51 protein-coding genes (2 of these 51 running past the window's edge) are annotated in these 57,671 nt (G+C 43.7%); 21 read left to right on the top strand and 30 right to left on the bottom strand.

The annotated features are described in order from the left end of the window. The 3 genes from cyoB to AC19MV_RS08090 all read right to left on the bottom strand — a co-directional run. Nucleotides 1-622: the 5' end (the start) of a cytochrome o ubiquinol oxidase subunit I gene (gene cyoB / locus AC19MV_RS08100; RefSeq protein ID WP_498306874.1), read on the bottom strand. It extends 1,361 nt beyond the left edge of the window; 622 of the gene's 1,983 nt are visible here — the first part of the coding sequence; it begins with the start codon at nucleotides 620-622; the stop codon falls past the left edge of the window. 2 nt (nucleotides 623-624) lie between these two features. After that, nucleotides 625-1,656 carry a ubiquinol oxidase subunit II gene (gene cyoA, locus AC19MV_RS08095; RefSeq protein WP_498306872.1) on the bottom strand — a complete coding sequence of 344 codons (1,032 nt, stop codon included), beginning with the start codon at nucleotides 1,654-1,656 and terminating at the stop codon, nucleotides 625-627. 172 nt (nucleotides 1,657-1,828) lie between these two features. Beyond that, entirely contained in the window at nucleotides 1,829-2,218 is a 390-nt protein-coding gene (locus AC19MV_RS08090; RefSeq protein WP_498306871.1) for a hypothetical protein, read from the bottom strand. A 679-nt stretch (nucleotides 2,219-2,897) separates the two neighbouring features. Between AC19MV_RS08090 and AC19MV_RS08085 the strand changes: the two genes are divergently transcribed. The 5 genes from AC19MV_RS08085 to AC19MV_RS08065 all read left to right on the top strand — a co-directional run bounded on the left by AC19MV_RS08085 (nucleotide 2,898) and on the right by AC19MV_RS08065 (nucleotide 8,186). Further along, the gene (locus AC19MV_RS08085) at nucleotides 2,898-4,388 is read left to right on the top strand and encodes a SulP family inorganic anion transporter (RefSeq protein ID WP_432400694.1); all 1,491 of its coding nucleotides are present in this window, start codon (nucleotides 2,898-2,900) and stop codon (nucleotides 4,386-4,388) included. Nucleotides 4,389-4,419: 31 nt separating this feature from the next. Beyond that, the gene (locus AC19MV_RS08080; protein ID WP_498306869.1) at nucleotides 4,420-5,268 is read left to right on the top strand and encodes a universal stress protein; all 849 of its coding nucleotides are present in this window, start codon (nucleotides 4,420-4,422) and stop codon (nucleotides 5,266-5,268) included. A gap of 1,232 nt (nucleotides 5,269-6,500) precedes the next feature. Further along, nucleotides 6,501-7,175, top strand: coding sequence for a DUF2238 domain-containing protein (locus AC19MV_RS08075; RefSeq protein WP_498306868.1), 675 nt, complete (start codon nucleotides 6,501-6,503; stop codon nucleotides 7,173-7,175). Between the two features lie 460 nt (nucleotides 7,176-7,635). Beyond that, nucleotides 7,636-7,893 carry a type II toxin-antitoxin system Phd/YefM family antitoxin gene (locus AC19MV_RS08070; RefSeq protein WP_160052031.1) on the top strand — a complete coding sequence of 86 codons (258 nt, stop codon included), beginning with the start codon at nucleotides 7,636-7,638 and terminating at the stop codon, nucleotides 7,891-7,893. Next, nucleotides 7,881-8,186 (top strand): type II toxin-antitoxin system RelE/ParE family toxin, encoded by a 306-nt coding sequence (locus AC19MV_RS08065; protein WP_432400688.1) that lies wholly within the window; start codon nucleotides 7,881-7,883, stop codon nucleotides 8,184-8,186. Before AC19MV_RS08070 ends, AC19MV_RS08065 begins: the two co-directional genes overlap by 13 nt. Before the next feature lie 767 nt (nucleotides 8,187-8,953). Here the strand turns inward: AC19MV_RS08065 and AC19MV_RS08060 are convergent. The 8 genes from AC19MV_RS08060 to AC19MV_RS08025 all read right to left on the bottom strand — a co-directional run bounded on the left by AC19MV_RS08060 (nucleotide 8,954) and on the right by AC19MV_RS08025 (nucleotide 18,028). Then, complete coding sequence (locus tag AC19MV_RS08060) at nucleotides 8,954-9,838, bottom strand: DMT family transporter (protein ID WP_498306865.1); 885 nt, start codon at nucleotides 9,836-9,838, stop codon at nucleotides 8,954-8,956. Nucleotides 9,839-9,982: 144 nt separating this feature from the next. After that, the gene (gene greB, locus AC19MV_RS08055; protein WP_432400684.1) at nucleotides 9,983-10,462 is read right to left on the bottom strand and encodes a transcription elongation factor GreB; all 480 of its coding nucleotides are present in this window, start codon (nucleotides 10,460-10,462) and stop codon (nucleotides 9,983-9,985) included. An 84-nt stretch (nucleotides 10,463-10,546) separates the two neighbouring features. After that, nucleotides 10,547-11,053 (bottom strand): hypothetical protein, encoded by a 507-nt coding sequence (locus AC19MV_RS08050; protein ID WP_498306863.1) that lies wholly within the window; start codon nucleotides 11,051-11,053, stop codon nucleotides 10,547-10,549. Between the two features lie 32 nt (nucleotides 11,054-11,085). Beyond that, complete coding sequence (locus AC19MV_RS08045) at nucleotides 11,086-11,769, bottom strand: TorD/DmsD family molecular chaperone (protein ID WP_432400680.1); 684 nt, start codon at nucleotides 11,767-11,769, stop codon at nucleotides 11,086-11,088. Between the two features lie 52 nt (nucleotides 11,770-11,821). After that, nucleotides 11,822-12,502 (bottom strand): 4Fe-4S dicluster domain-containing protein, encoded by a 681-nt coding sequence (locus AC19MV_RS08040; protein ID WP_059745892.1) that lies wholly within the window; start codon nucleotides 12,500-12,502, stop codon nucleotides 11,822-11,824. A gap of 11 nt (nucleotides 12,503-12,513) precedes the next feature. Continuing rightward, nucleotides 12,514-15,030: a DMSO/selenate family reductase complex A subunit gene (locus AC19MV_RS08035; protein ID WP_498306861.1), complete on the bottom strand. Its 2,517-nt coding sequence runs from the start codon at nucleotides 15,028-15,030 to the stop codon at nucleotides 12,514-12,516. 44 nt (nucleotides 15,031-15,074) lie between these two features. Further along, complete coding sequence (locus AC19MV_RS08030) at nucleotides 15,075-17,066, bottom strand: MtrB/PioB family decaheme-associated outer membrane protein (RefSeq protein WP_498306859.1); 1,992 nt, start codon at nucleotides 17,064-17,066, stop codon at nucleotides 15,075-15,077. Nucleotides 17,067-17,080: 14 nt separating this feature from the next. Beyond that, nucleotides 17,081-18,028 carry a DmsE family decaheme c-type cytochrome gene (locus tag AC19MV_RS08025; RefSeq protein ID WP_498298063.1) on the bottom strand — a complete coding sequence of 316 codons (948 nt, stop codon included), beginning with the start codon at nucleotides 18,026-18,028 and terminating at the stop codon, nucleotides 17,081-17,083. A 182-nt stretch (nucleotides 18,029-18,210) separates the two neighbouring features. On the opposite strand from AC19MV_RS08025, the gene AC19MV_RS08020 reads away from it, so the two are divergent. From AC19MV_RS08020 to AC19MV_RS07990, 7 genes are all read left to right on the top strand, one after another. Then, entirely contained in the window at nucleotides 18,211-19,146 is a 936-nt protein-coding gene (locus AC19MV_RS08020) for a helix-turn-helix domain-containing protein (protein ID WP_498306858.1), read from the top strand. Between the two features lie 102 nt (nucleotides 19,147-19,248). Further along, nucleotides 19,249-21,609 (top strand): Tex family protein, encoded by a 2,361-nt coding sequence (locus AC19MV_RS08015; protein ID WP_498306856.1) that lies wholly within the window; start codon nucleotides 19,249-19,251, stop codon nucleotides 21,607-21,609. Between the two features lie 194 nt (nucleotides 21,610-21,803). Then, nucleotides 21,804-23,471, top strand: coding sequence for a phosphoethanolamine transferase (locus AC19MV_RS08010; protein ID WP_498306854.1), 1,668 nt, complete (start codon nucleotides 21,804-21,806; stop codon nucleotides 23,469-23,471). Between the two features lie 9 nt (nucleotides 23,472-23,480). Then, the gene (locus tag AC19MV_RS08005) at nucleotides 23,481-23,891 is read left to right on the top strand and encodes a diacylglycerol kinase (RefSeq protein ID WP_498306852.1); all 411 of its coding nucleotides are present in this window, start codon (nucleotides 23,481-23,483) and stop codon (nucleotides 23,889-23,891) included. A gap of 84 nt (nucleotides 23,892-23,975) precedes the next feature. Continuing rightward, the gene (locus tag AC19MV_RS08000) at nucleotides 23,976-24,653 is read left to right on the top strand and encodes a response regulator transcription factor (protein ID WP_432400664.1); all 678 of its coding nucleotides are present in this window, start codon (nucleotides 23,976-23,978) and stop codon (nucleotides 24,651-24,653) included. Then, nucleotides 24,650-26,077, top strand: coding sequence for a sensor histidine kinase (locus tag AC19MV_RS07995; protein WP_498306851.1), 1,428 nt, complete (start codon nucleotides 24,650-24,652; stop codon nucleotides 26,075-26,077). The genes AC19MV_RS08000 and AC19MV_RS07995 overlap by 4 nt, the downstream gene beginning before the upstream one ends. Before the next feature lie 429 nt (nucleotides 26,078-26,506). Then, entirely contained in the window at nucleotides 26,507-28,510 is a 2,004-nt protein-coding gene (locus tag AC19MV_RS07990; protein ID WP_498306967.1) for an LTA synthase family protein, read from the top strand. On the opposite strand, the gene AC19MV_RS07985 is transcribed toward AC19MV_RS07990, so the two are convergent. Together AC19MV_RS07985 and bioH are read right to left on the bottom strand one after the other, a co-directional pair. Beyond that, a complete protein-coding gene (locus AC19MV_RS07985; RefSeq protein ID WP_498306849.1) occupies nucleotides 28,502-29,017 on the bottom strand; it encodes a hypothetical protein in 516 nt (171 codons plus the stop codon). The two genes, AC19MV_RS07990 and AC19MV_RS07985, sit on opposite strands and share 9 nt — an antisense overlap. A gap of 64 nt (nucleotides 29,018-29,081) precedes the next feature. After that, entirely contained in the window at nucleotides 29,082-29,873 is a 792-nt protein-coding gene (gene bioH / locus AC19MV_RS07980; RefSeq protein ID WP_498306847.1) for a pimeloyl-ACP methyl ester esterase BioH, read from the bottom strand. 42 nt (nucleotides 29,874-29,915) lie between these two features. On the opposite strand from bioH, the gene AC19MV_RS07975 reads away from it, so the two are divergent. Next, nucleotides 29,916-30,722: a ComF family protein gene (locus AC19MV_RS07975; RefSeq protein ID WP_498306845.1), complete on the top strand. Its 807-nt coding sequence runs from the start codon at nucleotides 29,916-29,918 to the stop codon at nucleotides 30,720-30,722. A 228-nt stretch (nucleotides 30,723-30,950) separates the two neighbouring features. After that, nucleotides 30,951-31,529 (top strand): Fe-S biogenesis protein NfuA, encoded by a 579-nt coding sequence (nfuA, locus tag AC19MV_RS07970; RefSeq protein ID WP_432400654.1) that lies wholly within the window; start codon nucleotides 30,951-30,953, stop codon nucleotides 31,527-31,529. A 68-nt stretch (nucleotides 31,530-31,597) separates the two neighbouring features. On the opposite strand, the gene AC19MV_RS07965 is transcribed toward nfuA, so the two are convergent. The 3 genes from AC19MV_RS07965 to AC19MV_RS07955 all read right to left on the bottom strand — a co-directional run bounded on the left by AC19MV_RS07965 (nucleotide 31,598) and on the right by AC19MV_RS07955 (nucleotide 35,299). Next, on the bottom strand, nucleotides 31,598-31,927 hold the full coding sequence (locus AC19MV_RS07965) for an FKBP-type peptidyl-prolyl cis-trans isomerase (protein ID WP_498306843.1): 330 nt from the start codon (nucleotides 31,925-31,927) through the stop codon (nucleotides 31,598-31,600). 28 nt (nucleotides 31,928-31,955) lie between these two features. Further along, on the bottom strand, nucleotides 31,956-33,890 hold the full coding sequence (locus AC19MV_RS07960; protein ID WP_498306841.1) for an alpha/beta hydrolase family protein: 1,935 nt from the start codon (nucleotides 33,888-33,890) through the stop codon (nucleotides 31,956-31,958). A gap of 65 nt (nucleotides 33,891-33,955) precedes the next feature. Continuing rightward, a complete protein-coding gene (locus tag AC19MV_RS07955) occupies nucleotides 33,956-35,299 on the bottom strand; it encodes an MATE family efflux transporter (RefSeq protein WP_498306839.1) in 1,344 nt (447 codons plus the stop codon). A gap of 14 nt (nucleotides 35,300-35,313) precedes the next feature. Between AC19MV_RS07955 and AC19MV_RS07950 the strand changes: the two genes are divergently transcribed. Beyond that, nucleotides 35,314-36,372 carry a polysaccharide deacetylase family protein gene (locus AC19MV_RS07950; RefSeq protein WP_498306837.1) on the top strand — a complete coding sequence of 353 codons (1,059 nt, stop codon included), beginning with the start codon at nucleotides 35,314-35,316 and terminating at the stop codon, nucleotides 36,370-36,372. A 29-nt stretch (nucleotides 36,373-36,401) separates the two neighbouring features. Here AC19MV_RS07950 and AC19MV_RS07945 read toward each other — a convergent pair whose 3' ends face one another. From AC19MV_RS07945 to AC19MV_RS07925, 5 genes are read right to left on the bottom strand one after another with little or no spacing between them, the layout of a single operon-like run. Then, nucleotides 36,402-37,025: an SCO family protein gene (locus AC19MV_RS07945; RefSeq protein WP_498306836.1), complete on the bottom strand. Its 624-nt coding sequence runs from the start codon at nucleotides 37,023-37,025 to the stop codon at nucleotides 36,402-36,404. A 14-nt stretch (nucleotides 37,026-37,039) separates the two neighbouring features. Beyond that, nucleotides 37,040-37,951 (bottom strand): heme o synthase, encoded by a 912-nt coding sequence (gene cyoE / locus AC19MV_RS07940; protein ID WP_498298092.1) that lies wholly within the window; start codon nucleotides 37,949-37,951, stop codon nucleotides 37,040-37,042. A 13-nt stretch (nucleotides 37,952-37,964) separates the two neighbouring features. Continuing rightward, nucleotides 37,965-38,945 (bottom strand): COX15/CtaA family protein, encoded by a 981-nt coding sequence (locus AC19MV_RS07935; protein WP_498306834.1) that lies wholly within the window; start codon nucleotides 38,943-38,945, stop codon nucleotides 37,965-37,967. After that, on the bottom strand, nucleotides 38,945-39,496 hold the full coding sequence (locus AC19MV_RS07930; RefSeq protein WP_498306832.1) for a redox-active disulfide-containing membrane protein: 552 nt from the start codon (nucleotides 39,494-39,496) through the stop codon (nucleotides 38,945-38,947). Before AC19MV_RS07930 ends, AC19MV_RS07935 begins: the two co-directional genes overlap by 1 nt. A gap of 45 nt (nucleotides 39,497-39,541) precedes the next feature. Then, a complete protein-coding gene (locus AC19MV_RS07925) occupies nucleotides 39,542-40,375 on the bottom strand; it encodes an SURF1 family protein (protein WP_498306831.1) in 834 nt (277 codons plus the stop codon). Between AC19MV_RS07925 and AC19MV_RS07920 the strand changes: the two genes are divergently transcribed. Next, a complete protein-coding gene (locus AC19MV_RS07920) occupies nucleotides 40,323-40,541 on the top strand; it encodes a DUF2909 domain-containing protein (RefSeq protein WP_432400635.1) in 219 nt (72 codons plus the stop codon). The two genes, AC19MV_RS07925 and AC19MV_RS07920, sit on opposite strands and share 53 nt — an antisense overlap. An 11-nt stretch (nucleotides 40,542-40,552) precedes the next feature. Here the strand turns inward: AC19MV_RS07920 and AC19MV_RS07915 are convergent, their stop codons facing one another. The 6 genes from AC19MV_RS07915 to lexA form a co-directional block, all read right to left on the bottom strand. Then, nucleotides 40,553-41,428 carry a cytochrome c oxidase subunit 3 gene (locus tag AC19MV_RS07915; protein WP_432400633.1) on the bottom strand — a complete coding sequence of 292 codons (876 nt, stop codon included), beginning with the start codon at nucleotides 41,426-41,428 and terminating at the stop codon, nucleotides 40,553-40,555. Then, entirely contained in the window at nucleotides 41,425-41,988 is a 564-nt protein-coding gene (locus AC19MV_RS07910; protein ID WP_498298102.1) for a cytochrome c oxidase assembly protein, read from the bottom strand. The genes AC19MV_RS07915 and AC19MV_RS07910 overlap by 4 nt, the downstream gene beginning before the upstream one ends. 1 nt (nucleotide 41,989) lies before the next feature. Next, on the bottom strand, nucleotides 41,990-43,585 hold the full coding sequence (gene ctaD, locus AC19MV_RS07905) for a cytochrome c oxidase subunit I (RefSeq protein ID WP_498306829.1): 1,596 nt from the start codon (nucleotides 43,583-43,585) through the stop codon (nucleotides 41,990-41,992). Between the two features lie 10 nt (nucleotides 43,586-43,595). Beyond that, nucleotides 43,596-45,629 (bottom strand): cytochrome c oxidase subunit II, encoded by a 2,034-nt coding sequence (coxB, locus tag AC19MV_RS07900; protein WP_498306827.1) that lies wholly within the window; start codon nucleotides 45,627-45,629, stop codon nucleotides 43,596-43,598. Nucleotides 45,630-46,021: 392 nt separating this feature from the next. Beyond that, nucleotides 46,022-46,528 carry a cell division inhibitor SulA gene (locus AC19MV_RS07895; protein WP_432400625.1) on the bottom strand — a complete coding sequence of 169 codons (507 nt, stop codon included), beginning with the start codon at nucleotides 46,526-46,528 and terminating at the stop codon, nucleotides 46,022-46,024. Beyond that, nucleotides 46,525-47,139: a transcriptional repressor LexA gene (lexA, locus tag AC19MV_RS07890; protein ID WP_432400623.1), complete on the bottom strand. Its 615-nt coding sequence runs from the start codon at nucleotides 47,137-47,139 to the stop codon at nucleotides 46,525-46,527. Before lexA ends, AC19MV_RS07895 begins: the two co-directional genes overlap by 4 nt. Nucleotides 47,140-47,403: 264 nt before the next feature. Between lexA and plsB the strand changes: the two genes are divergently transcribed. From plsB to AC19MV_RS07865, 5 genes are all read left to right on the top strand, one after another. Beyond that, a complete protein-coding gene (gene plsB / locus AC19MV_RS07885) occupies nucleotides 47,404-49,827 on the top strand; it encodes a glycerol-3-phosphate 1-O-acyltransferase PlsB (protein ID WP_498306825.1) in 2,424 nt (807 codons plus the stop codon). Further along, nucleotides 49,827-51,083, top strand: a complete 1,257-nt coding sequence (gene mtr / locus AC19MV_RS07880; protein WP_498306824.1) for a tryptophan permease — start codon at nucleotides 49,827-49,829, stop codon at nucleotides 51,081-51,083. The genes plsB and mtr overlap by 1 nt, the downstream gene beginning before the upstream one ends. Before the next feature lie 120 nt (nucleotides 51,084-51,203). Then, the gene (locus tag AC19MV_RS07875) at nucleotides 51,204-51,983 is read left to right on the top strand and encodes a VOC family protein (protein ID WP_498306822.1); all 780 of its coding nucleotides are present in this window, start codon (nucleotides 51,204-51,206) and stop codon (nucleotides 51,981-51,983) included. Nucleotides 51,984-52,082: 99 nt separating this feature from the next. Continuing rightward, nucleotides 52,083-52,343 carry a hypothetical protein gene (locus AC19MV_RS07870; protein ID WP_498298108.1) on the top strand — a complete coding sequence of 87 codons (261 nt, stop codon included), beginning with the start codon at nucleotides 52,083-52,085 and terminating at the stop codon, nucleotides 52,341-52,343. Next, a complete protein-coding gene (locus AC19MV_RS07865) occupies nucleotides 52,343-52,621 on the top strand; it encodes a hypothetical protein (RefSeq protein WP_498306820.1) in 279 nt (92 codons plus the stop codon). Before AC19MV_RS07870 ends, AC19MV_RS07865 begins: the two co-directional genes overlap by 1 nt. Nucleotides 52,622-52,709: 88 nt before the next feature. On the opposite strand, the gene AC19MV_RS07860 is transcribed toward AC19MV_RS07865, so the two are convergent. From AC19MV_RS07860 to AC19MV_RS07850, 3 genes are all read right to left on the bottom strand, one after another. Continuing rightward, complete coding sequence (locus AC19MV_RS07860) at nucleotides 52,710-55,841, bottom strand: efflux RND transporter permease subunit (protein ID WP_498306818.1); 3,132 nt, start codon at nucleotides 55,839-55,841, stop codon at nucleotides 52,710-52,712. Nucleotides 55,842-55,852: 11 nt separating this feature from the next. Further along, nucleotides 55,853-57,331 (bottom strand): efflux RND transporter periplasmic adaptor subunit, encoded by a 1,479-nt coding sequence (locus tag AC19MV_RS07855; protein WP_498306816.1) that lies wholly within the window; start codon nucleotides 57,329-57,331, stop codon nucleotides 55,853-55,855. Between the two features lie 140 nt (nucleotides 57,332-57,471). After that, nucleotides 57,472-57,671, bottom strand: partial view of a hypothetical protein gene (locus tag AC19MV_RS07850; protein ID WP_498306814.1) — the 3' portion only. Its footprint extends 205 nt past the window's final position; the window shows 200 of its 405 coding nt (coding positions 206-405); the start codon falls outside the window, past its right edge — the gene reads right to left on this strand; the stop codon is at nucleotides 57,472-57,474.

The raw sequence follows: 57,671 nt of genomic DNA, 5'->3' as shown, positions 1-57,671 counted from the left end.
CCCCGGTTAAGGTTGTCCCGATACCGGATATTTGCAATGCCCAGATATAATAATCAACCCCCACCCCCGGACTGTAGGCCAGCTCAGACAATGGCGGATAAGCCACCCAACCGGTTTTAGCAAACTCACCGAGTCCTAGCGATATGTTAATTAACACCGCCCCAGAGGTGGTTAGCCAAAAACTGAAATTGTTTAAGAATGGGAACGCGACATCGCGAGCACCAATTTGCAGCGGTACGACCAAGTTCATTAAACCAATCATAAATGGCATTGCCATAAAGATAATCATGATCACGCCATGAGCTGTGAAGATTTGGTCGTAATGTTCTGGTGGTAAATACCCCGCAGCGCCATTAGTGGCGAGCGCTTGCTGGGTTCGCATCATAATCGCGTCAGAGAAACCACGGATAAGCATCACCATCGCTAACACGATATACATGATGCCAAGTTTTTTATGGTCAACCGAGGTTAACCAGTCGTGCCACAGCACGCCCCATTTTTGATGCTTAGTGATTAAAGCCGCAATAATGACACCAATAATGGCGACAGCCGCTAGGGTCACCATAATAATGGGTTCGTGATACGGAATAGACTCGAGTGTTAATTTTCCAAGAAATGGCATGATTACTCCGCCTCCCCAGAAGCAGTCGAAGAATGCTCTGTGGTTGAGTGTGAAGGTGATGGATGTTCAGAATGTTGTTCAGCGTCCATGTCTTTCATATGCTGCATATGTTGAGTGTGATCCATACCAGACATTGATTTCATGTTGCCCATATCGTGCATGCCTTCCATGCTGCCCATAGATTTCATGTTCGAGTCTGGATGCATGTACTGCATCACAATGTAATTAAACATGCCGTGTTGCACTGAGCCGTAATATTGCACAGGGTTGTTTTCGCTCTTTTCAGCGAGCTGCTTATATTGCTCAATATCCAAGGTGTGACCTTGTTGTTTTACCTTAGCAACCCAGGCATCAAAATCACCTGCTGTAGGTGTGGCAATGGCGTTAAACTTCATGCCCGCAAAACCAGCACCACTGTAGTTAGCTGAAATACCTTCAAAGGTACCCGGCTCATTCGCAATAAGGTGTAGCTTGGTTGCCATGCCTGCCATTGAGTAAATTTGGCTGCCTAACTGCGGAATGAAAAAGGAATTCATCGCCGTGTCTGAGGTAATTTTGAAGTTAACCGGCACGTTTGCAGGGAAGGCCAATTCGTTAACCGAGGCAATGCCATATTCTGGATAGATAAATAACCACTTCCAGTCTAGCGACACTACTTCAACTGTGACGGGTTTAGCGTCATGTTCAAGCGGTTTATAGGGGTCTAAATCATGAGTCGAATTCCAGGTGATAACACCCAAAATGATCACGATAATAATCGGTACAACCCACACTACAACTTCAATGGCGGTTGAGTGTGCCCATTTAGGTGCGTAAATTTCTTCATCGCGGCCGTCGCGGTATTTCCACGCAAAGTACAGCGTCATAAAAATGACCGGAATAACCACAATCAGCATCAGTAGCGTTGCCACTATAATGAGATTTTTCTCATCGATGCCGATTTGACCTTTGGGATCCAGTACGCCGCCTTCGCAACCGGCGAGCACAAATGCCAATGCCGCCAGTGCTGGTTTACTTAAATTTCGAATTAACAAAGGAAGATTCCTCTCACCTTAAAAGCTTACTACGCTGCCAATCCCATAAGGTTGTGACAGATTGAGAGCAACACGCAAACACAGCATTAACTGGCCTATAAACGGCAGTTGTTCACTTTGATGCCAAAGTGGGTGTCATAACGAGTTGTTGAGTATTGAGCTAAAACGAAAGTTAACGAGGAGGGGCGCGGCAACCGTGTGCCGTATAGTCTAACGACTTAGGAATAACAGGAGATAATGCACTGAGCGCATCGCTGAGTTCAAGCAGATTGCTAAATTTAGAATTGAGATGAAACAAACGCCAAAATTGTTCAAGAACCATAGGGTTAAGCACAATTAAGCTGAGTAAGCCCGCACCCACAAACTCAGCCAATAGGCCGTCTGCAATCGCGATAAACTCACTGATATCAATAAAGTGACCAACCGAAATCGATAAAGCATCGGCTAAAGGTTGCAGCAACAGTAATCCGAAACACAAAGTTAAATGTGCTTTACTCAATTTAGACAAGCTTGCTATGCGGCTTAGCGGCGTAACAAGTTTTTGGCAAAGAGTTGGATTCAAAAAACGTTTCCGCCTGAGCGTAAAAGAAGTGGTTGTCGCATCAAAAAACATACGAGTTGTTATACGGCAGGAGAATAACAAGAAGCAGCTATTAATTGAAAGTAGTTAAGGGCCGTAAAACAGCGTAAAGATTAAATAAACCTGAAATAGCACATTATTTATACTGTTTGTTTACATATTTAACCTGGCATTCATCATTTCAGGTCTTATTAAGCTTAAAATCGTGATCGATCGCACACAAAATATCCAGATAAATGTGAGCCATCTTAAAATGGATTTTGGCTGAGTATGTTAAAAAAGGCACTATTTTTATCGGATATGATCAGTAAAAATATTGCACTGAAACATCGCTGCAAATTAGGCTTAATAAGGCGAAACATCGATTATTTTTACGACAGATTTTGACTTTAGACGGGCTGAACTATATTCTTTGTCGCTGCTTTGAGGTGCATACGTGTATTTAAAGCAAAATCTTGCATGAACTAAGCCGCATTTAGCTATACCCTCCCGTATTGGATTGCGACAATCCATCTGTAGTGGCTGTTTTGCTTTACCCCATATTTGATAGCATCTCGTTGCATGACGGATCAACATCTTAGAAACTGTTTGCGGTATTTTCAGTTTCGGATCAGCACGTACTATTGAAATAAATGACTGAATTTTAAACAGAGTGAATAACATGATACAAACCATGAAAAAAGAATGGTTCTCCAACATCCGCGGAGATCTATTAGCCGGTCTTGTGGTTGCACTGGCGTTAATTCCAGAGGCAATTGCCTTTTCGATTATTGCAGGTGTCGACCCTAAAGTGGGGCTATATGCTTCGTTCTGTATTGCGGTAGTGATTGCGTTTACCGGTGGCCGCCCAGGGATGATCTCTGCTGCAACGGGTGCAATGGCACTGTTAATGGTGACCTTAGTAAAAGAGCACGGCCTTGAATATTTATTGGCTGCCACCTTATTAACCGGTGTATTCCAGATTGCCGCAGGTTACTTAAAACTCGGTAACTTAATGCGCTTTGTATCGCGCTCGGTTGTCACCGGTTTTGTGAACGCCTTGGCGATTTTAATCTTTATGGCGCAAGTGCCAGAACTCATTGACGTAACTTGGCATGTGTACGCCATGACAGCCACAGGCCTTGGGATTATTTACCTATTCCCGCTTATCCCTGTTATCGGTAAATCATTGCCGTCACCGTTAGTGTGCATCGTGGGATTAACCATTTTTGCGGTATTTATGGGTGTCGATGTTCGTACTGTAGGCGACATGGGGCAGTTACCAGATACATTGCCTATCTTCTTGTGGCCAGAAGTGCCATTAACCCTTGAAACCTTAATGATCATCTTGCCTTATTCAGCAGGTCTTGCGGTGGTTGGTTTACTTGAATCAATGATGACAGCCACCATTGTTGATGACTTAACCGACACCCAAAGTGATAAAAACCGTGAGTGTAAAGGCCAAGGTATTGCCAACATTGGTGCTGGCTTAATGGGCGGTATGGCGGGTTGCGCGATGATTGGTCAATCAATTATCAACGTTAAATCAGGCGGCCGTGGCCGTTTATCAACGTTTGCAGCCGGTGTGTTTTTGCTGATTTTAATCGTATTCCTCGGCGAATGGTTAAAGCTTATCCCTATGGCAGCATTGGTTGCTGTGATGATCATGGTGTCTATCGGTACTTTCTCTTGGGATTCAATCCGTAACCTTAAACATCACCCAATGTCGACAAACCTTGTGATGGTGGCCACGGTTGTGGTGGTTGTCGCTACCCATAACCTGGCGATTGGGGTATTTGTAGGGGTGTTATTGGCTTCATTATTCTTTGCCAATAAAGTGGGCCGATTCATGGTGGTTAAAAGCTCAGAGATTACTGCTGAAACTGGCCGCCATTATCAAATCGTTGGCCAGGTGTTTTTTGCCTCGGCAGATAAGTTTAGCCAATCATTTGATTTTAAAGAAGTGGTAGATAAAGTGACTATCGACTTATCACTAGCGCATTTTTGGGATATCACCGCAGTATCGGCACTCGATAAAGTAGTGATTAAATTCCGTCGTGATGGCACCGAGGTTGATTTAATTGGCCTAAACGAAGCCAGTTCGACCATCGTTGATAAATTTGGGGTGCACGATAAACCTGAAGAAGTCGAAAAAATGATGTCTGGTCACTAACCCTGAGCAACACCACAAAAGGAGAACAATAATGACAAATGTGATTGCTTGTATCGACGGTTCAAAAGCAACCTTAGCCGTATGTGATGCCAGTGGATGGGCGGCTAAGCAATTAGATGCCCCTGTGACCTTGTTACATGTATTAGATAAGTCAGTGTATCCAACTCAGTTGAATTTATCTGGCAACATTGGTTTAGGAACGCGTGAGCATCTACTTGACGAAATGGTGGTGCTTGAAGGTCGCAGAAGCAAACTGGCACTCGAGCAAGGCAAATACATGCTCGAAGATGCTAAAACGCGTGTAACTGACCAACAATCTACAGTGTCAGTCGATACCTTACAGCGCCATGGCGACTTAATTGAAACCTTGTTAGAACAAGAGCCTAATGCACGTTTAGTGGTCATGGGACGTCAAGGTGAGCAACACCAGGATCAACCAATTGGTAGCCATATTGAGAGTGTTATCCGCACGCTTAAGCAACCTATTTTGGTTGTTATGGCAGAGTTTACAGCGCCTGAGCGTTTTATCTTTGCTTACGATGGCAGCGCCACTGCGAAAAAGGCCCTTGGCCGAGTTGCCGCCAGCCCTTTACTTAAAGGCTTAGCGTGTCACTTAGTGATGGTGTCAGACAATCAAACGACAGCCAGTGCCGAACTTGCAGCGGCAGCTGACACCTTAAGCAGTGCAGACTTTACGGTAAGTACAGCAGTGTGTCAGGGTGAAGTGCAAACCGCATTAGAAGCCTATCAAGTCGCCAATAATATCGACTTAATGGTAATGGGTGCTTACGGCCATTCACGTATTCGTGAGTTTTTTGTTGGCAGCAATACCACCAGAATGATCAGCAAAAGCAAAATCCCGTTATTACTGCTGCGTTAATCATAATGGATTAGCTGACTGCGAACGGTTATTAGCGGATTGCGATTAGCGAATAATGATTAGCTATGAACAAAGTGCTGATAGCTAAACCTTGATAGCGATAGTTAATAGTGTCAGTTGATAGCTAACAGCTAACAGCTAACAGCTAACAGCTAACAGCTGATAGCTAAAAGTTAAAAGTTAAAAGTGCTAGCTAAAAAGCCACCCCGGCATTGTATGTCGGGGTGGCTTTTTTTGTTTATGGCTTCGTTATGGTTATTTAAGGCCTACGAGCACTTACGTCGTGGCGCTTCGATGACTCCAGAGTATGAATCAATGTCACTTTGATTCTATTCAATTCGACTGAGTTAAATTCAACTTCATTAAATCCGTCTTCATAAAATTCGTCAGCATTAAACTCGTCTTCATTAAATTCGTCCTCCCGGCAATGCTTTTGAGCCGGGATCCAGGTGTTTGCTTTGCTTTTGCTGATGGCCTACGGCCACTAACGTCGTGGCGCTTCGCCCACACCAGACCAAGAGAAAACCAACGGCTGTTCCCTCTTTACTCTTTATAAAAGAATTGGCCCAGCCGCCACATCAAAATTATCATTCTTTACTAAACAATAGCTGCGATAATTTCGCGACGTGGTCAAATCCAGCTTTTAACTTCGTCTGAGTGTTCTTCGGCCACCTCTTTATGGTAAAGAATGAAAATGCTAACGCTTCAGATGGGGCGTCCCTTCCCCTCTAAAGCTAGCCAGACATCCATGTCTGGGCTCACGTATTCTTTTGTAAAGAGTCTTCAACGGCCTCAAGTTCAGAGTTGAATTTGTACATTTTTAAAATCAAAAAATTAACTCGGTTTGGCATCAAAGTTAGTAAGAAAGGTTAATCATGGCCAACCAACCTAATTGCTAATGCCTGAGTCTACTACGCCTAAGCGTTTTATCTTTGTTTTGGCTTTTTTCATGGCTATTCGCCCACATTGAGGCAGAGAGTTAAAGCCTATTCTTGTTTAAAATCAGAGATGATATGTTGTGTTAAATAAACGATTTAGCATTGAAATATTGGCGTATGGGTTTATTGTATAAAAATAAAGCGTATCATCAATAATGACGTAGTGATAAATGCAATCTATGAGTCGTAGGTGTTTGTTGCCTAAGATTTTTTAGCAGGTGATGTTGAGAGGCAAGCCTTAAGTAAACTGTGACATGCCATAAAATATCTTTAATTCACAATGGCCAACATTCTATGGAACATAAACGATATTTTCTATTGCTTTCAATCATCTTTATTATTGAATTTATTGTTATTTCTATCAACCCTTATAATCGAGCTGATTGGGCGCTTGAGAATGTGTTAATTGTCTTCTCTGCCATCTTTGTGGTGTTCACCTATAAAAAATGCCCATTATCGCGACTCTCGTATAGCCTGATATTTGTCTTTATGAGCTTGCATGAGATCGGCTCACATTATACTTATGCCAATGTTCCCTATGATGAATTTCTGCAGTCATATTTTAATTTTAGCCTCAATGAATATATGGGCTGGGAGCGTAATAACTTTGATCGATTGATTCATTTCGCATACGGCTTTTTATTGGCATATCCAGTGAGGGATGTGTATTGCAAGATTGCTGGCGTGAAAGGCTTTTGGAGTTATTTCACGCCGTTAAACCTGATTATGTCGACATCGATGTTATATGAGTTAGTAGAGTGGGGCGCCGCAGAGATATTTGGTGGCGAACTTGGCATGGCGTATTTAGGCACCCAGGGTGACATTTGGGATGCGCATAAGGATATGGCACTCGCTAGCCTCGGCGGAGTGTTAGCGATGGCGATAACGCTGTTTATCCATTCACGTATTCAAAAAGACTTTCGAGAGCAATGGCGATTAAGCTTAACGGTAAAACATAACGGGGATTAAGCAAAGCTGAGGCAAGTTGAATTGTTATGGTTACTCAGACTTTGTATGACCTAAAGCCAAAAACGCCGTGGTGCTTCGCTGACGCCAGAGTTAGATAAATGTCATTCTGATTCAGTTTCTATTCGTCGTCCCGGCAATGCTTTTAAGCCGGGATCCAGGTGTTTGCTTTGTTCATAATATAGAAAAGCTGCAACACGCGATGCACTAAGAAGGGGGAAGCCTTTTTCACCTCAAAACTCACCAAACCCGCCATATACTCCCTCTAAAACAACAATACATCTGCATGTTAAATAATGTTGTACATCATCTAAGTAGTTGAATTAAAGTGTAAACCTGGTTGTTTCTGATGTACCAATCAAAATAAATTTTAAAACCAGTAACTCTACAGGTTTGTTAGCTGTATTCTCAAATTGCTCATTAAGTGCTACTATAGTGATACATTTTTTGTGAGGCGATTAGTATGAGAGTAGAGCTAGTTACGACATTAAAACGGCAGGCAACAAAAATATTATCAGAGCTTCATTCTTCTAAAGAGCCTGTATTAATTACTGAACATGGACAACCTTCTGCATACCTTGTTGATGTTGATGACTTCGAATTTATGCAAAAGCGTATGCAAATCCTTGAAGCTCTTGCTAAAGGTGAGCAGGCTATAAGTCGTGGAGAAACTGTATCTAATATTGAGGCTAAAGAGAAAATGAGTAAATGGCTGAAATAATTTGGACAAACCCTGCTTTGGAAGATCTTAATGACATCGCTGAATATATTGCTTTAAGTCATCTTCTGGCCGCTAAAAGTTTGGTAGCGAAAATCTTTGCAAAAGTCGAACGGCTTGAAGAATTCCCAGAATCAGGAAAGAAACCGATTGAGTTAAGTAACCTTAATTATCTGGAAATAGTTATTAATCCTTGTCGTGTTTTTTATAAAGTAGAAAACGACAAAGTTTATATTTTACACGTTATGAGGCAAGAGAGAGACCTACGTAAATTCTTACTTACAGCTAACAAATAAGGATAGACCGCGCGAAGCCGCGTGCCTATACCAAGTGTACTTTGTTAGGTGAATAGCCTGAACACCTGAGATGTGACTCTTTTTTATGTAAATAACAGCTCGAGAAAACGCGCTGTTTGATTGATTTTTAAAGCAAAAAATTCACACCTGGATCCCGGCTTAAAAGCATTGCCGGGACGACGAAAAAATCTAAGCCTTGTCCAAACGAGTCAATTGCTGTTTGAAAATGCCCAAATTCAACTCTGAACTTGAGGCTGTTGAAGACTCTTTACAAAAGAATACGTGAACGAGTCATGGCCTTTCACGCAAATCAAAACCCTAGTCTTAAGCAATAGCATTTTCACTCTTTATTACAAGATGCGCCGCAGGCTATAAGCAAACCAAACCAAACCAAACACTTGGATCCCGGCTCAAAAGCATTGCCGGGACGACGAAAAAAAAGCTAAGCCTTGTCCAAACGAGCCAATTGCTGTTTGAAAATGCCCAAACTCAACTCTGAACTTGAGGCTGTTGAAGAAAATGACGTGAGTCCAGACATGGATGTCTGGCTAGCTTTGGAGGGGAAGGGACGCCCCATCTGAAGCGTTAGCATTTTCATTCTTTACCATAAAGAGGTGGCCGAAGAACACTCAGATGAAGTTCAAAGCTGGATAAATTTCCGTCGCAATTTTTTCGCTGCTGTTGTTTGGTTAAAAAGCCAGTGCAGGGTGGAACCTTGCGATCTTAAGTGTTTGTGGCCGCAGGCCATATCTCAATCTCACAGCCCATTAGGCTTCGCTATTCACCACCCTCGGACTGACTTTTTTGCGTGTTTGGCTGAGCGTATAAACGCCGCTGACGACAACCAGTAGGCTGCCGAGTAGCGTCATGGTGTCGGGTGATTCACCGAATATGAATATGCCCAACGCTAAGGCAAATAATAAACGGGTGTAGCGAAAAGGGGCGATGACCGAGACGTCGCCTGCGCGCATGGCGATGGTGAGGGCATTGTAGGCGGCAACACCAAAAATAATCGCACCGATGATTTGCAGTGATGCAGTGGTATTAAGTTGTGCTGGCTCATTTTGATATAACTGGATAGCGATACCTGCTGGGATTAATACAAAGAATCCGTAAACCCCAAGTTGCATGTTCGATAACACAGGTGGTGCTGCGCGGGTGGCTAAATCGCGGCCGGCAAAGCCTAATGTGGCGATGACTGCGAATAGTGAGTTAGCTTCAAACCCAGCGAGTCCTGGGCGTATAATCATTAACACCCCAATAAACCCTACAAGTACGGCAATCCATCTTTTAACCCCCACGTGTTCACCAAACAATAATGCTGCGCCTATCATGGCAATCAGTGGTGTAGCTTGTAATATTGCCGAGGCGCTTGAGAGTGGTGTGAGAGTGATGGCTAATGCAAAGGTGAAGCGGCCAGTCACTTCACAGACTGCACGGATTAAAATCGGTGCCGTGAGTATGGCCGGATGCAGTATTTTTTGACCTTTACGCCAGGTTAGCAGCATAAAAATCAGCATCCCGCCGAGGCCAAACAATGCCAGGATTTGGCCTAAAGAAGTGGTTTCGGCTGCGGACTTAATCAGCATGTCTTCAATGGCAAAAGCGGCCATTGCAAAAACCATGTAGAGACTGCCTTTCGTGTTGTTCAATATGACACCTATTGGGAATGCAAAGCGATTAACGCAACGTGATAAACACAGCCACCTTGAGTTGTGTGTGAGTGAAAAAGACTTGATACATAAGTTAACTGATTGATTATTATTAGCTATCGATTAGGCAACACTAAATCACTTTTAGGCTTTGGTATAAGTAATTTTATTAATGTACCAGGTTTTATTGCCTTGAGGCGTGCTGACGACGGCTTCGTCATCGACTTCTTTTTTGAGTAACGCGCGCGCCATAGGTGAGTCGATAGAGATGTAATCTTTGCGTTCGTCGTAGATTTCTTCTGGGCCGACAATTTTAAAGGTTTTAATGTCGCCAGCATCGTTTTCGATTTCGACAACGGCACCAAAAAACACTTTGCCTTCTTGTTCTGGCGCGTAATAAACGATTTTAAGCTCGGGTAACAGTTTGCGTAAGTAGCGTACTCTACGGTCTATTTGCCTTAATAAACGCTTGTTGAAGGTGTAGTCAGCGTTTTCTGAGCGATCTCCAAGACTGGCAGCCCAGGTTACAATTTTAGTCACTTCAGGACGTTGTTCTTTCCACAAGTAATCGTGCTCAAGTCTGAGCTTGTTGTAACCTTCGAGGGTAATTAGCTTGGTTTTCACGCGTTTCTCTATGTGTTTTGGCTTAAAGCAGAAACTAACTAAATTATTGGCATTTGTCGATTTGTATTTACGGTCAGTTAGGCGTTAATGCGCGCCCATGTTGCGTTGTGCTTTTCTTTGGACATGTCTTCGTTGTTTTAATTGCGCCATGGCGTTGATGATCTGGACACTTTGGTTCATTAGCTTAATGTCTTCAATCGGCGTTTTTTGACAGTTAATCGCGTAGTGCTCAGCCAACTGCACAATGATGGCTTCTGCTTGTGAGAGCTGTTGATATTGCAGTTCTTTTACAAATAACAGCAAGAAACAGTCAAATAAAGCATTAGCAGCATCGATATGGGTTAACCCTTGCTGTGGCTGATTTGAGTCTGATGAGGCGACTTGCAGTGGATTATTTTCTGGTGGTTTTGCTTGAGCTGATTTTGGCTCGGGCGTTGGCTTCAGGGCGGCAACCACGTTAGCGACAGTGATCATAGTTGTCGCTCCCGCAAAGAGGCTCCTTACATACGCGTCTTGTTGCCAAAAAAGCACCAGCTGATGTGACCATTCAGCTTTGCTCCATTGCGATGATACCGCGCGTATAAAAGACATGTTGTCGCCTCCAGTGAGCTAGCCAAAATAACCTATCGATGCAGTTTTCTTGGCATGGGCAGTACGTTAAAGGTGCTGGTCAGTTCGTTGATAAAGGCTTGGGTCATTTTGGCGATACCAAGGTAAAAATCAGTGTTTGCGTGTTGCTCGCTGAGCGCTAAACAACGGCTTGCCCAAGGAGTGAAGTGCTTTTGCAATAAAGTGTAGATAAATTGCATCAGTTCGTCTTTGTTAGTGTGCGAGTCTGCTCCAATTAAACGCTGAAAGCTTGAATCTAACACACTAAAAAATAGCCCCATATGGTCAACAGGCTGCGGCATATCGAGCTTGAATTCAACTTTATGTTGTTTATAAAAGTCGACAAGCGCTAAGGTTGATACATCAAAATGCACTTGCTCTTCGCCTAAATAGGCCGAACCTTGTGGTATGGCTTTAGGTTCGCCAGGGCCAAAGTACAGGTTGCCATAATCGAGCTGTAGCTCGGTAAGTTGATTGGCTTGCCATTGCTGCAGGTATCGTTGTAGATAAAACTGTCCTGGCTGCTCTGGTGCTGACTCTGCGAACACAGGCCAGGTTTGGGCAACGTCGTTTTCGATAAAACTGTCGATGAGTGCTTCGTTGGGATAAAAGCAAAAAACATTATGCAGGATGCGTGCAATCGATTGATATTCTTCTAACTTATCGACGCCGATTGATGCAACGTTGTTTTCAGTCATTATTAAGTCCTTAAAAGAAGGCAGTGATAATGATTTATCACTGCCTTGATTATTACACTTCTGATGGATTCAGAATTTGACCTGTGCCACCTGTTGTTGATTGGCCATGACGATTGGCTTTAATAATCAAGTTAGGTGATGTTAGTGATTGATTAGGTAGCGGTGCTATGTGCGAGTCGCCGGTACCGTATTTAGCCACGATATTTTCGACGGTATCAAAGTCTAATGCGCGCATTGGACATGATTCTACGCAGGCTGGCTTACGGCCTACTGCCAGGCGTTCATAACAACCATCACACTTGGTCATGACTTTTCTTTCTTGGTCAAGCTGTGGCGCATCATATGGACAAGCGCGTGAGCAGCTTTCGCAAGCGATACATAAGCTTTCTTCAATGTGCACTAAACCGTCTTCTTTGCGTTTATGCATTGCACCAGTTGGGCAGGCTTTAACACAGACTGGCTCTGAACAATGGTTACAGCCAAGTGACATGTAGTAAGCAAAGACTTCTTGCTCGTAAGCGCCAGTGTTTGGGTCCACATTCCATGAACCGCCACCGTATTCATACACGCGGCGCCAGTTAACGCCATTTAGCGTAGGCACGCCATCTTCTACAGGTTTGGTTGAGCTGCGAATGATATCGCCTTGTCTGTCTTTACAAGCAATGTGACACGTTTTGCAGCCTGTGCATTTAGTGGTGTCGACATAGAAACAATATTGGGTTGAGTCGCTCATGGTTGTGCCCCTTAAATAACTTTACGAATTTGAACGCGGTTAGTGTGCTGTGGATTGCCTTTTGCTACTGGGCTTGGCATGTATCGGGTTAGGGAGTTAATCGCCCCACCAATATCCACAACTTTACCTGTCGAGCCGGTTCTACTATTTGGGTCTGGCTTGAACCAAGCACCTTGTCCTAACGTGAGAACGCCAGGAATAACTCGTGGTGTCACTCTTACTGTGACTTCAATTGAGCCGCGTTCGTTATATATTTCAACCGTATCACCAGACGACACGCCGTAGTTTTGCGCATCGATTGCGTTCATCCATACTGCGTCTTCTACGGCTTCACGTAACCATGCCACGTTGTGATAGCTTGAGTGAGTCCGGCCTTTGGTGTGGTATCCAGAAAGTTGTAATGGATAATCTGTTTTAGTGTCTTCATCTTCATAGCCGTCCCAGGTGACTGTGTATTGTGGGATGGCTGTGATGGTGTCGCCTCTGACTTTGTTTTGTTCCCAGTTAGCTGCGCGCCACGCTAGCTCTGCTGAGTAAATTTCAATTTTGCCAGAGGGTGTTGGTAATGGCTTACTACCGTTAACGTATGACTCAAGTGCAACGTTGCGATTTTCCATATTTTTACGGAAGAAGCCGATTTCTTGTGCTTCTTTGTAAGTGTCTGGGAACGCAGGGGTGACACCAGCGTTAGCGCTAGACGCTTTGGTTTGCTGGTAAAGTTCTTCAAGCCATTGGTCTTCGGTTTTGCCTTCGGTAAATTCATTACCTACGCCCATTTTTTCGGCGATTAATGCTGCAATTTGATACATAGACTTGCAGTCCCAAATAGGTTCGCCAGCCGCTTTCATGGCGGTGATGTAACCTAATGCACCAGAAGCATAAGAGTCATTAACAAGGTCGTTTGATTCTAGCCATGAAGTGTCGGGTAGAATAATATCGGCAAATTTACTGCCCGGTGTCATCCAGCAATCGCAAGAAACGATTAACTCTACACCGTTTTCATTACTGTAGATTTCAGCGGTTTTATTAATATCAGAATGCTGATTTAACAGGGTGCTATCAGACGCTGAGAAAATCACTTTGATATTGGTGCCTAATGGCGTATCTAACGTTTCAGTACCGGTAATACCATGGGTTCTCGCTGTCATGGTTTCGCCATGGTGAATCGCTTCAGTCCATGAGAAGAAAGAGATTCTTTCTTTAATTGGGTTAGTGCCCGTAGGAATACCACCACGGAACATACTGCTCATGTTTGGCAGCTCGCCATTTGATGCACCTACTTGACCTAATTTACCGGCTAGTACACCTAGCATGTAAATGGCACGGACGTTTTGCTCGCCGTTTGCATGGCGGTTAACGCCTGCGCCCGCAATAATATACGGTCTGCTAGAGGCCATTAAGTCGTCGGCTAGGGTATTAATTTTTGCTTCGCTAATGCCAGTGATTTTCTCAGCCCATGCTGGTGTGCGTGGACCTCTGTCACTGTAAATACCCAAACCCATAATATAGTCGTAGTAGTTCTCGCTTGGGTTCATTGCTGCGGCATATTCAATTTTTGTGGCATCACCGCTAGCTTCAAAAATTTCTTTTTGAGCGGTAATTGACGCTGCGTCATAACCGACTGCATATTGATTAATGAAGTTAATTGAGTTGGCATCAACCCAGCCAGAGCTGATCATTAAGTAGGCCATGGCTTCAGCTAATGCGGCATCTGTACCGGGTCTAATTGGTAACCAGGTGCTTTCTTTACCGATCATCGAGTCTGTGTAACGCGGGTCAATCATGGTGACTTTTAGACCATTATTGCGTTGTAGCGCTTCAAGGTAGTCGTAACCTTCACCTGAACCAGACTGTCTAATTTCGCTTGGGTTATAGGCAAAACCTAATAAAAAGTCGCTGCTTTCTAGTGTGATTGTGGCAGAGCCTGAAGTACTGCCAGAACCAAATGTGTGTTTGGCTGCTTCAGTTTGTTGCGCCCAAGAGTAGTTACCAAATTTATCTAAAAAGCCACCCACTAAATTGAATAAGCGGTTAAAGCAGCTGTTAGAGGCAAAGCCGTAATAAGCACCAGAGCCGTAGCTTCTGAAAATAGCTTTGTTACCGTGCTCGGCAATCACTGAGGTTAATTTGTTAGCGACGGTAGTGGTGGCTTCTTCCCATGTGATTGGGACAAACTTACCTTCACCTCTTTTACCAACACGTTTCATTGGGGTTTTTAAGCGGTCAAATGCGTAGGTTCTTTGACGTAGTGAGCGACCGCGAGCACAAGCGCGTACCTGGTGTAAGCCGTAGATGTCTTCGACCTCATGGTCGGTTTCAACGCGGGTGATCATGCCATCGCGGCTAAACACTTTAATCGGGCAGTTCGAGCCACAGTTAACCAAACATGATGACCATGTTATGGTTTCTTCTGAAACTGGTGGGCTTACTGGTACTTTTACTGCATCTTTTGAGCTTGAGTTACAGCCCGAGACGGTTGCTGCACAACCCATAGCAGCACTCATTTTTAAGAAACTTCTGCGTTCCATTGTGATGTCCTCTTGCAATATATAAATTGAGTTATTGGTAACGATTACAACAAGTAGCTGAAGTTCAGCATGACCTGATGGGCGTTATAGTTATGATTTAACTCACCTAAAGTGATAACGCTGGCCGGTTCATCAAGCGACATTTGCGCGTCATCGGTGTCGTAATAGCGCTCATAGCGATAGGTGAGCTTTAGTGCCATTTCGTTACTAAGGCTGTAGTTTGCGTATAAGCTGGTGCTGTGGTTGTACGAGTAATAGTCACCGTATGGCGAGGTGCCAGTACTGGTGATATAGGTGTCGCTGTTTGAGTTACTGAATAGGTAGTCTGCGCCGAGTGTCAGCTTGTCTTGCATTAAGCCGCCGTAGCTAATACCGGTGCCGATATTGATAAATTCATCTTCAATGTCGGTATACCAGTCTGCGGTGCTGTAGCTTTGGCTGCTGGCCTGGGTTGAATTAATCCATTGCTGGCTGGCAAAGCCATACAGGTTTACATGCTTAGAAATATTGAGATTAAGATTAAGGTTTACGCCGTAATCTTCTGACTCGGTTAAGCCGATGAGGGTGTCGTCATAATCATCTTTGGCATAGTGAGCGCTGATATCCACACTTAACCAGTTGAGTGGCGTATGGTTTACCGACAACTCGACATTGTTGCGGGTTCTGTTGGCCAGGTAATACTTACGCATTAAGGCGTTTTCTTCTGATGAGGTTAATTCATCTGTTTGGTATTCAGAGCCATCACGGTTGCTGTGTTCTGCTTTAATATCAATAATAACGTTGTCTACAGCACGAATAGACAGCTTGCTCCATAACGTGTCGTCGTGGGTTTCTTCACGGGCACTGTAGCTTCTGTCTATTTCTTCGCGGTCGTAACCTGCTTGTAGGCGGTAATCCTGGCTAATGCGATATTTTGCGTTGAGCTTATAAGTAGCGCGTTCAATATCGGTGGCGATGTTTTCTTTGAATGTGTCGTTTAAATCATTAAAGGTATATTGCAGAAATTCAAATACAGAGCTGTTGTTTTCGCGGTTGCTGTAGTCGTAGCTACCACCAACACGTAAACGGCTGCTTAGCATTGACGACACTTTTAAGGTGGCATCAGTGGTTTCAATTTCGCCGTCCCAATTTTGGATTGGGTTACCGTTCATTGAGATTAAATCGTCATCTTGAATCATTCGGCCCACAATAAAGCGCCCAGACATGACGGTGCTGTCTAACTGATATTGACCAGATAATGCGATTTGGTGTGCTTCATTGTCTGGCGCAGCAGCATAGACATCGTCTAAATAAGTGAGGCTTAAATCTTGAGTATTGTTTTGATATTGGCTGCCAAAGTAGCTGAGTTCGGTAATCCAGTTAGCACCATTTAATATCGCGCCTGCGGTAAATGAATCTGTTGTTGAGTCAACCACTAGGCCGATATTCACCGGACTCGGTGTGATAATACTGCTACTGGTGTAGCCCGATTTATCTTCGGTTTCAAATTGCACATAACCTTGATAATTATCTTGTTTAACGTCGGCTGTGATATCGAACTTTTCACGTTGCTGTGACAACTCAAAACCGTAGGGCTGGGCGCTGTTAACAAGCGTGCCCTGGTCATAGTAAAGATTGCTTTGAGCATCACCCGATTGGTACGTCGTGATTAACTGATAACCGGCATCGAGATTAAACAAACCGGCTTTGCCAGCACTCATTTCAGCAAAACTGTTTTCATAGCCTAATTGATGAGTTTGAAGCTTAGCCTGGTAGCCGTCATTATTTTGATATTTCACGTCAGCATTAGGCGTCGCAACAAAGCCATCCTGGTCGGTACCCAAGGCATTCGCCGCATGGACATCATCACGGCTAATGTAGCCTGCTGCCACACTCACGTTACCGCGATAGCCTGAGTTAACCTCACAGCGTTGGCATTGATAGTTTTGCTGCTCAACCTTAGTGGTATTCGCCTGGCTAACCGCAAAGTTAGCTGACAGTACTGGCGCAGAAGCGAGCAATAATGAGGCGGTAATAATATTGAGTTTAAAATTCATTGTGTGACTCCTCATTAACGTTGCAATGTGCTGCCAGCAGGGTGGTTTGAACCGTGAATTTGGCTATGGCAATTTAAACAACTTTTACCGCCACCAAAGGCATCGTTACCTGCTTGTTGCACCACTCGACTGGCGTGGCCATCATCGGCATGACATTGCTGACATAACTGTGGGGCGCGATGCGTTAGCATGCTTTCGTTAACGCTACCGTGTGGGTTATGACACGTGATGCAGTTTTCGGTCACTGGCGCATGTTCCCACAATACTGGGCCACGTTTTTCAGCATGGCAGCTGTAACATGTGTCATTAATAGAAGGTTTGTTTAACGCGCTTTCTGTCATTGAACCGTGTGGAGAGTGACAATCGATACAGGTCATTTGGTCCCATTTCATTGGGTGACTCGAGCGTTTGTTCATGTCGGCTTTTTCACGCGTATGACAATTGGTGCAGGTATCATTGACGGTGAGTTTTTCTAATACTGGGTCGGTCGCGGCGTGAACAACATGGCAGTCGGCACAAGCCACATCTTCAAGGTTATGAGTGCTGTTATGCCACGCCATTTGCTTGGCATCGTTATGGCAACCCTGGCAGACCGTATTTTGAGTTTGAGTAGACAGTTTGCTGTTTTGGCCAAACTGGATCATCGGTTCTTTACCACCGCGGTTATGGTTACCGAGCGGTCCATGACAGGCTTCGCATTGTAGGCCGGCCATCGGTGATTTTGAATTGTTTAAATTGCCATGAACGCCATTAAAGATGTCCATCACTTTGGCACTTTTCTTATGACACATTAAGCAGCTGTCAGCACCTTTGGGTGAGTAGTTACCGTCAGCGAATTTTTGAGTGAGTGCTGATTCAAGTTGGTCAGCATCGAGCTGTTCCCAGGGTGAAGATGCGGCATTAAATGCACACCCATAAATGACCAGTGAAAGCGCAAAGAGCAATTGCTTGTATGCGTTCATAGGAGTTCCTACCTTAATTACGTAAATGATGTATATCGTAATAGGTAGTTTAGAGGTCTATTCGGAGGTTAACCATGCGTAGAAATTGGCATAAAACGACAACTGTGACTAAGATCAATGCTCAATATAACAAAAAAGATAAAATGTAAATTAGAGTAAATTAACGAGGTAAAGTTCACCCAGTGATAAAATTTAAATGCCGTCCTGCATTGCACACTAAAATGGTTATCGAGTATTGCGATAGCAAAGGTATTTCTGTGCCAGACCATTATCAACATATCCGTTTTTTAGCGGATGACGATAAGATTAATTATTATACTGTTAATAATATTTTACATGACATGGAAGTGTTAGATAATAATCCATACTTCTTTTTTGAATTAGAACATGTGTTCAGGGAAAGGTTAATTCCCTTTACTATTAAGATATTAGATTTTAATAAGTCTGCGGCACTTAATCTATTAGATTTTACTCATTATTATCGCAGTATTTCTGACCTTGCCTGGTCAAGTATTGTTACCGACACAAGCGTGACGCTAGTTGCAGCAAGAGGCTCAGAGCAAAGAGCGTCTAAGTACGATGACTTGTTTATCTATTTCTGCATGACCGAAATATTTAAGCCGCTATTAAATAACCCCGATGATATGTTAATTTGCCTTCCATATGGGCGTGATTTTTATAGTAAATATATTAATGTATTTGAACAGGTTAAATTTAATCATGGTTGTTTTAGCGTCACCATAAATAAAGATGAAGGCGATAAAGATTCTGGCGAGTGTTTAGCTGTAGCCAATATAAATGAATTAGACAGAGTGGGTGCTGCTGCAAATAGTATTCCTTCTCATTCGTTATCGCTTTCTACTTTAGCGCAATTAATGAATGTTGCGCCAAGAAGTTTACAACGAGAATTAAAGTTATTAGATTCAAAGCCACAAAATATTATTGATAATGTAAAAGTGAATTATATTATTAGCCGATTAGGCATTAACAAAGGCAACATTAAATTAACCGCATATGAATGTGGTTTTACGGATATGCCGACATTCAGCCGTTTTTTTACCCGAACCACAGGACTGTCACCTAAAGCGTATGTTAAGGCTCGAATGATGATCTCGTAATCGCGGTTACGGTGCATGTTTTCCAATCTACGTAAAACTCTATCAAAGATTATGGTATCTTTAGCATAATTTCATTTTCAACCATGCCGAATTCGAACAACTATGCATAATATTGCCCAGATTATCGCTCAAGAACTTAACGTTCGCGAGCAACAGGTCACTGCGACCATAGCGCTTTTAGATGATGGTGCAACAGTACCGTTTGTGGCCCGTTACCGTAAAGAAGCCACTGGTGGCTTAGATGACACTCAGTTGCGTAATTTGTTTTCTCGCCTTGGTTATCTGCGTGAATTGCATGATCGCCGCCAGGTAGTGTTGTCGAGCATTGAAGCGCAAGGCAAATTAACCCCAGCATTGTCGCAAGCCATTAATGAAGCCGACAGTAAAACCCGTCTTGAAGATTTATACCTGCCTTACAAACCTAAGCGCCGCACTAAAGGGCAAATAGCTATCGAAGCGGGCATTGAACCGTTGGTGGATGCCGTATTAGCTGACCGCACATTGGACATAGACAGCAAAGCTGAAGCATTTTTAAATCCTGAAGCCGGTTTTGCTGATGCTAAAGCGGTATTAGACGGTGCACGTTACATATTAATGGAACGCTTTGCTGAAGATGCAGAGTTATTACGTAAAGTTCGCCAACACTTAAGCCAGCAAGCTGTGCTTGAGAGCCGTATGGTGAAAGGCAAAGAAAAAGAAGGCGCTAAGTTCCGCGACTATTTTGAACACAATGAGCTGATGAGTAAAATCCCATCGCACCGCGCTTTAGCTATGCTGCGTGGTCGTAATGAAGGTGTACTCAGCTTATCGATGAATGCCGACCCTGAAACAGAAGCAAACCAAGGCAGCTATTGTGAAGTGATTATTGCCAATCATTTTAAGTTAGTGCTATCTGACTCTAGCGTTGATACCTGGTTAAAAACAGTCGTTACTTCAACTTGGCGTATTAAAGTCGCCTTGCAAATGGAAACTGAGTTTATTTCTAAGATGCGCGAAAGTGCTGAAGAAGAAGCCATTAAAGTGTTTGCTCGCAATTTAGGCGACTTATTAATGGCAGCTCCTGCGGGTGCTAAAGCGACCATGGGCCTTGACCCTGGGATCCGCACTGGCGTTAAAGTGGCGATTGTTGATAACACTGGCAAGCTGGTGGCCCACACCACTATTTTCCCGCATGCACCGCAAAACTTATGGGACAAATCAATTCGTACCTTAAGTAACTTAGTGGCGATGCATAAGGTCGAGATCATCGCGATTGGTAATGGTACGGGCTCGCGTGAAACCGATAAATTGACCGGTGAGCTCATTGCCGCAGTAAAAGAGTCACAACCTAACTTAACCAAAGTTATTGTGAGCGAAGCTGGTGCATCGGTCTATTCTGCTTCTGAATTTGCCGCCAATGAATTTCCTGATTTAGATGTGTCTATTCGCGGCGCCGTATCGATTGCACGTCGTTTACAGGACCCATTAGCCGAACTCGTTAAAATTGAGCCTAAAGCGATTGGTGTTGGCCAATATCAACATGATGTTAGCCAAAGTATGTTGTCGCAGTCACTTGAAGCCGTTGTCGAAGATTGTGTAAACGGTGTAGGTGTAGATTTAAACATGGCGTCTGCGCCATTACTGACTCAAGTCGCCGGATTAAATAAAACCCTCGCAAAAAATATTGTTGATTACCGCGATGCCAATGGTCAGTTTACTAACCGTAAGCAGGTATTGAGTGTGCCGCGCGTTGGGCCAAAAGCCTTTGAGCAAGCCGCCGGTTTCTTGCGTATTCGCAATGGCGACAATCCGCTTGATGCCTCATCGGTTCACCCTGAAGCTTACAGCTTGGTTGAAGCGATTGCTGCGGCTAAGCAACAGCCTGTGGCACAGCTTATTGGTAATAGCGATTTATTGCGCGACATAAACGCGGCTGACTTTGTCACCGCAAGCTTTGGTGTGCCAACCATTAACGATATTTTGGCTGAGCTGGATAAGCCTGGTCGTGATCCTCGTGGTGAGTTTAAAACGGCTAACTTTAAAGACGGTGTAGAGGAGTTAAAAGACCTTAAGCTTGAAATGATTTTAGAAGGTGTGGTCACGAACGTAACTAACTTTGGTGCCTTTGTCGATGTGGGTGTACATCAAGATGGTTTAGTGCATATTTCATCGTTAACCGACAAGTTTGTGAGCGACCCTCATACCGTGGTAAAAGCCGGCGATGTGGTGAAAGTAAAAGTGATGGAAGTGGACGTTGAGCGCCGCCGCATTGCCTTAAGTATGCGCCTGGATGAAAAGCCAGCGCCTGCCAAAATGGGCCAAGCAAAATCGGGTTCACAAAAGACGTCATTTAGTGGCAAGCCTAATAGTGGTAAACCTAAGTCAGCCGCACCGCAAAAGCAGCAAAATACGCCAGCAAAAGCGACTCAGAATGCCGCTATGGGCAATGCCTTTGCTGATGCCTTTGCCAAACTGAAGAAATAATCCATTGTTGCTCATGCAAAGTTAAGTTAACTTAATACATTGATTAATAAGCCCTTACATTACGGTGTAAGGGCTTTTTTATTGCTGTAGAAAACTGAATGTCTACAGTCAGTAATAATTCAGTTTTTATTCAGTAGATCTTAAGTGTTTTGGTTGAATATCAGCGCCAGTCGAGTTTAACGCGAGTGGCAATTTTGAAATTATTAACCCAAACACTTTCACGCCTTACCCCCAAAAGCATCAGTTATGAAGCGATGACGCTCATTATTGCGGTGTATTTTGGCCTGGTATTAAATTTCCCTGTTATTCGCAAAATTTACCAATTATCGACAGAGGGCCATGTGCTATTTTCGCTCTCTCCAGCTATTTTGCTCAGTGGCTGCTTTATGGTTATCTTCAGTTTATTTGCTTTTAGATTTGTGTTTAAGCCTGTAATGGTTGTGTTATTACTGACCTCATCGGCAGCGATGTACGCAATGCTCAAGTACAACGTGATGTTTGATTACAGCATGATTGAAAACATTTTTGAGACCAATTCAGGCGAAGCGTACTCTTATATTAATGCGCACTCTGTGGGTTATGTGTTGGTGTTTGGTGTGCTGCCATCGATTTGGTTGCTGAGCACCAACGTAACGGATCGCGTTTCGGTGGTTAAAACGGTGTTTCATCGTATTGGTTTTGTGGTGTTAGGTTTGGCTGTTATTGGTGCAATGATTGTGTTTTTTTATAAGGATTATGCATCAGTAGGTCGTAATAATAAGTACCTTAACAAGATGATTATTCCTGCACATATCTACAATACCGCTAAGTTTGTAAAGCAACGCTATTTCACAGAAAAACTGACCTTTAATCCTATCGGCGAGGATGCACAGTTAACGCCGGTGGCAAATACAAAGCCAACCTTAATGGTGTTAGTTGTCGGCGAAACCGCCCGTGCACAAAACATGGCTTATAACGGTTATCAGCGTAATACCAACCCATATACTGAAAACCTAGGCATTATTGCGCTGCAAAATGTGTCGTCGTGCGGCACAGCTACGGCGCACTCACTGCCTTGTATGTTCTCAAATTTAACGCACAACACTTACAACCGTGAATCCGCTGATGCGCAAAATAATGTGCTTGATGTCATTAAGGCGGCAGGTGTTGAAGTGACTTGGTTTGACAATGATGGTGGTGATAAAGCGGTTGGCGCACGGATTAATAAAATCGATATTTCACCTAGCGAAAACAACCCATTGTGTGATGGTTTAAGTTGTTACGATGAAATTTTAGTTGAAAAGCTCACTCAAAAACTACAACAAGATGCACAGGCTAGTGCCGCGTCGGGTAAAGGGTTAGCGAACCAATTTATTGCGTTACATACTATTGGTAGCCATGGGCCAACTTACTGGCAACGTTACCCAGCGGATAAAGCATCATTTACACCAGCATGTAGCCGCAGCGATATTGAAAATTGCAGTGACCAAGAGATCATCAACGTATACGACAATACCATTGCCTATACCGATTTTGTGTTGGCTCAAACCATTAAGGTACTCGAACAATATCAAGATAAATATAACGTGGCATTGGTTTACCTGTCTGATCATGGTGAATCATTAGGTGAAAGCGGCATGTACTTACATGGCACGCCTTACAGTATTGCGCCTAGCCAGCAAACGCATGTGCCTTGGTTTATGTGGTTGCCGCAAGATTACACCCAAGCAAAAGGTGTCGACCGTGAATGTATTGCTGAGCATGCTCAAACAGCAAGCTACTCACACGACAACTTGTTCCACAGCTTATTAGGCCTTTACGGCGTAAACACCTCAGTGCGTGATGCTAAATTAGACATCACCAGCAACTGTGAATTGAACTAGGAAGGCTCCATGACATCATCAAGCTCGGCAAATAAAGCTCAAACTACAGAATTGCCTAAAATAGTGGTTAAACGTCAAGGGCTAATGCGCCTACTATATACCTGTAAACATACTTTTAACGGTTTAACCTGGATGTGTCGTAACGAGGCGGCATTTCAGCAGGAGTTGATGTTGTTTGTGCCATTGACTGTGTTTGCGTGTGTGGCAAATATCACAGTGGTACAAACTGCGATGTTGGTTTTAGCGTTACTGTTTGTATTGTTTGCCGAACTGGTTAACACTGCTATTGAGGTTGTTGTCGATCGTATTGGCCTTGAGTTTCACACGTTATCAGGTTTGGCCAAGGACATCTCATCGGCGTTTGTGTTTGTGAGTATGTTAATGGCCGCGATTGTTTGGTGTGCGGTTTTATGGCCATAAAACATGAGTAACGGTTGATCACAGGCGTGTCAAAAATAGTGGTTAGTTTCATGGATAAAACATAAAAATGATAAAGGATGCTCAATGAAAGTGTTGTTAATTGAAGACTCTGAAGCACTTCGCCGTGGTATTCGGGTTGGGTTAGACCATTTGGGCTATACCGTTGATGAAACCGGTGACGGTTCTGAAGGCTTGAGCATGGCGCTCACTAATCAATATGACTTTATTATTTTGGATTTAATGCTACCCAATGTCGATGGCATTAGCTTATTGAAAAGTATCCGTAAGCTAGGTAACCAAGCTAAAGTCATTATTTTATCAGCAAAATCTCAGGCGGAAGACCGTGTTAACGGATTATTGTCTGGCGCGGATGATTATTTAACCAAACCATTTTCGTTTGATGAGCTACAAGCGCGGTTGATTACCATGGGGCGCCGTGGCGAATTAAACCAACAAGCAAAAACAATTAATATTGCTGATTTTGTCCTTGATACAAGCAATAAGTCTTTGCGGGTCAATGGCCATTTTATCGACCTGACTAAAAACGAATTTAAGATAGTGGAATACTTATTTAATAACCCTAAACAAGTGTTAAATCCTGAACAAATCAGCGAGGCGGTAGTGGGATCGTTTAATCACTTATCTAAAAATACCATTGAAGCGCATTTATCGTCGGTACGTAAAAAAGCTAAAGCCGTTGGGGCGATGTTACCGATTAAAAATAAGCGTGGGTTTGGGTATTTTGTGGATGTGCAAGCATGAAGTCATTAACCACTAAACTAATGAACACCATGACCTACGTGGTGACCGCAATTTTAATTATGGTATTTTTGGCGATTGATATCAGTATCGACAATTGGGTTGATGTTGAGTTTGATAATGCACTGACTGATAAATCTAATTATTTAAAAACGTTAGTAAAAGTAACCCCTGAAGGCACCGAGTTTGATTTTGCGGGCGAATTTATGCCTGAGTTTGGTACCTCAACTAAAGCCAGCTTTTTCCAGCTATGGCAAGGCGATGCTGTCTTTGAACGTTCGGAGTCATTGAGTCATTTCTCAGGTAGCGATTTGCTCAAAAAAGATATGCCAATCAATAGCGCTATTTTTGCTGATGTAGAATTACCCGACGGGCGCTCAGGGCGTGCCATGGTGTCATACTTTGAGCCACAAGTGCCAAGCACCATGCGCAATGAGGCAGGATATACCGTTGAGCCAATGTGGTTAACCGTGGCTATTAGCTCTGAAGACTTAACTCAAATTTTAGTCATCATTGATTCCAGTTTAGCCATTGGTTTGTTGTTAGTGATTGTGTTGATCCGCTGGGCTGTAGTGAAAGTTATTTCTCGGGGGTTAGTGCCGTTAAATGAACTGAATAACGCGTTAAAAACGGTTGATGTCACCCAAAAATATATCCCGTTATCAACCGAGTCTGAACGTTATCTTGAGATTGAACCGATACGTAATGAATTGAATAAGTTCGTTAAAATTAGCCAGCAATATTTGCAAACTGAAAAGCGGATCACTGCCGATATTGCCCATGAGTTGAAAACACCCATTAGTGAACTTATTAGTTTAAGTGAGATCTATATTCGCTACCCGGATGATCAGCGTATTGGTGCCACATACAAGCAAGATGTGCTCAATATTAGTCTGCGGATGAAGACTATTGTGAGTAACTTATTACTGCTGCAGCAAGCCTCGTCTGAAAATATGCACCTACATCGACAGCAGCTTGATGTTACCGATTTAGTGGATCGGGTTATTGAAGCCTTAGCGTTTAAGTACAGCACCATAACTGAGCGTATGCAGGTAGAAAATTATCTGCGTAATAGCAGTATTTTGGTCGATGAGTTTTCATTACATCTTATTCTCACTAATTTATTTGATAACGCGCTGTATTACAGTCCACCAAAGTCCAGAGTAACAGTAAGGTTATCGACTGACGATAACGGCATGACTCTGAGTGTGGAAAATCAACTACTGACCAGTTTAAAAGCCGATGATTTAGAGCGTCTAACTCAACCATTATTCCAGGCTGAACAGTCGCGCAGTAATACCGATCGCCATGGGCTAGGCCTGGCAATTGTGGAAAATATCGCCAAGGTTAATGGCTTTATATTTAGCTTTGGATTGATGGCGGAAGACCGGATTAAGTTTACTGTCCACATTCCTAATGTTGATTAAGCAATCACGAGACGCAAACCATGGCATTCAGCATAAAATAGGACCTAACCTAATTGTAATAAAAATGTTAATATGACTGCCTTTAGAGTGAACTTATTACCTAAACACAGGTCCTAAGGTTAGCTACTTTTGGTACCAATTTTTAATACGTATTCATTGTAAATAAAGGTCTACATGCTTTTTATAATTTGAAACACATAAAAAATATTGAAATTTATCCAATAGACTTTTTTAACGATAAAAATGAAATTGTTTTCACGTTAAAAAATAAGTTGTTGGTACTGTTAACGCCTAAGCTTTTTTAATCGCCGCTGATGAGATTATCTAAATAACCGTTGTTATTTAGAGTTAACTTTTTGCGCGCAAAATTTGGCTATGAGCATAAAAAATAATAACAATGGAGTCTAAATGACGACTAGCTACTCTGATATGGCTGATAACAATCATCCACAGAAACAATACTTTTCACCCAGTTTATTTAAAGCCATTTTTGCTTTTAGCATGATTTCGCTTATCGTGATGAGCTTAAGCCGTATAGGGTTGTCGATATGGCAAGCTGAACGTGTCACTGATGCGCAAGGATGGGGCTATATTTTAAGCCAGGGTTTACGGGTTGATATGGCTTCTATCTGTTGGGTTTTTGGCATTGCTGCACTTGGTACCGTGGTGTTTTCTGGTGAGCACATTGTTGGCCGCGCCTGGTTAGTCATTTTACGTGTGTGGCTTACGTTAGGTTTATGGATACTGGTATTTTTAGAAGTGTCTACGCCGTCTTTTATTGCCGAATATGGTTTTAGGCCAAACCGTTTATATGTTGAATACCTCATCTATCCAAAAGAAGTCTTGTCGATGTTATGGGCAGGGCGTAAAGCCGAGCTTATTTTGTCTTCACTTATCACAATCGGTACGTTATCTGGCGGTTGGTGGTTAAGTGGCCGTTTAACGCAACAAATTAAATACCCAAAATGGTATTGGCGGCCCGTATTAACCATTTTAGTCATAGTTGTGACTTTATTAGGCGCGCGTTCATCTTTAGGGCATCGCCCGTTAAACCCTTCGTTAGTGGCGTTTTCCAATGACCCGTTAGTCAATTCATTAGTGCTTAATTCATCGTTTTCATTAATGTTTGCGATTTCGCAAATGAACAACGAAGAAGATGCTTCAAAAGTATACGGCAAGCTATCTGCCGATAAAGTGATTGATATTGTGCGCCGAGAAAGCGGCCGGCCAATGAGTGCATTTACCTCAACAGACATTCCGTCGTTATCGTTTAATCAAGCCAGTTATAGTGGCAAACCTAAAAACTTAGTGATTATTTTACAAGAGAGTTTAGGGGCACGTTTTGTGGGCAGTTTAGGTGGTTTGCCGTTAACACCAAATATCGATGAGTTGTCGCAGGAAGGCTGGTTTTTTGAAAATCTTTACGCCACAGGTACGCGCTCTGTGCGAGGCATTGAAGCGATTACCACCGGTTTTACGCCAACACCTGCACGTGCAGTTGTTAAGCTAGGTAAGAGTCAAACAGGCTTTTTTACCATTGCCGATTTATTAAAGCAGCATGGTTATAAAACTCAATTTATTTATGGCGGTGAAAGTCATTTTGATAATATGCGTAGTTTCTTTTTAGGCAATGGTTTTACCAATATTGTTGACCAGGGTGATTATAAAAATCCTGCATTTATTGCGTCCTGGGGAGTGTCAGACGAGGACTTATTGTTTCGAGCTGATGAAGAGTTCACTCGAATGCATAAACAAGGTAAACCTTTCTTTAGTTTAGTGTTTAGCTCAAGTAATCATGATCCATTTGAGTTCCCAGACAATCGGATTGAGCTTTATGAGCAACCACAATACACCATGCATAACGCAGTAAAGTATGCCGATTATGCAGTCGGTGAGTTTTTCAAAAAAGCGAAACAGTCTGAATATTGGAAAGATACGGTATTTTTAGTTGTGGCAGATCATGACAGCCGTGTTAGCGGTTCAGATCTAGTGCCGGTGTCTCGCTTTAGGATCCCAGGGCTGATTTTAGGCGAAGGTATTGACCCTAAACGTGACTCACGGGTGACGAGCCAAATCGATATGGCGCCAACCTTGTTATCACTGATGGGCGTGTCAGATAGCTACCCAATGTTAGGCCGAGATTTAACTCAGGTTCCGAGCGATTGGAAGGGCCGGGCGATGATGCAATATGACAAAAACTTTGGTTTATTAGAAGGTAATGAGGTGACTATTTTACAGCCGGAATTACCAGCAGAAAGCTTTACCTATGACTTTGCCAGTGAACATTTAATCTCTAAAGAACTCGATAGCAAACAAGCTGAAACCGCATTGGGTTGGGCGTTGTGGGGTAGTTTGGCGTACAACAAAATGCTATTTAAACCAGAAAAAAGCACTGTTGAAACAGGCAAAAATATTAAGAAAGTGTCACGCTAATATTTGTAATTGTGATTCGAGATTGGGCGCGGATTGTTGCTGATAAAATTGGCCAATCCGCATACCAAATTGCTGAGCGCTGGCGCTGGTCATGTTGTCAGTTGGGCGTGGCTTAGGTTCGACTTGAGTTTTTACGGGTGTCGACTGCGATTTTACTTGAATGTCTTTGCGTTGCAGCGCGGGTGTGTTGCTCGCAATCACGCGTAACGTTTGCTTTTGCTGTGCTTGTTGGCGTGTGGGTTGTTGCAGTAACGCTTTAGGGTCGACAGATTGTTGCGTTAAGCTTTGTTGTTGACGTTGTGATTGGTCTTGCTGTTGTTTTTTCTCTGCCACAACGTATGTTGGTGCACGTTCATTTTGTGAATTAAATGCACGTTCTTCATGGCCTTTACTGGGTTCTTGCGGTGGAATAATCGGCGGTTTTTGTTGATTGTCCACTCGTGCAAGGTCCGTCGCAACATTCGATGTTGCTAGCGGGACTTGCGGATAATGAGTGTTAATAATCATTACAGGTCGCTACGCGATTAAACCGTGGCTAAATTATAGCCAAAAAATGAACGTTGCTAAAGTGCTATTGCTGATATTTTATGATCCAAGGCAATAAGTTGTGCAAAAAATCGTCTTGATGTGAAATAAATGGTGCATGCGAGGCCTTGTTTAGCAGTATGTCGCTGATGTTTTCTGCTTGTGGCATTTGCTGAATAACCCGCCGAGGCACTAAGCCATCGAGTTTACCCCACATCCGCAACCAGGGCTGTTGTATCTGGCTAAGCTGCTTTCGTATATCCACGCCCTCCAACATAGTTAACCCCTGTGAAAGAGCCTGACGACTGGGTAACGGTTTGCTTAGTACTAATTGTTTTATTTGGTGTATGTCGGCTTTAGCATTATCGCTTCCCATGGCTTGAATCGCTAAAAAACGTTCAACGGTGCGCGGTAAATCACGATTCAGTTGTGTTGAAAATTGCGCTAATACCTCGGGTGAAATCCCTGGCCACGCAGGGGTGTTAGGCAATTCGTCTCTGGCCATGAAGCACGGCGATGATGCAATAGTCACGAGTGCCGCGACCGAATCTGGGAAATCAATTGCGACTTTGCTAGCGACCAGCCCTCCTAAAGACCAGCCAATCCAAATAGCGTGTTTAGGCAGTTGCTGCGCCAGTGCTTGTGCCCATTGATTAATATCACCATCAATATTGGGGCTTAATCCTAATCCCGGCAAATCAACATAATGCACTCTATACTGGTGTAATGCGTTTTTTAGTGGACTGAATACGGCGTTATTGACCCCCCAACCATGCAGTAGGATTAAATCTGGGCCATGGGTGCCAACAGTATCGATATGCAGTGCAGGAAAGCTCACGTTAATCCCTCTTATTTGACTATTTAATGGAATGAATAGCCTATGTCTGTGACTGTTTTTAAACGAAACATAACGGATTTACTAAAACACAGTAAATCGTTCTATCAACACGTTAATGTGGCATTGCTTGGCAGTTTACCCAACCGTTGCCAGCTGTGCCAGCACCGAATTGAACAGCTCGATTATCAACAGTTATTTCCTAACCAGGTGCTGACAGGCATTTGCCAGGTGTGTTTAGCCGCAAGTTTATACCAGCATGAAGTGTGTTTAGGCTGCGGGCGTGAAATACCACTGTTACAAGCTTATTGTGGCAAATGCTTAAAGCATACACCTATGTTGGTTATTGCGCCGTGCAGTTATCATCAAGGATTAGGGCCGTTGATTGCGGCAATAAAATACCAACAACAATGTGCACCCATGAACGCTATTGCCCAGCAGCTTGCGATCCGCGTTAAGCAATTAATTGCGCATAAACTTATTCGTGCGCCGCAAGTATTAATCCCGGTACCTTTACATCCCAATCGCTTACGTCAGCGTGGTTTTAATCAAGCCTGGTTGATTGCGGCGCGCCTAAGCAAGATACTCAATATCCCATTAGATGACACCAGTTTAACCAGAGTGGTTGATACTGTACCTCAAGCCGATTTGTCGGGTAAGCAGCGCCGTGAAAACTGTCATCATGCATTTAAACTGAGCGACAATGTGTCGTACCAACGAGTCGCCCTAATTGATGATGTGGTTACAACGGGTACCACAGTCGATGAAATTGCGAGGTTATTTAGCCAACAATTTATTTATGTGCAAACTTGGTGTTTAGCGCGCGCGGAAGCACCAGGATTATTAGATTAAATCGATTTGAGTCATAACAATATTATTCTCTAACAAAAACAATCAACTAATTTATGCTTTATGGGTAAATATGTTTGGTTATGCGCAACTTTGAATGTAAAAAACCTTGAACTTGATCATTTTTTTAAGATCAAAGCGTGTCGAGACTACAAAGAAAATCCAACACAGAGTATCATGTGCCTAATTCTTACTAAATTACTCGGGTATACCCTGAGGGAGCAGGTTTTCATGATCACCATTTCCGATACAGCTCAGGCCCATTTCGTTAAATTATTGGCCGATCAGCCAGAAGGCACTCACATTCGTGTTTTCGTTATAAGCCCAGGCACAGCGCAAGCAGAGTGTGGCGTGTCTTACTGCCCACCAGATGCGGTAGAAGCTGACGATACTGAATTACCATTTAATGGTTTCAGTGCCATGGTTGACGAAAAAAGCGTGCCTTTTTTAGACGACGCAAGCATTGATTTTGTGACAGACCAATTAGGTTCACAATTAACCTTAAAAGCACCTAACGCCAAAATGCGTAAAGTGTCTGGTGATGCGCCATTAGTTGAGCGTATTGAATATGTTATTCAGTCAGAAATTAACCCACAACTTGCCAGCCACGGCGGTAACATTATGTTGGTAGAAATTACCGACGCGGGTGTTGCAGTATTACAGTTTGGCGGTGGATGTAACGGTTGTTCGCAGGTCGATATCACCTTAAAGGATGGTATTGAAAAACAGTTATTAGATATGTTCCCTGGCGAATTAAACGGTGTGCGTGATGTAACAGATCACCAGCATGGCGAGCATTCTTACGCTTAATAGCATTAAGTGTGAGCCAATAAAAAACGCGACCTTTTGAGTCGCGTTTTTGTTTATATAGAGATGGGTTAATCGTCTCGGGTTAACACTTCAAGTAATTCGATTTCAAAAAACAAATCTGAGTGAGCCGGAATACGATCGCCAATTTGTCGTTCGCCATAGGCGAGGTGAGCAGGTACTGATAACTGTCTTTTGCCACCCACATTCATACCTACAATACCCTGATCCCAGCCTTTAATGACACGACCAGTGCCGATGACACATTGAAACGCATCAGATGCATCAAACTGAGTTCCATCAGCTAAACGCCCACTGTAGCGGGTCGTTATTAGCGCGCCTTTTACAGCGGTTTTGCCACTGCCTATTTCGACATCGGTTATTATCAATTCTTGAGTCATTCTATTTTCTCATGTCATTAGCTTGAGATTATTTTACCCCAAGATTGGCAGCCAGGAAGCGCTCGATTTCAATAAATGTGGTTAAGCGGTGTTCATTACTGCTCAGGTAATGGTCGCCATTTTCAAGCGCAACGTATTTAACTGGTTTATTTAACTCGTTAAGTTCATCGTACATTGCTTCGCTATGTTCTGCTTTTACCACTCGATCTTTAGTGCCGTGAATTAACAATACGGGCACCTTGATACTGGCAGCCTTACTGATAGGTGATCGTTGGTATAAATCATCATAATCATCACCAATTTGTTTTTTAACGATTTTACTGTTGTCGTAGTTACGTGATGATTTTACTAAGCTTTCAAGATCTGTCACACCTGCAATACTGATAGCACATTTGTACAAATCGGGTGTTTTTGCCACGCCCATTAATGCGGCATAGCCACCGTAGCTTGCGCCGACAATACACATGCGTTTAGGGTCGGTAATGCCTTGTTTTACTAGCCAATGAGCGCCATCTTCGATGTCATTTTGCATCTCAAGCCCCCAGTTTTTTAGCCCTGAATTCATAAACTGAAAGCCATATCCAGCAGACCCTCGAAAATTCATCTGTAAGACGGCATAACCTCGGTTAGCGAAAAATTGTGACCAGTAATCAAATGCAGTTGAGTCGTAACTAATCGGCCCACCATGCGGGAAAATAATGGTGGGTAAGTTTTTGGCTTCAGTGTCTTTTGGTGTGGTTAAAAAGGCTTCAATAGCTAAACCGTCACGGGCATTGTAATTAACCTTTTTAGGTTTAGCCAAGACCTCAGGCGGCAATTGGCTATAACGATAAGCGATTGGATAAAGTTCTCCTTTGTCCCGGTCGCCATAAAAGTAAGTACCCGATTCAATGGGACCAGTGCTGTAAACCAAATAGCGTCGTTCATTGTCGCTTAATTGATTAATGACATTATGAGATTCTGGTAATACATCGTTTAAACCGTTATTGAGCTTGATGTAGTCGTTATCCCAAAATAAGAATTCCCCTTCAATATTGGTATCAATACCGATGACTTTTTGTTTTAAATTGGAATAAATGAGCTGGCCTTCGACATCATAATTCTCGTTTTGATAAACCAGTTCTTTAGTCAGATTAGGGTCGGTTAAATTCACTTTAAAGATAGCTTTTAAACCTTGATGGTAAGCACTGACATAAAGGATGTTCGAGTCATGGTCAAAGCCGATAGGCCATATGGCATCTTCATCTAAGGCTTCAAACTCCCATAATAAGCGTAGGTCGCCATCGGCTTCTTGTTGCTCATAAATACGGTAGCTTGTATCGTCGCGATAAATGCCAATGCGTACCTGGTTTTGCCTGTCTGTTAACCAATTTTCAATGTACTTCTGTGCGTGTTGCTTTATCTTTATTCCACCGCTTTTTAAGCTGACTTTAATCACGCTTTCATATTGCATCTTAGAGCCTAAGCCACTTATTTGCATAAGAATATGGTCAGGGTCGTTATCAAGATAATCGACGATAGAAGATTGTATTTGTGGCACGTCTACAAATCGTGAAAAAGTGCGTTTAGAAAACACACTGGAGGTTTTATTGTCGCTAAGTGAATACTTCATTAAGCGCGTTTCTGTTGTAGGAATACCGCGACGGGTGGCAGGGTACTTAGCGGTGATTAAGATAATGTCATCACTTGCCCAGGTGAGTGACAAAATCACAAATTTTTGATTGTCAGTTTGGACAGGGAAAATATCTTTATTGGTTTTAATGTCGCGAATGCTCAACATTTGCCCGTCGAGAGTCTTATTGCTAACCCTAATTAACGAAGCGACTTTTGTACCATCAGGCGATAAGGTGACAAAGCGCACATCTGGGAGATTGGCAAACGCTTCAACAGGAAGGGAAGTTGCTAGGGCAATATTTGAGAGTTGAATATATGTGATGGCTAAAAGCCATAAAATCCTTTTCATTAAAAATCCGTTTAAAAAAATGTTGTCAGCATGTTACATTTTCGCATTGTGGGGTTCAATGATTATTATGCAGTAGCCAGTCTATATCTCAGCTTATAATAATAGTGCCAACCTAAGGTTATGCTTCTGCATAGCATAAATATCGACATGGCCGCCCACAGGCTGTTATTACCCCATGGTTGCAATAAATACCAACATGGGAAATACACTGCAAAGGTCGATATAATCATACTGTTACGCATAATCTGTCCCTGGGCTGCACCAATGTAAACGCCGTCAAATAGGTAACAGCCGAAGGCTAGAATGGGCATGAATATCAGCCAAATAAGGTATTGATTAGCACTATTTTGTACGGCCTCAACATTGGTTAAGAGTTGAATTATCCATGCCCCAGCCCCCCAGAATAACAAGCTAAATAGTACTGCTGTTGCGGCTGACCAACAAAAAGCCAGCACCACACTTTCGTGCAGTAGTTTGGGATTTTTTTGTCCAAATGCGCGGCCGACTTCGGCTTCAGCATAATAGGCTATGCCATCAAGTGCGTAAGAGATCAGCATTAACAGGTTAAGCAACACCGCATTAGCCGCTATGATGTTATCGCCTAATCCTGCCCCATAGAATGTCATAAAACTAAACGCGGCTTGCAGGCACAAACTGCGGATAAAAATGTCGCGATTGAGCGACAATAAACGCCCATAACCGCGAAGTGTGAGTTGGCTTAAGCTGTGTTTTAAATCAAAGTCACCCATATTAACGAGCTGGCGTTTAACCATAATAAGTGCCACTGAGAATGCACAAATATCGGCAATCACAGAGGCTAACGCAGCACCTCTTACGTCCCATTTAAAGACCATAACAAAGACAATATCGAGGATGATATTGATACAATTAGCTATAATGAGCTGCCACATGGCTGCTTTAGGGGCTTGGCGTCCGAGCAGCCAACCTAATAACACCAAATTGACTAACGCGAACGGCAGTGACCAGATCCTGATATCGACATATTGACGACAGTACAGCATGACCTGTTCACTGGCATCACTGAGACTTAGCGCAAAGTTTACGAGGGGAGACTGCAACATAACGCAGGCAAACCCTAAGGTTAATGCTAAGATACAACCTTGTAACAATAATTGTTGTTGCGTTATTTTATCGTCTGCACCATAAGCTTGTGCGACGAGTCCGGTTGTCGACATGCGTAAAAAGCCGAGCAACCAAATCATCAAGGTGATAATGGTACTGCCAAGTGCAACCCCACCAAGATAGTAAGCTTGACCTAAATGGCCAATCACTGCGGTATCGACTAACCCTAGAAGTGGGATAGTGATATTTGACAGTATCATCGGTGTCGCTAATGCCAATAATTGACGATGTTTATGGCGATTTAATAGTAATGCGCTAACTGACATAGGTATGAGTAATCATGGTTAAAAAAATAGTGTTAGGCTTGATGGTTATCTGTTTTAGTTTGTTTCACCTTAACGCACAAGCAGTGGTGATTTTACAATACCATCATGTTTCAGAGAGCACGCCAAAAAGCACGAGTGTCACTCCCGCACAATTTGCCGAGCAGATGCAGTACTTAGCAGACAATCACTTTACGGTAATGTCATTAAGTGATGCAGTCGATGCGCTAAAGAATAACACGGCAATTGCCAATAATAGTATTGTGATTACCTTTGATGACGGCTATGAAAGCATCATCAAAAATGCTGCGCCTATTCTTGCATCTCATCAATTCCCATTTACGGTGTTTATATCGCCAGCACCTATCATTGCCGGCTATGACGGAATGATGAGCTGGCAAGACATCAATACCTTAGCAGAACAAGGCGCGACCATTGCAAACCATAGCTGGGGGCATGAACATCTTATTCGTCGTTTACCCAAAGAAACTGCAGAGCAATGGCATGACCGAGTAGAAAGCAATATTTTAGCTACAGAGGCTGAGCTGCTTAAACAAACAGGCCAAAGTGCAAAAATGTTTGCTTATCCTTATGGTGAATACACTGCGAAATTAGAAGCCATATTGGAAAAACACGGTTTTGTTGGTTTTGGCCAGCAATCTGGTGCGGCGGGCGAGTACTCGTCTATTACTGCATTACCACGATTTCCGGTGGCGAATGCTTATGCCGATTTATCAAGCCTTACAGTGAAGTTTTCAAGCTTGCCGATGCCAGTGCTGAAGCAGAATATCAGTGAACCAGTGTTAGCTTCTGGCAAGTTTAGGCCTAAGTTGGTTATTACTCTCGACACCACGGATTTGTACCCACATCAATTGATGTGTTTTATCCAAGGGCAAGGTGCTAAAAAGCCCATATGGATAGAGGAAGATACCTTTAGTATTCAGGCTCCTGCTGATATGGCGCCAGGTCGTTCACGTTATAATTGCACCGTGCCGAGTAAAACCCGTACGGGTTATTATTGGTTTTCGCAAATGTGGATCAGGCCAAAAGATGACGGTAAATGGCTGCAAGAATAACGCCATTGCAGCCAGTTCAATTTCCTATGCTAACGCCAGGTGCTAACAATCTGGTCAACGTCGCTAATCAGTTCGCTATTGAGAATTTGTGGTAGTTGGCCGGGTGCCGGCTTGGTTTTAAATACTGCTGTTTTCTCTCCGCGAGGTGATACCAGCACGTAAGATGCACTGTGATCCACTTGATAGTCACTGTCTTCACCTACCATGGCGTAGACAAATCCCAGGTCGCGACTAAATGGAAACAACGCAGTGTGTTCTGCACTGACGGCTTTAAACTCTTTATTAAAAAAATTAATGTAATCGAGACGCTTAATTTGGGTATCTCGCTCAGGATCGGCTGAGACAAACACCACTTGAAACGAATCGGATATTTTTTGTAATTTAGGGTATGCCGCCGCTAATTTATTTAAGGTAGTAGGGCATACGTCAGGGCAGGCGGTATAACCAATAAAAAATAAGCTCCATTTACCTTGTAAGGATTGATTGGTAAATGGATTGCCGTATTGGTCTGCAAGCGTAAAAGGCGCTAATGCTCTAGGTTGATCAAACACATAGCTAGTTGCCAAATCGAGCGGCTTATCTTGAGTAGCTTTAAACGCAAACACCCCGACAATGGTGAGCAATATGAAGCCTGCCGCAATGAGTATTTTCAATACAGATATCCTTTCTATGGGTTAACCCAAAAGTAATGATCAACCAACAGTACAATAAATAACACCATTAAATGGTAGATTGAGAAGGTAAATACCTTCATGGCTAAGCCTGGGTAATCATGGTATTTAAGCTGCCACGCCTTGTAAATAAACCCACAACTCAAGAGGGTTGAACCCACCAAATAAATGGGTCCACACATGCCAACTAATACCGGTAATAAGCACGCAATTGCCAACAAAATGGTATACAGCAAAATGCAGGTCTTGGTAAATTCTACCCCATGGGTTACGGGTAGCATAGGGATGTCGACTTTAGCGTATTCTTTACGGCGATGGATCGCTAACGCCCAAAAGTGTGGCGGTGTCCAGGTGAAGATGATAATCACTAAAAGTAATGCATAACCATGAAGTTCGTTGGTGACCGCTGTCCAGCCGAGCAATGGAGGCATTGCCCCTGCTAATCCTCCAATAACAATATTTTGCGAAGTGGCTCGCTTAAGGTAGGCGGTATACACAAGCGCATAGCCAATAAGGCTGGCAAACGTTAGCCAAGCGGTAAGCTGATTGACTAATGTATACAGAACGATAAAACCAATGACTCCCAGTGATATCGCAAATACAGCTGCTTTAGTTGTCGATATTTTGCCTTTAGGCAATGGCCTGTTGTAAGTACGCGCCATTAAACCATCAATTTTACGATCGATTAAATGATTAAATGCTGCTGCCGCGCCCGCCATCATCGCAATGCCTGCCATTCCGGCGACCAATGGCTGTAAAGGCACAACTCCAGGTACGGCTAAACACATGCCCACCAAGACCGTCAGTAACATTAATGCCACGACTTTGGGTTTAGTCATTTCAAAATAGGCACGCCAAGAGAGCGTTATTTTTTGTTGTGGTTGGCTTAGAGTAAGAGGTTTTGTCATGGTCAATCCTCGTTTATGCTTTACGCCACAGAGCGTAATTAATAAAGACTAAAGTGAGCAGCAATAATGCCGCCCCCGCGTTATGGGACACGGCAATACCCAGTGGTAAATTCATTACCACATTACTTATCCCAAGGCCGACTTGAACAACGACGAGCAATAGCAATATAAAGGCACTATTGCGCATAATGTGTGAGTGTGAATAACGTAGTTTTATTGCGAGCCAAATCAGCATAACTGCAGTGACTACCGCCCAAATACGGTGGCTAATATGAATAGTCATCCGTGTCGGATAGTCTAAAACACCAAATTCAAAACTGGGGTGTTCGCCTTGAAACGGCGAAAATGCATCGGCGAAGCGCAAGTTATCAACCCAGTTGCCTTCGCAAATCGGTAATGTCGTGCAAGCGAGTGCCGCATAATTTGATGATGTCCAACCGCCTAGTACAATTTGAATAATCAGTACCCCTAAACACACTAGCGCTAATGGCATTAGTTTACGTGCATGGCTATCTCCGCCGGGGATCCGCAGCGGTTTAAGGCGCAAATACAGCAATAACAGTAAGGCAAATAAACTAAAGCCGCCAATAAGGTGCGCCATGACTACGATTGGCATGAGTTTCATGGTGACGGTCCACATGCCAAGTGCGGCCTGGAATATAATCAATATGGCTATAAAACTGGGGAGCTTTTTCGGCGCATTGGCTTGCTTAAAACACATAATGAGAATGGCTAACACCATTAAGCCGAGTGTGCCAGCAATGTAACGATGGATCATTTCAAGCCAGGCTTTTTCTGGCTCTATGGTCATATCAGGGAAACGTTGTTCAATGCTAGCAATATCATGGCTTGCGCTTGGTACCGATAAATGGCCGTAACATCCTGGCCAATCTGGACAACCTAAGCCCGCGTCCGACAAACGAGTGTAGGCACCCATTAAAATGACCGCGAGGGTAAAGACTAAAGTAAATTTAATGAGTCTTTGAATTGCCATTAGCCAACCCTCGATAACTTAAGCATTTTGCGTAAATCAGCAATCATGGCTTTGCCCTGAGCGATATTGGCATCGCGGCCTGTCACTTCATTGTATTGCATAATTAAGCTGCCGAGCGGGTCAACAATCACCAGTTGTTGTTGGGTCAATAATGCCGCTAAGGCTTGGTTCACGGGGACTTGTTGGAAAGCAATTCCTAGCTTTTTAAGCGTATTAATATCGCTATTTCTGTCGATTAAAATTATCGGGATGACTCTGTCACGGTCTTTGCCTAAGGCGATATAGCCCTGATGCAGCACGTATAACCGGTCTTGGCACGATTGCTCGCATTTTTTTGGTAATAGATACAACATTTGCCACGAGTGTGGCTTTGGGTTGGGCATGGCAAGGGTTGAATAATTAATGTCAGGTGACATTAATGCGCCTTTGTTGGTGGCCCCACCTTGATACAAATCAAAGCTTAATACTAGTTTTGCCACCGCGACGGGTAACACGAAAACGACCAGTAATAAGATTAATGTTTTATTACTTTTTTTAGGTTGGGAGTTCATTCTATCTCCTCGCATCATTATGATATTATTGTTATTTGTGTAATGTTAATGTCTTTTTTGTTGGCGTCGATATTGCTTATACATAATCCAACCCATTAACCCTAAAAACACCGCAGCCATAGTGAACCACTGCAAGGAATAGCCTTGATGTTTTTGTGCCGATAACGGGATAGGCACCCATGGTTGAGGCAATGAGTGCTGTGGAACGTTATCTGGTTGCAATGCCGCTGCGGCAATATCGTGTTTCAATAACAACGTTAATGCCGGTATGTTGATATTTTGAAAGCGTATTGGTTTACCTGTGTGTATTTCAGGGTGGAGCTCATCACTCAATGGGTTGGCCTGTTTCTGATAAATCCGACCTGTTAATTGATATTGCCCTGCCAAAATAGGTGTTAAAGCGGGTAGCTCTCGACGATCATTACCTGCGGGGACAAATCCTAACTCCACTAGAATCCAGGGAGTGTCGACCGTCACTTCAAATAGTTGATAAGCTAAATATCCCACCTTGCCTTGGTACACTTGATTGTCTAACAGTAACAAGGGTTGCTTGAGTGGTGTTGCCTGTATCGATAAACGATAACCTGTCAGCAAGGCTGTTTCAGGAGCTGCATCTGTCGGTGTATTAGGGTTCATTAATGTTAACAGTTGCTGATAATCTAGCGGTGCTTGTTGCTGACGCATGGCCAATGTCGCTTGCCATTGCTCTTTATACTCTGCACGCGCTAACTGCCAAAACCCGAGCTTGACCAAAATCCAAAACACGCTCACTGTAATTAAAACCAATAACACTCGAGACACACCCACACTACTAAAAGGATTGCCTGTGACAGCCCCATTACTTGTTAAGTTAGTTTTAGTCTCGTTGCTTATATTCATAATTTTTAATTTGGGTAGAGCATTATTTATTATGGTTAAAGGTCAGCATGAACAACCCATGAGTCAATATTTAGGCCGACGCGTTTTATTCTCAGTGGCCGTTATATTGGTCCTGCTGGTGGCTTTAGGGTTGGGTTATATTCAACCCAACACACGGCCTTATTAATACTCAGCGTTTTACAACACATACACAAAGATGAATAGGCATAACCACACCACATCGACAAAGTGCCAGTACCAACTGCCTGCTTGAAAAGCGAAATGCTTGTCTGGAGTAAAATGGCCTTTGATAATTCTGAGCAATAAAATAATCAAAAATAGGGTGCCAATGGTGACGTGCATACCGTGAAAACCGGTGAGCAAGAAAAAGGTATTACCGTACACCCCCGAAGTGAGCGTGAGGCCCATTTCTTGATAAGCGTGGCTATACTCTTCTACCTGTAATCCAAGGAAAACCGCCCCTAAAATCACGGTTAAGCCCAACCAAATAATGAGTGGCTTGCGCTTAGCTTTTTCTAAACTGACATGGGCAAAATGCAGCGTTACAGATGATGTCAGTAAGATCATCGTGTTAATAAGTGGTAAACCAGTCCATGGCATGGCTTCTGTGGTGGTGCCGTCAGGGGTTTTGATTAAAGGCCATACGGCTTCAAATGCTGGCCATAATACTTCTTGAGTCATGGCGTTATTTGATGCGCCGCCCAACCAAGGTACCGATATCATCCGCGCGTAAAACAAGGCACCAAAAAAAGCGCCGAAGAACATGATTTCAGAGAAAATAAACCAACTCATTCCTTGTCTAAACGACCGGTCCATTTGCGGTGAATATAAGCCTGCCATTGATTCGTCAATGACGGTTTTAAACCAGCCAAATATCATAAAGATAATCACAGCGATACCGGCTAATAAAATGTAGCCGCCAGAGGTCTTTTCGGTGGCTAATTGCTGAATATAATTACCCGCGCCAAAGGCGATTAAAAATAAGCCAATAGCGCCAATAATAGGCCAGCCACTTTGAGCTGGGACGTAATACGTTTGATGCTTTGTTGTCATCTTGCTGCTCCTTGCTTTGCCGATACCGCGAGTTTGTCAGTGATATCGTAAAGGGTATAAGAGAGAGTCAATGTATTAATGGACGCCGGTAAGTCTGGGTCCACGTAAAAAATCAAGGGTAGTTCTGCGCTAGTTGATGCGGCAAGTGGCTGTTGGTTAAAGCAAAAACATTCTGTCTTATTAAAATATGCAGCGCCTTGACCTGGCGATACCGAAGGGATCGCTTGGCCAATAATATTTTTTGTAGAGAGGTTTTTAACCAAGAATTTGGCATGAGTAAGTTCGCCAGGATGCACACTAATGTGATTCACTTTTGGGGTGAATTCCCATGGCATACCCGATTGCACTTGAGTCACAAATTCGATGGTGATTGTGCGCTTTTTATCAACAACCACCGCGTCATAACTGCTGGCACTATTTTGGGGTTTTCCGTTAATCCCTAAAGTGTCGCACAGCACGTCATATAGCGGTACCAATGCAAAACCAAACCCAAACATACCGACAGAGCCTAATATAAGCATGGTGAGTAATTTACGGTTTGATTTTGGTGTTGGGTTCATATCATTTAATCTCCGGTGGAGTGGTAAATGAATGATAAGGAGCAGGGCTTGGGATCGACCATTCTAAGCCATCAGCAGCTTGCCAAGGATTGTCACCTGCAGGTTTGCCACCTTTAATACACTTGAGTACAACCGCCAGAAATATTAACTGCGATAGTCCAAAGGCAAATCCACCAATGGAAACAATTTGGTTAACGTCGGCAAACTGGATTGCATAGTCTGGAATTCGGCGTGGCATTCCCGCTAGGCCTAAGAAGTGCATCGGGAAAAACAGTACGTTGACCGAGATCACTGAACACCAGAAGTGCCATTTCCCTAAGGTTTCGTTGTACATATTACCGGTCCATTTGGGCAGCCAATAATATGCCGCCGCCATAATGGAGAAGATGGCACCTGTAACCAATACATAATGGAAGTGAGCTACAACAAAATAGGTGTCATGGTATTGGAAATCCGCAGGGGTAATGGCAAGCATTAGCCCTGAGAATCCACCAATGGTAAAGAGAATAATAAAGGCGACAGCAAATAGCATGGGGGTTTCAAATGTCATTGAGCCTCGCCACATAGTGGCAACCCAGTTAAACACTTTCACCCCAGTTGGTACGGCAATGAGCATGGTGCAGTACATAAAGAACAGTTCGGCAAACACCGGCATACCCGTGGTAAACATATGGTGTGCCCAAACCAAAAACGACAGAACAGCAATGCTTGCGGTTGCATACACCATGGAGGAATATCCAAACAGTGGCTTGCGGCTGAAGGTTGGGACAATCGCCGAAATAATACCAAAAGACGGTAAAATCATGATGTACACTTCAGGGTGACCAAAGAACCAGAAGATATGCTGGAACATTACTGGGTCGCCGCCACCTGCTGCATCAAAAAAGCTAGTGCCAAAAAACTTGTCGGTTAGTACCATCGTTACCGCACCGGCAAGTACCGGCATCACCGCAATCAATAAAAATGCGGTAATTAACCAGGTCCATACAAATAGCGGTAACTTCATCCATGTCATGCCTGGCGCGCGCATATTCACAATGGTGACCACTACGTTAATCGCACCCATAATTGAGCTTATCCCCATAATATGGATGGAAAAAACAAACAAAGCAGTAGAGTCTGGACTATAAGTCGTCGATAACGGTGCGTAGAATGTCCAGCCGAAATTAGGCCCGCCGCCTTCCATAAATAACGAACCCAGCAACATGGTGAAAGCAAAAGGCAAAATCCAAAAACTCCAGTTATTCATGCGCGGCAGCGCCATATCTGGCGCGCCGATCATCATAGGTATTAGCCAGTTTGCTAACCCGGTAAAGGCTGGCATTACCGCGCCAAACACCATAATCAGACCATGAACTGTGGTCATTTGATTAAAAAAGTTTGGTTCAACTAGCTGTAAACCCGGTTGGAAGAGCTCTGCGCGGATGACCATTGCCATTGCGCCACCCGTTAAAAACATGATGAAACTAAACCATAAATACAAAGATCCAATGTCTTTGTGATTGGTGGTAAGTACCCAGCGCATTAGCCCTTTAGGGGCACCGTGATGATGCTCATCATGCGCAGTGCCGATTGTATCGTGCGTTGTTGTGCTCATTGGTTTTCCCCTACTGTCCATGACTAGCGACATCGGCAGGTTGAACTGCCTCGCCAGAATTATTGCCCCACGCATTGCGCTCATACGTAATCACCGCAGCCATTTTTTGTGGGCTGAGCTGACTACTGAATGCCTGCATTGCCGTGCCGGGTTTGCCATGCATCACTATTTCGATATGCCCGCTTACTGGCCCTGTTATTACTGGGCTGCCAATCAGTGAGGGGAATGCGCCTGGTATTCCTGTGCCAGTAGGTTGGTGACACGCTGCACACGTAGCGGCATAGACTTGTTCACCTTCAGCCATAAGCTGTTCCATGGTGAGTGTGGGTGATGCTTCTGTTATGACGACTTTGCCAACGGCTTTGGCTGCTTGATTAGCCGCATCGGTTACCGCGTCTGCAACAGTATCAGCGACAGCAGTTGCTGTATTTGTTACTTGCGCTGCGGGCTTTGGTGAAGCTGCACTGTTACTGGAAAAATTACTCACATCCGCAGCTTGAACTGCATCACCTGAGTTATTTCCCCAGGCATTACGCTCATAAGTAATCACAGCGGCAATTTGCTGTAGGCTAAGTTGAGCACTGAAAGCCTGCATTGCTGTGCCTGGTTTGCCGTGCATAACCATCTCGATATGCCCGCTTACTGGTCCAGTTATTATTGGGCTGCCAATGAGTGAGGGGAATGCGCCAGGTATGCCTGCGCCAGTAGGTTGGTGACACGCTGCACACGTAGCGGCATAGACTTGTTCACCTTCAGCCATAAGCTTTTCCATGGTGAGTATGGGTAATTCCTCTGGTGTCACGGCTTTTGCAACGGCTTCAGCAGCTTGGTTGACTGTTTCGGCTAGCGTATCAGCAGTATTATCAACCATAGCTGTTGCTGTGTTGGCTTTTGCTGCCGCTGCATTAGGTGCTGCGGCACCGTTACTTGAAAATTTACCTACGTCTGCTGCTTGCACTGCATCGCCTGAGTTATTTCCCCACGCATTACGCTCATAAGTAATCACGGCTGCCATTTCTTGAGGCGAAATTTGCTTAGCAAAGGCTTGCATCGCTGTGCCGGGCTTACCGTTGATCACAATATTAAGGTGATCTTCAACAGGGCCTTTAATAATCGGACTACCTATTAATGATGGAAATACGCCAGGAAGACCCGCGCCATTGGGTTGGTGACAGGCTGCGCAGCGAGCAAGGTACACTTGTTCACCTTGTTTGCTTAAATCTGCAAGAGATAAGGTTTGCGACATAGAGGCCGCAGCTGCTGCGGCTTCGGTTTTAGCCAGTTGCTTTTGCTCAATCAGCCAATTATCAAAATCTGCTTCAGAAAGCGCATTGACCACTATGGGCATAAAGCCATGATCTTTTCCGCAAAGTTCAGCACATTGACCACGGTAGATCCCTGGTTTATCAATACGCGTCCAGGCTTCGTTAATAAAACCGGGATTAGCATCTTTTTTAACGGCAAATGCCGGTACCCACCAAGAATGGATTACATCATCTGAGGTCATTAAAAAACGCACTTTGCGATTAATCGGTAATACCAGAGGCTTATCTACCTCGAGTAGATAGTTTTCACCTTTGGTTTGATCACCATCAATTTGTTCTCTTGGAGTTGAGAGTGTGCTGTAAAATTCTATGTCTTTATCGAAATAGCTGTAGTGCCATTTCCATTGCGACCCCGTAATTTTTATGGTCAGATCCGCATCGCTGGAGTCTTCCATTGCAATCAGGGTTTTAGTAGCAGGAATTGCCATAGCAATTAAGATGATAAACGGAATGACTGTCCAGGCTATTTCCACTTTAGTACTTTCGTGAAAATTGGCCGCGACAGCGCCTTTAGATTTGCGGTGATAGATCATTGAGTAAATCATGATCCCAAACACCACTAGCCCAATAGCACAACAGATATATAAAATGGTCATGTGGAGGTCGTAAACCTTACCACTGATATCTGTTACGCCTTGAGTCATGTTGAGGGGCATTTCTGCAGCCCCAAGCGGAAGTGCTATCAGCACAACCAATAAACAATACCACCATTGCTTCACAAGACTTCTCCTCTGCTAATTGCAAATAGCAACTACAAAGAAGAGTCACACAGTAAGTCTCTGCTCTATGCAAACTCTTCGGTTCCCAAAAAAGTTTGATGACCTCAAAGTAACTTGGTGGTTGTAAACTGGCAGTTTACGCTTTTATTGTTAGCTGAACACCACACTTGTACCTACGACTGAACTAATCAAATTGTATTGACGTATTCCCATCGATGGCGGTGTTATCTGCCAAATTACGTCAAATAAAAGATAAAAAATGTTTCATCCTTGTTAACAACATTACTTGTAGATTAAACATTGATCAAGATCACTTTGTTCGCTAATTGGCTGAAAAAAGGTAAAAAAAAGCCCTGAATTGGATGCAGGGCTTGGTGTTGAAGGGTTCGTACTTAATGAAATGCTGAAAAATTACTTGTTGCAGAAGGCATTGTTGGATTAACGATTTGATGTTTTTCAGGTAAGTGAGTATTCACATCTTCAATTACCACACCTAAAGCACGTGCACTTTTGGCGACAATTTCTAAACGGCGACTGTCACGTGCATCGAGTGAACTCGTCCAGGTAATCACAGCGCTTGAAGTGCCACTGGTTAATGCTTTTTCCATTGCCCATAACGTTTCAACTTCATCTTTAGTGTGTACTAATAAGATCCGGTCCATTCTTACACCAGCACTTGCCAGCATGTGCTTATAACCAATATGCGGAGGACTAATGAGCACTATCCAGCGTCCTTGTCGGCTTAAGGTTGCTAACTGGCTGCACAGTTGCCCTAACTCAGACTCACCTTGAGTGACGGTTTGTAATGTTTGAATGGTTTGGTTGCCATACAATTCTGCTTCTGTTGAATCAGCCCATAAACCTGGGTGGCGTGGGGCAGTGCCCATTAGTTTGTTCATAACCAATCTCCATTACGGATAACGCCAACGGCAAGCCCTTCAATGGTGAGGCTTTGGCAACTTAAGTCTACTTTAATCGGGGTGTATGCTTCGTTTTCGGCATGTAGATAGACAACATTGCCTTTTTTCTCGAAACGTTTCACCGTGACGTCGTCTTCAACGCGGGCCACAACTACTTGGCCATTACGTGCTTGCTGCATTTTATGTACGGCAAGTAAATCGCCCTCTAAAATGCCAATGTCTTTCATACTGTCGCCACGTACTCGCAGTAAAAAATCGGCTGCGGGTTTAAACATGTTTGGGTCGACTTGATAATATTGCTCTACATGCTCTTGCGCTAAAATGGGTTCACCAGCAGCGACTTGGCCAATCAGCGGCAATCCTGTTTCTTGTTGTTCTTCATGAGGTAAGCGGATACCTCTTGAAGTGCCAGGCATGATTTCGATAAAGCCTTTTTTGGCGAGTGCTTTTAAATGCTCTTCGGCAGCATTTGCACTTTTAAAGCCAAGACGGTTCGCAATTTCAGCACGAGTCGGTGGCATACCTGTTTCGGCGATATTGTTTTTAATTAAGTCTAAAATTTCTGCTTGGCGCGGCGTTAACGGTCTCATGATGATTCCTGTCTTTTTATACAGTGACTGTCATTATATACAGTGTTTTTGTTCGCGCAAGTATTAACCAACCGTTTTTTGTTTTTTGTTACGGCATTGTTGCCTATCAGTATGTTTTATATCAGTTTCATTCTATATTTTAATTGAGTTGTTCAGTTCGGGACTGTTCACAAAGTAAAGATAAAACAGCCAGATAGTGTATCAAGGGTGGTTTCTGGTATCCTATGCAGCAATATTACAGTGGCTTATATTGCGAAAGTAACTATGTCAAAACCAAATTCAATATTTTTACGTGCATTAAAATGGGTACAGAAATCGATGGTTCAAACCATTGTTGTCCCGCATGACCCTTTTGATGATCTTAATTTAGATCCAAATAAACCATTGGTTTATGTCATGAAAACAGAGTCAATCAGTGATGCCGCTGCGCTAAGCGAAATCACTGAGGGCTTTGGAATGCCGAGTCCATATGACCCACTCATCGTTGATGGCTTAAAAGTGCCACGTATTGTGTGTTTGGAGGGGCGTAAGCCACTCTTTGGTAAACGCGAAAGTGGTGAAAAGTTTATCGATAGCTTCACCAGTTTATTGGCGCTTCATCGTCAACGTCCGGATTTGGATATTCAACTCGTGCCCGTGAGTTTGTACTGGGGGCGCACGCCTGGTAAAGAAGACGACAGCATGAAGGCGGCAGTGCTTGAGCGTGAAAGCCCAACGTGGTTACGTAAATGGCTAATGATTTTGTTTCTTGGTAGACATAACTTTGTCCAGTTCTCTAATGCATTATCTTTACGCTATATGGCAGATGAACATGGATTCGATAAAAGTATTGCCCACAAATTAACCCGTGTAGCTCGAGTGCATTTCAGTCGTCAACGTAAAGTGATGACGGGCCCGCAGCTGCCCAACAGACAAATGTTTTTTGCTTCGTTGCTTAAGTCGGATTCAATCAAAAAAGCGATTGAAGAAGAAGCCATTAACAAGAAAGTGTCACCTGAAAAAGCCCGTGAAACAGCCATTGAATATTTAGATGAAATTGCCACGGACTATTCAGACAGTTTAATCCGTATCGCTGAGCGCTTCCTTACTTGGCTGTGGAACAAGCTATACAGTGGTATCAATATCAAAGGCGCTGAACAAATCCGCCAATTACACCATGATGGTCATGAAATTGTATATGTGCCGTGTCATCGCAGCCATATGGATTACTTACTACTGTCGTATATTTTGTATTATCAGGGCATGGTGCCACCGCATATCGCTGCGGGAATTAACCTAAACTTTTGGCCAGCAGGCCCGATGTTCCGTCGTGGTGGCGCGTTCTTTATCCGCCGTAGCTTTAACGGCAACAAGCTATACACTGCTGTGTTTCGTGAGTATTTAGACCAACTGTTTGCTAAAGGTTATTCGGTTGAATACTTCACTGAAGGTGGCCGTTCTCGTACCGGACGTTTACTTGCCCCTAAAACAGGTATGTTAGCCATGACTATCAATAGTGTATTGCGCGGCATTGAGCGACCTGTAACGCTTGTGCCTGTGTACTTAGGTTATGACCATGTGATGGAAGTCGCCACTTATCACAAAGAGTTAAGCGGCAAGAAAAAGCAAAAAGAGTCAGTGTGGCAAGTGTTTGGTGCCATTCGTAAATTAGGTAATTTTGGCCAAGGTTATGTGAATTTTGGTGAGCCGATTAATCTACAAAACTTTTTAAATCAACAAGCTCCAGATTGGCGTGAAGAAGTGGCCAAAGACCCAGAGCAAAAACCGACTTGGTTTACGCCATCAGTTAACTTATTGGCTAACCGTGTGATGACTAATATTAACGGCGCTGCCGCCGCAAGTTCAGTGACATTAACGAGTTTAGTCTTGCTAGCTTCTGAGCGAAATGCATTAGAGCGCAGCTTGTTAGAACGTCAGTTAGATTTGTATTTAGCGATGCTGAAAACGGTACCTTATACAAATTACACTTCGGTTGCAGAAGGTAATGGTAAATCGATTGTTGATCATTGTTTATCACTGAATAAGTTTGTCAGCACTAAAGATGCCATTGGTGAAATTATTTCTGTTGATGAAAAAATTGCTATCACCATGAGCTACTACCGCAACAATATTATTCACGTCATGGCGATTCCGTCGTTAATTGCCAGTTGTTTAGTGCAATATGATATTTGTGACCGCGAAAAAATTCATGCCGTTGTGATGGATTTTTATCCGTTGCTAAAAGCTGAATTATTTATGGGTATTGACGATGTGCCACAGCATATCGACAGCCTTTTGGACTTTATGGTTGAACAAGGCTTACTCAGTGGCGAAGCTCATTTTGAAGTCACGCCTCGGTACACTGCGCAATTATTATTGTTAGCAGAAACTATCAGCGAAACGTTACAGCGTTATGCCATTATCTTTAACTTGTTAGCGATAAAGCCTGACTTAGAACGCTCAGAGCTTGAAACCGATAGTCACTTATTAGCACAGCGTTTAGGTGCATTGCATGGCATCACAGCGCCAGAGTTTTATGACAAAAAACTCTATAACACCTTAAGCGTTAAGCTAAAAGAACTGGGCTATTTATGCAGTGTTGAGCATCGGTCTGAAGTGATTAGAATTCGCGATTATGCAAACCAGTTATTGAGCTCATCAGTAAGACAAACCATTGTTGATAGTGTGCACGCGGAGCATGGACATTAATGGCCAACCATATGAATGCTGCAAAGCACCGTCCACAAGGGAAGTCTCTATTGGGCGGTGCGATGATTATTGCGGGCACCACGGTGGGGGCTGGCATGTTTTCATTGCCAGTTGTGGGTGCCGGAATGTGGTTTGGTTATTCAATTGCCATGCTATTAGGTGTCTGGTTTTGCATGTTAATGTCGGGGTTATTGCTGCTAGAAGCTAACTTGCATTTTGAACCCGGTGCCAGTTTCGATACGTTAACCCGTGAAACATTAGGTCAATTTTGGCGAGTCATTAATGGCGTATCCATTGCGTTTGTCTTGTACATTTTGACCTACGCTTATATTAGTGGTGGCAGCTCTATTGTTAATCATAGCTTGTCGGCACTTGGCGTAACCTTACCTCAAAGCGTTGCCGGTTTAGTGTTTGCGGCAGTGTTAGCGTTCATCGTATTGATTAGCACTAAAGCGGTTGATCGTATTACCACCATTATGCTCGGCGGTATGGTGATTACCTTCTTTTTAGCAATAGGTAATTTATTGATTGAAATCGACACCACTAAGTTAGTGTCACCAGACGGTGAAAGCCGTTATTTGCCGTATTTATTTGCTGCCATTCCCTTTGGCTTAGCCAGTTTTGGCTACCACGGCAATGTACCGAGTTTAGTTAAATACTATGGTAAAGATGCTAATACCATTGTCAAAGCGATAGTCGTAGGCACTAGCATCGCCCTCATTATCTATGTGTGTTGGCTTATCGCGACCATGGGTAATATTCCACGTAGCCAATTTGCCGATGTGATTGCCAAAGGCGGAAATATCGGCGTGTTGGTTGAGGCTTTATCGGGTGCGATGGCAAGTCAGTGGCTTAACAATATGCTGACGTTATTTGCCAATTTAGCCGTAGCGTCATCGTTTTTAGGGGTGACTTTAGGTTTATTCGATTATCTTGCCGATTTATTTGGTTTTGATGACTCGCGTTCAGGTCGTGTTAAAACCGCTGCAGTGACTTTTATCCCACCAACGATTTTGGGCTTATTATTTCCTAATGGTTTTATTATTGCCATTGGTTTTGCCGCATTAGCCGCTACCGTTTGGGCGGTAATTGTACCGGCTTTATTAGCCTATAAAGTGCGTCAATTGTATCCAGAATCAAGTGGGTTTAAAGTGCCGGGTGGGACACCATTAATTGTGATTGTTGTGTTGTTTGGCATGATTACCGCAACCTGTCACTTACTGGCCATGGCCGATATTCTGCCGGTATTTAAATAAGCTGATTTTCACAGTGCATTTTAAAAAAAGCCTTCGTTTGAAGGCTTTTTGCTTTTTGGGTGATATCAACTTAACTTATAACTATTACCTATCAGTAATTGCGACTACAGGACAACAATAATGAAAGTACAACAATATCAACAAGGGCAACCATGCTGGATTGAGCTGGCTACACACGATTGGAGCGCTGGTAAAGCGTTTTATCAGGCATTATTTGGTTGGGAAGCTGATGATATGCCAATGCCTGAAGGGCATTACACTATGTTGCAAATTGAAGGTGACGATATTGGCGCGATGTACCCAATGCCAGAGGATATGCAAGCGTTGCCCACACATTGGACGCTCTACTTTGCTGTTGATGATGTTGATGTTACCGCTGAATTAGTTAAACAAGCTGGCGGACAAGTGATAGCTGGGCCACATTCGGTTGGGGACGCAGGCCACATGGCATTATGCACCGACCTTGAAGGTAGCCGTTTTGCACTGTGGCAAGGGCAAGATCATATAGGCATAAAACGGGCACAAGAAGCTAATACCTTATGCTGGGTTGAGTTAGCCTGTCGTGACACCGCAGCCGCTAAAGCATTTTATAGTAAGGTGCTAGGCTATCAAACCAAACTTGCAGATATGGCCGATTTTGAATACACCGAATGGTATGTGGGTGAGCAAGCTGTTGGCGGCATGATGGAAATGACGGCAGAATGGGGCGATGCGCCAGCGCATTGGATGAACTATTTTGCAGTTGATGATTGCGATTCCGCGCTCGCTAAAGCAAAAAGTTTGGGCGCGACCGTGTGCGTACCCGCTACCGACATCCCTAATGTGGGACGTTTTTCGGTACTCAATGATCCGCAAGGCGGATTTTTCTCGATTATTTCGCTATTGGACCCAGCTGCATAAATGTTTAGTATCTTGTATTAGGTCATTATTTGAACTCAAATTAACAATCGATGTCAGACTGATTAGCAATACAGATGGAATACACCCAAGGATGAATTTATGACTCAAGAAACAACACAAACAGCATTAGCACGAATTAACCGCAGTATGCTAATGGTGGCCATTATCGATTTTCCCGGCACGTTATTGTTTGGTCTGGGGCTTTACGGAATATTTGCCGGCTTTGACGAAGGCTTTTTACCTATGCTAGCTCACCCAATGATTATTAATGCAATGTTGGTTATTGGTGGCGCGATTATGGCATGGGGAATGTTTAAGATGATGAGTTTAGCGCGTGAAAAACAAAGGATCACTCAATAATGAAAAAGCAGCTTGTGCAATCGACCCTCTTATCGAGCCTGATATGGTCTAGTTTACTTGTCTTAACGGCTTGTAGCGGCACGTCGCCAAACCGTTTAGGCAATGCTGGCAATGCCGACGATAATAAAAATGATACAGATTACATGATACTCAATCTGCCTATGGCGATTTTAGCCAGCGATCCATGCAAACACGGTCATCCTGATGACATCGCTGCATGTAAGAAGAAGAAACAAGATGAAGCGGATCAACTTAATGAGTCACTTAAGCGGAATTAACCTCAGCTTAATTTAGGTTGTTGATGTGATAATAAAAATCCCAAACAATACATTGTTTGGGATTTTGCTTTATAGCGTCTGCCAATGATTATGCAGGCAACCGTCGACCATAAATTAGTAAGTAAATCGCCGGTATCACAAATAGCGATAATAGCGGCGCGGTGACCATACCGCCTACCATAGGTGCAGCAATTTTTTGCATCACTTCATTGCCTGTACCGCTGCCCCACATGATGGGTAATAAGCCAAAAAAGATGGTGGCAACCGTCATGGCTTTAGGGCGTATACGCATTACCGCACCTTCGATAAGCGCAGCCGTTAAGTCGGCCTTAGTTTGATAACGGTCTTCTCGTTTGTAAGCGGCAATACTGTTGTTGAGGTACACCTGCATCACCACCCCAAACTCAGCGGCCACACCAGCCAGTGCTATCATGCCAACCGATACCGCCACCGAAAAATTAAACTCGAGCGAGTAAAGTAACCATGCGCTGCCCACCAGTGAAAATGGCAAACTGAGCATAATCACCAGAGCCTGAATTGTTGAGTTAAAGGTCATCATCAACAAGATAAAAATCACCGCAATCATAAGCGGGATCACCAGTGTCATTTTAGCTTCAACCCGCTGCATGTATTCATATTGGCCGGCAAAGCTGTAGCTGTAACGCGCAGGTAAGCTAATTTGTTCATCGAGTGCGGTTTGAGCCTGGGTAATATACTCACCAATTGAAATATCTTTTAAGTCGACAAACACCCATGAAATAAGGCGGCCATTCTCACTGGCAAGCATCGGCGCGCCGTCGCTAATGGTCAGTTCAGCGAGGTAACTTAAGGGTAGGTATTTACCGGTTTTAGTGAGCACGGGTAAGTCTTTTAGCTTTTCAATGTTGTCGCGTAACTCCCTTGGGTAACGAATATTAATTGGGTAGCGTTCCTGACCTTGAATCGATTCGCCCACCGTCATGCCGCCAATGGCAATTTGCACCACATCTTGAATGTCTTTGAGTGTCATGCCGTAGCGGGCGGCATTTTTCAAGTTAGGGGTAATATCAATATAACGACCACCACTGCTGCGCTGTGCAAATGCCGATAAGGTGCCCGGTAATTGGCTTACTACTGCTTCTATTTCACTGCCTATTCGCTGTAACTCCTCAACATTTGAGCCTGATATTTTGATGCCGACCGGGGTTCTAACACCAGTGGATAACATATCTATACGGGTTTTAATCGGTTGTACCCAAGCGTTAGTCATACCCGGAATACGTACCGTTTTTTGCAGTTCGGCAATGATACTTTCTAATGTGACGCCAGTTCGCCATTCGCTTGTGGGTTTAAGCATAATGGTAGTTTCTAACATGGTTAACGGTGCGGGGTCGGTGGCTGTTTTTGCTCTGCCCACTTTACCAAATACCCGCTTAACTTCAGGCACCGTTTTAATCAGCCTGTCTGTTTGTTGTAAAATCTCCGCCGCTTTCCCTGCACTAACGCCGGGTAATGTGGTGGGCATATACAGCAAGTCACCTTCTTCTAGCGTTGGCATAAACTCTGAGCCCATTTGGCTAAGGGGATAATAGGCGCTGAGCAATGCCACTAATGCCATCATTATGGTGATTTTAGGAAAACGTAACACCCATTTTAATAGCGGTTGATATAGCGCAATCAAGATACGACTGAGTGGGTTTTTACGCTCATCGGGGATTTTTCCACGAACAAAATAGCCCATTAATACCGGAATTAAGGTGATGGCTAAAATTGCCGATGCGGCCATAGCAAAGGTTTTGGTAAAGGCGAGAGGATGAAACAAGCGCCCCTCTTGTGCTTCTAACGCAAACACAGGGGTAAAGCTTAAGGTAATAATTAATAAACTGAAAAACAGTGCTGGGCCGACTTCGACAGAGGCTTCTTTTACTAGCTGCCAATGTGCTTCGCCCTCAGGGGCACTGCCGTGTTGTTGGCGATAATGCTCTAAATGTTTGTGAGTATTTTCTACCATTACGATTGATGCATCAACCACTGCGCCAATGGCGATAGCTATCCCGCCTAAGCTCATAATGTTGGCATTCACCCCCATAAAATGCATCGCAATAAAGCTGATCAAAATCGAGATGGGTAGAGTGATAATGGCCACTAATGTCGAGCGGGCATGTAATAAAAAGAGTAAACAAATTAGCCCCACAACCAGCATCTCTTCGAGCACTTTATGTTTGAGGTTGTCGACTGATCGCACAATCAGCTCTGAGCGGTCATAAGTGGTGACTAACTCCACTCCGTCTGGCAGGCCATTACTGATTTGTTCGAGCTTAATTTTGACATTATTAATGGTTTCAAGGGCGTTTTCGCCGTAGCGCATCACCACAATACCGCCCACGACTTCACCTTGTCCATCAAGCTCAGCAATACCGCGCCTTGCCGCTGGGCCTGTGCGTAATTCTGCGACATCTTTCATTAATATTGGCGTGCCGGTTTCAGATAATATGCCCAACGGCACTTCAGCAAAATCAGCAATGGTTTGGCGATAACCACTTGAGGTGATCATGTATTCCGCCTCGGCCATTTCAATCACCGAGCCACCCGTTGAGCTATTAGAATTGTCGAGGGCATTTTTAATGGTCATTAAATCGATTTGATACAACGCCAACTTATGCGGGTCGACGACCACTTGATAGGTTTGTTCCATGCCGCCAACGGTCGCGACTTCTGATACGCCAGCGACACTTTGCAGCTCAAGCTTTAAAAACCAATCTTGCAGAGAGCGCAATTGCGCTAAATCGTATTGGCCTTTACGGTCAACAAGTGCATATTGAAAAATCCAACCGACACCAGATGCATCAGGACCTAAACTCGGCGTCACTCCAGCCGGTAGTTGATCTTGGGTTTGCGAAAGATACTCAAGCACGCGTGAACGGGCCCAATAAATGTCGGTACCGTCTTCAAAAATCACATACACAAACGAGTCGCCAAACATCGAGAACCCGCGCACGGTTTTGGCGCCGGGAACCGCCAACATGGCCGACGACAATGGGTAGGTTATTTGGTCTTCTACCAGCTGAGGTGCCTGACCTGGATAACTGGTTTTAACGATGACCTGTACATCTGATAAATCGGGCAATGCATCCAATGGCGTGGTGCGCATGGCTTGAAAACCCACCAGGGCAATGATTGCCGTAAACAACAACACCATAATACGGTTTTTAATTGAAGCATTGATAATTTGCGCTAGCATAGCAAGGCTCCTTAGTGTTGATGAACGTCAGTTTGGGCTTGAGTACCTGCACCACTTAAACGCTGCAAACTGCCTTGAATACTGGCTTCTGAATCAAGTAAAAACTGTCCAGATACGACCACTTTGTCGTGCTCATTTAAACCTTGGATAATTTCCGCTTTACCTTGAGCCATCATGCCGACTTTTACTGACACTGATGCAAAGCTAGTGTCGCTGCGTTGTACCACTACGCGGTTTTCTCTGCCGGTTAAAATCAACGCTTCGGTAGGTACTGTCAAGACATCCTGTTTGGGTTGCCCGTACAAGGTGACATCTACCAAGGTGCCGGGCCTCAGTTTGTCTTGTATGTTGTTTAATTGAATTCTGACTCGCATAGCTCGGGTAACTGGGTCTAGCTCTGGATAGATATAATCAATGTTTGAATCAATATCAAACAGGCCTTGTGCCGCTGCGCTGACACTGACTTTACGCCCTTCTGTTAACCAACTTTGTTCGTTCTCAAATACGTCTGCAATGACCCATACACTGTCTAAATTGACAATTTCAAATAAGGTATCACCCGGTTGAATATACATGCCATGACGAATGGTTAACTTACTAATAAAGCCACTTTGCGGCGCATAAAACGGCACGCGATAAATGGTTTCTCCGGTTTTTTCTAGGCGATTAATCACCGCATTATCGACGCCTAATAATTCTAAGCGCTTACGGGCTTTACTCAATAATATGCTGCCACGTTGCTTATCTTGTTTAAGGTAATCTAGCGCTTGTGAGTAATCATCTTGAGCATTAACGAGCTCTGGTGAATACAACTCATACAAGAGTTGACCTTGCTTTACCTGTTGGCCAACATTGTGCACTGTCAGCGTTTCAATCCATCCGGTGGCGCGAGTGTGTACATGGCCTATGGTATTTTCGTTGTATTGCACAGTGCCAATGGTATTGACTTGGCGCGATAAATTGCTCTTAGCCACTACATGGCTGCGCATACCTAGCGCTTGTTGCATTCCACCTGATACGCCCACCACGATTTCTTGGCTTGCGTCACCGACAGCCACTTTTTCTAAATTCATACCACAAATCGGGCAACTACCCGGCGCATCAGACACAACATGAGGATGCATTGGGCAAATATATTTAGTTGTCTGGGTGGGAGTTTGGTTGGTTAAGCTTGGTTTGGCCATGGGTTGAAGCGAGCTAATCGGTTGCTCAAATACTTTTTTGGCAGCAGGTGTTATGTGTGCTTCGTGGTGAGCTACTGACTGAGATTCAACATCAGCTGTTTCAGGCTCTTTTGCGACTAAAAACATACCACATTTAGGGCAACTACCTGGCTTGTCACTCGTGACATCAGGGTGCATGGGGCAGTAATAATTGTGTTGATGCTGTTCATGTGCTGCCGGTTCAGATGCCGCATAGGCAGGGAAAGCCGTCGCGTAGCTTAATAAGCTCGCCGTTGCTAATAGTGCAACAATAAAAGCGTGTTTCATATCAACCTCTGGTCATGGTTGAGCGCGGCATACAATACAAAAATTGTGTTGCGCCAATACGCAGATAAACCATGAATATCAAGTAAAAAATATAATCGAGTTTACGTCGTCGAGTTTACGCCGACATTATAGAAGTGAGGTTAAACAATAGGGGGGCGAAACGCAGGGGAGCCATCAATAGAGAATAATTGTGCAATCGGTAAGGTTACCGCAGTATCTTCAGGGGTAGGGCTAATCGCTATATCGGTACTGAAAACCGTGCCCGTAAAAGTAATGGTAAAGCAATGGCTGCAGTCATTAGTGCAACTAGCGGCATTATCACAACAATGGTTTGAGCTAG

The sequence above is a fragment of the Shewanella sp. MF05913 genome, from assembly GCF_059758095.1.
Note: the sequence above shows the minus strand (reverse complement) of the source record. Positions and strands in the feature narration are given on the sequence as shown.

What these genes read in the sequence shown, in the direction of transcription:
- AC19MV_RS08085 (WP_432400694.1), top strand. Translation starts at nt 2,898, where the DNA reads ATGATACAAACCATGAAAAAAGAATGGTTCTCCAACATCCGCGGAGAT.
- AC19MV_RS08080 (WP_498306869.1), top strand. Translation starts at nt 4,420, where the DNA reads ATGACAAATGTGATTGCTTGTATCGACGGTTCAAAAGCAACCTTAGCC.
- AC19MV_RS08075 (WP_498306868.1), top strand. Translation starts at nt 6,501, where the DNA reads ATGGAACATAAACGATATTTTCTATTGCTTTCAATCATCTTTATTATT.
- AC19MV_RS08070 (WP_160052031.1), top strand. Translation starts at nt 7,636, where the DNA reads ATGAGAGTAGAGCTAGTTACGACATTAAAACGGCAGGCAACAAAAATA.
- AC19MV_RS08065 (WP_432400688.1), top strand. Translation starts at nt 7,881, where the DNA reads ATGGCTGAAATAATTTGGACAAACCCTGCTTTGGAAGATCTTAATGAC.
- AC19MV_RS08050 (WP_498306863.1), bottom strand. Translation starts at nt 11,053, where the DNA reads ATGTCTTTTATACGCGCGGTATCATCGCAATGGAGCAAAGCTGAATGG.
- AC19MV_RS08045 (WP_432400680.1), bottom strand. Translation starts at nt 11,769, where the DNA reads ATGACTGAAAACAACGTTGCATCAATCGGCGTCGATAAGTTAGAAGAA.
- AC19MV_RS08040 (WP_059745892.1), bottom strand. Translation starts at nt 12,502, where the DNA reads ATGAGCGACTCAACCCAATATTGTTTCTATGTCGACACCACTAAATGC.
- AC19MV_RS08035 (WP_498306861.1), bottom strand. Translation starts at nt 15,030, where the DNA reads ATGGAACGCAGAAGTTTCTTAAAAATGAGTGCTGCTATGGGTTGTGCA.
- AC19MV_RS08030 (WP_498306859.1), bottom strand. Translation starts at nt 17,066, where the DNA reads ATGAATTTTAAACTCAATATTATTACCGCCTCATTATTGCTCGCTTCT.
- AC19MV_RS08025 (WP_498298063.1), bottom strand. Translation starts at nt 18,028, where the DNA reads ATGAACGCATACAAGCAATTGCTCTTTGCGCTTTCACTGGTCATTTAT.
- AC19MV_RS08015 (WP_498306856.1), top strand. Translation starts at nt 19,249, where the DNA reads ATGCATAATATTGCCCAGATTATCGCTCAAGAACTTAACGTTCGCGAG.
- AC19MV_RS08005 (WP_498306852.1), top strand. Translation starts at nt 23,481, where the DNA reads ATGACATCATCAAGCTCGGCAAATAAAGCTCAAACTACAGAATTGCCT.
- AC19MV_RS08000 (WP_432400664.1), top strand. Translation starts at nt 23,976, where the DNA reads ATGAAAGTGTTGTTAATTGAAGACTCTGAAGCACTTCGCCGTGGTATT.
- AC19MV_RS07995 (WP_498306851.1), top strand. Translation starts at nt 24,650, where the DNA reads ATGAAGTCATTAACCACTAAACTAATGAACACCATGACCTACGTGGTG.
- AC19MV_RS07990 (WP_498306967.1), top strand. Translation starts at nt 26,507, where the DNA reads ATGGCTGATAACAATCATCCACAGAAACAATACTTTTCACCCAGTTTA.
- AC19MV_RS07985 (WP_498306849.1), bottom strand. Translation starts at nt 29,017, where the DNA reads ATGATTATTAACACTCATTATCCGCAAGTCCCGCTAGCAACATCGAAT.
- AC19MV_RS07975 (WP_498306845.1), top strand. Translation starts at nt 29,916, where the DNA reads ATGTCTGTGACTGTTTTTAAACGAAACATAACGGATTTACTAAAACAC.
- nfuA (WP_432400654.1), top strand. Translation starts at nt 30,951, where the DNA reads ATGATCACCATTTCCGATACAGCTCAGGCCCATTTCGTTAAATTATTG.
- AC19MV_RS07965 (WP_498306843.1), bottom strand. Translation starts at nt 31,927, where the DNA reads ATGACTCAAGAATTGATAATAACCGATGTCGAAATAGGCAGTGGCAAA.
- AC19MV_RS07960 (WP_498306841.1), bottom strand. Translation starts at nt 33,890, where the DNA reads ATGAAAAGGATTTTATGGCTTTTAGCCATCACATATATTCAACTCTCA.
- AC19MV_RS07955 (WP_498306839.1), bottom strand. Translation starts at nt 35,299, where the DNA reads ATGTCAGTTAGCGCATTACTATTAAATCGCCATAAACATCGTCAATTA.
- AC19MV_RS07950 (WP_498306837.1), top strand. Translation starts at nt 35,314, where the DNA reads ATGGTTAAAAAAATAGTGTTAGGCTTGATGGTTATCTGTTTTAGTTTG.
- cyoE (WP_498298092.1), bottom strand. Translation starts at nt 37,951, where the DNA reads ATGACAAAACCTCTTACTCTAAGCCAACCACAACAAAAAATAACGCTC.
- AC19MV_RS07935 (WP_498306834.1), bottom strand. Translation starts at nt 38,945, where the DNA reads ATGGCAATTCAAAGACTCATTAAATTTACTTTAGTCTTTACCCTCGCG.
- AC19MV_RS07930 (WP_498306832.1), bottom strand. Translation starts at nt 39,496, where the DNA reads ATGAACTCCCAACCTAAAAAAAGTAATAAAACATTAATCTTATTACTG.
- AC19MV_RS07925 (WP_498306831.1), bottom strand. Translation starts at nt 40,375, where the DNA reads ATGAATATAAGCAACGAGACTAAAACTAACTTAACAAGTAATGGGGCT.
- AC19MV_RS07915 (WP_432400633.1), bottom strand. Translation starts at nt 41,428, where the DNA reads ATGACAACAAAGCATCAAACGTATTACGTCCCAGCTCAAAGTGGCTGG.
- AC19MV_RS07910 (WP_498298102.1), bottom strand. Translation starts at nt 41,988, where the DNA reads ATGAACCCAACACCAAAATCAAACCGTAAATTACTCACCATGCTTATA.
- ctaD (WP_498306829.1), bottom strand. Translation starts at nt 43,585, where the DNA reads ATGAGCACAACAACGCACGATACAATCGGCACTGCGCATGATGAGCAT.
- AC19MV_RS07895 (WP_432400625.1), bottom strand. Translation starts at nt 46,528, where the DNA reads ATGAACAAACTAATGGGCACTGCCCCACGCCACCCAGGTTTATGGGCT.
- lexA (WP_432400623.1), bottom strand. Translation starts at nt 47,139, where the DNA reads ATGAGACCGTTAACGCCGCGCCAAGCAGAAATTTTAGACTTAATTAAA.
- plsB (WP_498306825.1), top strand. Translation starts at nt 47,404, where the DNA reads ATGTCAAAACCAAATTCAATATTTTTACGTGCATTAAAATGGGTACAG.
- mtr (WP_498306824.1), top strand. Translation starts at nt 49,827, where the DNA reads ATGGCCAACCATATGAATGCTGCAAAGCACCGTCCACAAGGGAAGTCT.
- AC19MV_RS07875 (WP_498306822.1), top strand. Translation starts at nt 51,204, where the DNA reads ATGAAAGTACAACAATATCAACAAGGGCAACCATGCTGGATTGAGCTG.
- AC19MV_RS07870 (WP_498298108.1), top strand. Translation starts at nt 52,083, where the DNA reads ATGACTCAAGAAACAACACAAACAGCATTAGCACGAATTAACCGCAGT.
- AC19MV_RS07865 (WP_498306820.1), top strand. Translation starts at nt 52,343, where the DNA reads ATGAAAAAGCAGCTTGTGCAATCGACCCTCTTATCGAGCCTGATATGG.
- AC19MV_RS07860 (WP_498306818.1), bottom strand. Translation starts at nt 55,841, where the DNA reads ATGCTAGCGCAAATTATCAATGCTTCAATTAAAAACCGTATTATGGTG.
- AC19MV_RS07855 (WP_498306816.1), bottom strand. Translation starts at nt 57,331, where the DNA reads ATGAAACACGCTTTTATTGTTGCACTATTAGCAACGGCGAGCTTATTA.